A 57,671-nucleotide genomic window follows, 5' to 3' on the forward strand; every position below is an offset into this window, starting at 1 on the left:
CACTTGTCGCCTAGCTGCCACTCGAATTATTTAGAGTATATACTCGTGATGCTTCAAGTTGCAGCGTTGTTGACTGCGCTCAGCTCGCCGAATCACATACTCATGTATGCTCATCGGTCTCTCTTCACTTGTCGCCTAGCTGCCACTCGAATTATTTAGAGTATATACTCGTGATGCTTCAAGTTGCAGCGTTGTTGACTGCACTCAGCTCGCCGAATCACATACTTATGTATGCTCATCGGCCTCTCTTCACTTGTTGCCTAGCTGCCACTCGAATTATTTAGAGTACAAGCGGGGGGCGCTTTATTTTAATGCCACTTGAACGCTGCCATTTTCTAGCGCTTCCCCATTTACAACTTGCCCATTTAACAATCGTACGCGGGTATTTTGGCCGGCAGTAGCATTATTTATTGCTCTTCCTTCGTATTTCACTGAAAAATTATCACCACTGGCGAATACAAATACGGTTTGCCCTGCTTTTATTGCCCAAGGCTGCCTTATCATTGATTTTGTGAATGTTTGACCTGCTGGAATATTACGTAGAGCTATTGCTCCGCGAAGTGCAATTTTGTCTGTACTTGCGCCTGCGGGGAGTTTATGCAATAAGCCTTTTTTGGTTCCGATATCAACAAATTGTATGGGTTCCCCTCTATTTATATTGCGTGTTGCCACGTAATACTGGCCTGTCACATTCACTGTTAGCTGAATAAATTGCTTTTTTTTACCACATTGCACAGGAAGGGACACATTCCCCATATTACGCCCGCCAATAGGTGGGTTGATTTGTGGCTTCTCGCAAATAGGCCAACGTTCAATTGGGGTTTTGATTTCGATTGAAACGTGGGTTTTCTTGCCATGAATTTGGCGAAAATAATGGTTAATATCTTGGGGTAATGACGCTTGAGAAAGCGCTGGAGTAAGACCTAACAAACTGATTACCATATATAAAGGCAATTTTTTAGTGTAATACATCCCGTTTTATCCCCCCAGTAAGCAAACTTTTTCATAATTGCAGTTTACGCAGCTGCGTAATAATGAATGAGCCAAATAGGTCAATTATTTTGCCTTTATCCCGCCATTAGATTTTTTAGTAGGCCGCTAAGATATGCGGGTCGAATTTTAATTTTTACTCGCGAACGTTCAAATTCAGGGATCGCGTTATCTCCATTGAGGACCACTATGATTGATAAATTAAACGCCACGTTTGCTTTCCAGCAACAGGCTTTGTCAATACGCGAAGCAAGGCAGACTGTATTAGCTTCAAACATTGCTAATGCCGACACACCCGGCTACCAAGCACGTGATATTGACTTTAATCGTCAACTTCAACAAGCCATGGATAAAGGTGTGGTAGGGGGAAAAGGTGTGACTCTTGCTGTCACTTCGAAAGGGCATATTGAAGGCCGAGGGGGCAAAGCGCCAAATATTGACCTGAAATATCGTGTTCCTTACCAAACCTCAATGGATGGTAATACGGTAGATATGGACATTGAACGCAGCCAATTTGCAGATAACACCCTGAAATATCAGGCCGACCTTACATTTATCAATAGCCGCGTCAAAAGTATGTTGGCTGTCTTACAGCAAGGGTAATTGCCATGGCTTTACTAAGTATTTTTGATATCTCCGCATCGGCATTGACCGCGCAATCTCAACGTTTGAATGTCAGTGCGAGCAATATGGCCAACGCAGAAAGTATCGTGGGGCCAGATGGCCAACCATATCGCGCAAAACAAGTTGTTTTTCAAATGGCACCACAAGGGCGTCACGAAGTGGGAGGCGTGCGTGTGAGTGAGCTGATAGAAGACCCTACGCCACCCCGTATGGAATATAAGCCCGGTCACCCGTCAGCGAATGAAAAAGGCTATGTGCAAATGCCAAATGTCGACATGGTTGGTGAAATGATCAATACCATTTCAGCCTCTCGTAGCTATCAAGCTAACTTAGAAGTGATGAATACAGCAAAAACATTGCTGCAAAAGACACTGACTATAGGCCAGTAAGGGAGCATTTTCATGGGAGTTGCAGCCACAATGTACGACTCTTTGGATAATACGACAGCTGGCCCTCAGCCAGCTGCGAGTAATGTGCCAAAGAAAAGTCAAAGTGACGATATGCGTGACACTTTTTTAAAAATGATTGTCACACAAATGCAAAACCAAGACCCAACAAAACCAATGGAAAATACGGATTTAACCAGCCAATTGGCGCAAATAGCGACACTTGAAAGTATGAATAAACTCAGCGACAGCGTGAGTGGTATTTCCCAACAAATTGGTTCAGGTCAGTCATTGCAAGCCACTCAGTTGGTAGGTAAAGGTGTGCTTATTCCGCGCAATGAAATCATCTTAGCGCCGCTCAAAAAAGCGAGCTCAGGTGAAGACAGCAATGTGATTAAGCCATCAAACCCGCTTCCAGACGAAGGCATCAGCCCAAATAGCCCTTCAATGTTTGGATTAAGTAACAAAGATGCCATTGAAGGTGAAGAGGGCACTGAAGAGCCGCAATCTGAATATATTTCCTCGCCGTTTGGCTTCTTTTTGCCGAAATTGGCGGACAACGTTGAAATTACCATTCGCGATAAAAACCGAATGGTTGTGCGAACCATTACCTATGAAACGGAAGTTAAACCCGATATCTATGATATGGCATGGGATGGCCGTGATAACAACGGGAACTTAGTCACCGATACAACAGGAAAATATTACTTTGATGTGAAAGCTGTTAGTTCAGGAGCTGAAATCGAAGTGACCAAACTGGGGTATACCCGTGTTAACGGTGTGACTCCTGGAGCTGACGCACCATTACTTGATGTTGGCATTGGGCAAAGCGTCCCGCTGAGCAGCATTTTCAAAGTTTATCCATCTTCTTAATTTACCCCCAATACTCATGGAGAAAATATGTCTTTTTCACAAGCAGTCAGTGGCTTAAATGCAGCCTCAGCGGGGCTTGATTCAATTGGTAATAATATTGCCAACTCCGCAACAAATGGTTTTAAAGGGGCGACGACCTCATTTGCAGATATGTTTGCAGGTTCAGGTGTTGGCCTAGGCGTTAATGTGGCCGCAGTGACACAAAATTTTAAAGATGGTCCAATCACGCGTACGGATAGAGCGACAGACGTTGCCATCTCCGGAAATGGCTTTTTCCGTGTACAAGACCAAAACGGTGATACTTATTACAGCCGAGATGGTCAATTCTTACGCGATAAAAGCGGTAATTTAGTCAATAACCAAGGGATGGTAGTCACAGGTTACCCTGCGAGTGTTGATGAAAAAGGCAATGTTACCATCCAAAGTGGTGGTGTACCTGAAGGCTTGAATATCCCAACGGATATGATGGATGCAAAAGCGTCGGAATTAGCGAAATTAACTATTAATCTGAACTCAGAAGATAAAATCAAAGATAAACCATTCGATGTTAATAACCCCGATGATTCAGCAACCTACAATTTCAGTACGACCATGACGGCGTATGATAGCCAAGGTAACACGCATGAAATCTCCGTGTACTTTGTAAAAAGCGCGGATAATGAATGGAAAGTGTATGCCAAAGATGCGAACGACAAGGTTGCAACGCAATTAATCAATACTGAGGATGTAGACGATACCGTTGTTGTTCATAATAAATTAATTTTTGATGGTAATGGCCGTTTGTCAGCCCCTACAGATGCCACTTTTGATTTTAATTATAAAGGGTTAAATGGCGCAAATGATGGTGTTCTTAGAGTTGATCTAAACAAAACTCGTCAACAAAAAGTCAGCGAGTCTTCCGTTAGTGCGATTGATGTGAATGGCTATCCTGCCGGTGAATACACCACCTTTAAAATCGAAGATAACGGTTTAATTACTGCTAACTATTCCAACCAACAAAAACGTGTGGTTGGTCAAGTGGCATTATCTGCTTTCGCAAATCCAAATGGTCTGGTATCCCAAGGTGGCAACGTTTGGGCCTCTTCTAATGCGTCAGGTAACCCGATGGACGGCGTTCCGGGTGTCGGTCAGTTCGGTAAATTAACCAGCGGTGCGTTGGAGTCTTCTAACGTGGATATGAGCCAAGAGTTAATTAGCATGATTGTGATGCAGCGTAATTACCAATCAAACGCGCAAACCATCAAGACACAAGATCAGATGTTACAGACGCTGGTTAACTTACGATAAAACAAGAGGGTGGCCATGGATCACGTCATTTATACCGCGATGGGAGGAGCGCGTCATGCGCTGGAAAACCAAGCGATTGTTTCAAATAACATTGCCAATGTGTCAACCGCAGGCTTTAAAGCGCAATTGTCCGCAATGCGTGCCGTGCCGATAAATGGTGACAGCGAGCAAACCAGAACGCTGGTGGTGGCATCTACTCCCGGCGCTGATATGAGCCAAGGGCCACTCAATTATACGGGTAAGCAAACCGATGTTGCGTTAAATGATAAGCATTTTTTGGCTGTTGAATTAGCGGATGGCACAGAAGCTTATACCCGTAACGGTAACATTCAAGTGTCTAGTGAAGGTGAGCTTGTTATTGGTGAGCGCCGCTTACAAGGTGATGGCGGGCCGATTAACGTTCCGCCAAATGCGGAGTTAACTATTGGCGCTGACGGTACCGTTACTGCGCTTTTGGCGACTGACCCCCCGACTATGTTAGGGCAAATTGGGCGCTTGAAAGTGGTTGAAGCACAGCCGCAAGACTTGATCCGTGGCGAAGACGGTTTGTTTCATTTATCACCACAAGGACAAGCGACAAATGGCAATGTTTTGCCACAAAGTGAACGAGGCATTGTCACTGCGGGGGTGATTGAAGGTAGTAATGTCAATGCCGCCGAAGCCATGGTTTCGATGATTGCCAATGCAAGGCACTTTGAAATGCAAATGAAAGTTGTTCGCAGTGCTGATGAAAATGCACAACGCGCCAATCAACTGCTCGCGGTTAGCTAAATACAGTAAGGAATTATTATGATCCGCTCATTATGGATTGCTAAAACAGGGCTTGATGCTCAACAAACTAACCTTGATGTTATTTCTAATAACTTAGCCAACGTTAGTACCAATGGTTTCAAGCGCCAACGCGCTGTTTTTGAAGATTTAATGTACCAAAATATTCGCCAGCCGGGCGCAATGAGTTCAGAACAAACTTCATTACCATCCGGCTTACAAATGGGAACGGGTTCGCGCCCTGTTGCCACCATGCGTATTCATGCGCAAGGCGCATTAAATAAAACAGGAAATACCAACGATATCGCTATCCGAGGCCAAGGTTTTTTACATGTGCAAATGCCTGATGGTACGGATGCTTACACCCGTGATGGCGCATTGCAGCCAAACCAAGATGGCCAGTTAGTGACCTCAAGTGGTTACCAAATCGTTCCTGCGATTATGATCCCCGATAACGCGAATAGCTTGTCGATTGCGCGCGATGGCACCGTGACGATTACCGTCTATGGCGATAACCAACCACAGCAAATTGGCCAAATTACATTAACCACCTTCATTAATGATGCTGGTTTGGAAAGTATGGGTGAAAACCTGTATATGGAAACCGCAAGTTCCGGCGCACCAAATGAGAGCGCACCGGGGACCAATGGCGCCGGTTTACTTTATCAAAACATGTTAGAAACCTCTAACGTCAATGTGGCAGAGGAGTTGGTCAACATGATCCAAACTCAGCGTGCTTATGAAATCAACAGTAAGGCGGTATCCGCTTCTGACCAAATGTTACAGCGCTTAACGCAATTGTAATTGGTAAAAAATACGTAAAAATAACTCATTGCGATAGTGATGAGTTATCAATGAGAGGGACCTCTTCGTGATGATAAAACGTACACAGCAGCAAAAGAGTAACATGATGATTGAAAGCGGCACGATTTCTCAACAGCAAAAAGCAGCGTTACTAACGCGTTTCATAGCGCCTAAACAGGCAGGGTTACTTGCCATTTTGGTCTTAGTTACCAGCGGTTGTGCACAAATCAAATCGCGTCCATTAGTGGACACACAAACCACGGCAATCCCAACAGCGCCGACAGCACCAGCACCCAATGGCTCGATATTTCAAAGCGCTCAACCTGCTTATTATGGCTATCAGCCATTATTTGAAGACCGGCGCCCTCGTAATGTTGGTGATATTTTAACCATTAACTTGCAAGAAAACGTGAGTGCGAGCAAAAACTCCTCAGCGAATGCCAACCGTAGTGGGAAAACAGGTTTCTTAGCTGCGATATTACCGGGTTTCATGCAAGGGTGGATTGGCGGTAAAAACACAGAATTAGATATTAAAGGTAACAGTGACTTTAGCGGCAAAGGCGGTGCCAATGCCAACAACACCTTTAAAGGCACCATCACTGTCACAGTCGACCAATTATTGGCGAACGGTAATTTACATGTGGTTGGTGAGAAACGCATCGCGATAAACCAAGGTACTGAGTCGATTCGTTTCTCTGGGGTGGTTAACCCGCGCACTATCGGTTCAGACAATCATGTGAGTTCGACACAAGTCGCTGATGCACGCATTGAATATGTGGGTGACGGCTATATTAACGAATCGCAAAACATGGGATGGCTACAACGCTTTTTCTTAAATGTTTCGCCTTATTAATTAAACATTAGCGAGAAAACAGCCGAGATAATTCAATGAAAAACAAAGTATTAATTTTGCTATCACTATTTTTTTGCTTCACTTATTCAGCATACAGTGAGCGTATTAAAGATTTAACCACCGTTCAAGGTGTGCGAGATAACGCCTTGATTGGCTATGGTTTAGTTGTGGGCCTAGATGGGACAGGTGACCAAACCATGCAAACTCCATTTACCACTCAAAGTTTGAATAACATGCTGTCGCAAATGGGGATTACGGTGCCGCCGGGTACCAATATGCAATTAAAAAATGTGGCGGCGGTCATGGTCACCGCGAAATTGCCGCCTTTTGCGCGTACTGGGCAGTCCGTGGATATTGTGGTTTCCTCAATGGGTAACGCGAAAAGCTTACGTGGCGGTACGTTGTTGATGACTCCCTTAAAAGGGGTTGATGGACAAATCTATGCGATGGCTCAAGGTAACATCTTAGTGGGTGGTGCGGGAGCCAGTGGCGGCGGCAGTAGTATTAAGGTTAATCAACTCAATGGCGGCCGTATTACCGGTGGAGCAACTATTGAACGCGAATTACCGAGCAGTTTCGGGCAAAACGGGGCAATTAACCTGCAATTAAACGAAGATAGCTTCACATTGGCACAAGATATTGCGGATGCAATTAACCGTATGGGCGGTATGGGGACGGCGTCTGCGTTAGATTCTCGGACAGTGCAATTACTGGTTCCTGCCAATAATCGCGACCAAGTGCGCTTTTTAGCACGGGTACAGGAGCTTAATGTACGTGCGCCAGTGGCTGAAGCGAAAGTGATCCTCAATTCACGCACCGGTTCTGTGGTGATTAACCGCAGTGTAACACTAGACAGCTGTGCTGTTGCACATGGCAGTTTAGCGGTCACAGTCGAAAGACAAACTCAAGTGAGCCAACCGGACACCCCATTTGCAGGTGGGCAAACCGTAGTCACTCGTAATACGAATGTTGGGGTACGTGATCAGGGTGGGGCACTCCAAAAAGTCAACGCAAGTGTGCAATTAAACCAAGTTATTCAAGCCCTAAATACACTCGGTGCAACGCCAAACGACTTGATGTCGATACTGCAAGCGATGGAAAGTGCGGGTTGTTTACGTGCAAAACTGGAGATCATCTAATGAGTGACATGCAGCTATTGCAAGGTGCCGCATTTGATTTACAGTCACTGGGACAGTTAAAAGGTGAACTGAATAAGAATTCGGAGCAAGGGCTGCGCCATGTCACGCAGCAACTTGAGGCAACATTTGTTCAATTGATGTTAAAAAGTATGCGTGACGCACTCCCACAAGATGGCTTATTTTCCAGCGACCAAACACGCATGCTCACCAGTATGTATGACCAGCAAATCGCCCAGGACCTGTCGCAAAAAGGTTTAGGTTTCGGGGAAATGATGTACCAGCAGCTTACACGAGACCAACACACGTCAAGTGGGCCCACATCCAATAGCCTGTTGCCGTTAGATGAAAAAACAGTGCAATCATTACCGCCATTTAATATGGAACAAATGATGCGCCATTTTGCACCAATGGGCGATGCATTATCGGCACCATTCCAAAAAATCAAAGCGTTATCGCTTAATAGCAGTAATTTTATTAGCCGTTTAATTGAACCTGCAAAAGCGGCAAGCCAAAACAGTGGTATTTCTCATTTTCTGCTATTGGCACAAGCGGCATTAGAAAGTGGTTGGGGCCAGCGAGAAATTCTGAAATCAGATGGAAAAACCAGCCATAACCTGTTTGGTATAAAAGCGGGAAAAAACTGGCAAGGGCCCGTCACTAATATTATGACAACAGAAGTGATCAACGGAAAAACCATCAAAATGCGGGATGATTTTCGCGTTTATGGCTCTTATGAAGAGGCGATTGCCGATTATATCAATTTATTGACGGAAAACCCGCGTTACAAAGACGTCAAAAAAGCGCCGACACCAGAGATTGCTGCGCGCCGTTTACATCAAGCCGGGTATGCCACAGACCCAGGCTATTCGGACAAACTAATCACCTTGATTAACCAGATACGCGGTCATCAACCCGCGGCGAATACCTCTGCATCAAGGGCTGTTCAGGCATATACCATAGACTTAAACGATATTTTCTAAAAATCCGGAATTATTGCGCGTTTGGACTAAATAATTACGCTGAATTTCCGATAACCAAATATGCACTAAATAATTTGCGTTGCTATCGCTCTCATTGTGTCAGCCAATGATGGCGATAAGCATCCAGAACAGGAAAAGCTTATGCTGAACAATGTAATGAATAATGCGCTCAGTGGTGTGAACGCTGCACAAGGCGGGTTAAGTGTTATTTCTAACAACTTAGCTAACGCAGGTGTGGGTTACTATCATCGCCAAAGTGCTGTTTTCGGGGAGAATCCCGGTACGATGACACCTAATGGCTATTTTGGTAACGGCACTTATTTCAGCCATGTTCGCCGTGAGTTTGATGAATTTATCAATGCGCAGTACAGCCAATCCCGCGCACGTAGCGGTGACTATGAGGCATACGTTAAGAACTGCAATAAAGTTGATGATTTGCTTACTAATGATATTGAAGATATTTCAAGTAATATCGGTAGCTTCTTCACCGCGTTAGACGCTGCCTCCAGCGATGCAAGTGACAAAACCTTGATTGACGTTTTCTTAGGAAACTCAAATGCATTATTAGGCCAGTTTAAAGAAGCGGATCGTCGTTTGCAGGAAATGGAACGGGATATTAATCACCAGATAGAAAATAAAGTGAAAGATATCAATATTTACGCTGAAAAAATTGCGGGTTTAAACCAACAAATTTCTCGGATCCGTTCTGTGAGTGGTTCTGAGCCTAACGACTTATTAGATGTGCGTGACCGTCTAGTCAATGAAGTTAACTCATTAGTTGGTGTCAAAGTTATCGAACAGAACGGTAACTATAACGTGACGTTTGCCAATGGCTTACCGTTAGTCACGGGTGAAAAAGCGAATCGCTTAGAAGCCGTCCCTTCTTCTAAAGATGATAGCCGTTTTAGCATTGGCTTTGTGGGCGCGAATGGCCAAGCACGGGAAATTCCTGATGAGTCATTCCGTGGTGGGGAACTCAGCGGTATCTTGCGTTCTCGTCAAGAAGTTATGGACCCGGCTTATCAAAAACTCAATAAATTAGCATTGGTTTTTGCGACCAAATTCAATGAAGTGCACAGCAAGGGGTACGATGCCAACGGCAACACCGGTAAAGACTTCTTTGAAATTGGTAAAGGCTCTGTTGTTAGCAACACTCATAATAGTGGTAAAGCGGACTTTGATCTCAGTTATAGCGATGTGTCTAAAGTCACAGGTAATAACTACGAAATGCGCTTTGACGGCAATGAATGGAATGTCACACGTTTGCCAGAAGGTATTAATGTTCCTGTGGATTCAAATACGGCAGGTACACTGAAGTTTGATGGTTTAGAGATCAAAATCAGCAACAGTACTGGTATGTCAAAAGGTGACTCATTCTTGGTAAAACCAGTAAGTGGTGTAATCAACGGTATGCAGACCTTGGTCAGCAATGCATCCGATTTTGCGGCGGCTGGAAGTAAAGACAGTGGCCCAGGTGATAATGAAAACATTAAACAACTGGTTAAACTGCAAGACGAAAAACTGATTGATGGTAGTTCTACGTTCTCTGATTTCTATGCGACGTTAGTTAATGATGTGGGCAGTAAAACTAAACAAGCGCAAATTGATTCTGAAACACAGAACAAAATGACCGAGAGCTTCTATGAGCAAGAGCAAGCTATCTCGGGCGTGAATATGAATGAAGAAAGTATTCAGATGCAGAAAATCCAACAGTTTTTCAATGCCAATGCACAAGTATTAAAAACGGTGGACGATTTATTTAACGCATTAATGCGTGCATTCTAAATATTAGCGATAGGATAAGGATTTAGCGATGCGTTTAAGTACCAACATGATTTATCACCAACGTTTACAAGACATGAACAGTGCTCAAGCGCGTTGGATGGATGCAGGAAGTCAATTAGCTTCTGGTAAGCGTGTAAGCAAGCCTTCTGATGACCCGCAAGCGTCTTCGCAAGCGGTGCGGATTAACCAGTCAGAAAACCGTAACCAACAATATGTAGCAAGCCGTGGATTTGCGAAAACGGGAATGACATTGCAGATGAGTATTTTGACTCAGATGACAGATGTGACGACGCAAATTGATACCACCATTATTCAGGCATCAAACCAAGGTGCTTTAAGCGATAAAGACCGTAATACTTTGGCTGAGCAACTCACGGGTTTGAAAGAACAATTAGTAGCGTTAGGTAATTCGACTGATGGGAATGGTCGATATATTTTCGCAGGTTTTAAATCAGATAAACCGCCATTTGAAATTGATGCTAACGGTGATGTGTTGTATCACGGTGGCGATAAAGCGATTATGCAGAATGTGGCGAGTGACCGTGAGATGACGACTTATTTCACTGGCGCACAAGTGTTTGAAACCGATAGCAATAATGTGGTCAATATTTTTAAAGCGCTGAACACCGGTATCGAATCACTGAAAAAGCCATTGCAAGGCGCACCACAAGCAGATTTAGACCAAGCGCAAGCTGAGTTAGGTGAAGCGAACCGAGCCATCAAGTCCGCATTAGATCAAATTTCTAATATTGAAGCTAAGCAAGGTTTACAATTACAAGAAATTGATAAATTAGATTTTTTAGCTGATACGCGCTCGATTCAAAATGCGGCCCGCAAAAGTGAGTTGTTAGAAACTAACTGGACTGGCACCACCACAGATTATTATAAAGAAAAAGCGATGTTTGAAGCCTCACAAAGTATTTTTAAAGACTTAAACAGCATGTCACTTTTCGGCAGCCGTTAATTATTTAATACTCTTTTTACTCACCGCGCTTTGGAGCCATTCAAGCGCGGTTTTTTGTTTGGGGTTTTTAGTCACCACAAAAAGGGGATTTGAGTTTATTATTGTGTCTTTTTTATATTGCATAAATTTGCTTTTGTTTTACCCTTATTTGACCTTTTATTTTTGCTCTTTAAAAATCCGCTGATTTAACAATTAGTTATAGGATTCACTAAAAACAAAGGTATTTTTTGTATTTTAAAGCTAGTCAGTTGTTTTTATTTGTTTTAATCTATTTTTGTTATAGTTCACTGCCGTATAGGCAGCTTAGAAATGACGATGTCGTTATCATTATTATACTGTTGAGTTCACTGCCGTATAGGCAGCTTAGAAACATCAAACTTCGAACTTGACGCACCAATGACAGTTCACTGCCGTATAGGCAGCTTAGAAAATGTTCATCATGCAATCACGAATGTGCATTAAGTTCACTGCCGTATAGGCAGCTTAGAAAGTCACCAAGACCAATTAATGAACCATTGCCATGTTCACTGCCGTATAGGCAGCTTAGAAATTTACTATTGCCCTTTTTCTCTTTTCCAGTATGTTCACTGCCGTATAGGCAGCTTAGAAAAACGGATAGAATCGATGTTGATATTCATCCAAGTTCACTGCCGTATAGGCAGCTTAGAAACTTATCTTGACCCCATTGGAGTACTCACGGTGGTTCACTGCCGTATAGGCAGCTTAGAAACAGGCGCTAGATACAATGGTGGTCCAGTAAGTGTTCACTGCCGTATAGGCAGCTTAGAAATAGTTGATGCTGAGCGGGGGTATCGAAAAAAGGTTCACTGCCGTATAGGCAGCTTAGAAACAAAAATCCCTCAAACGCTGCCAGAAGCTTTACGTTCACTGCCGTATAGGCAGCTTAGAAAGCCATGCGGGATACAGGTCAGTGAGAACATGCGTTCACTGCCGTATAGGCAGCTTAGAAATGAACATTCTGCTGTGCTGTTAACTGCCCGATGTTCACTGCCGTATAGGCAGCTTAGAAATTGATGAAAATTTTCTACCGTCATTAGCGCGGGTTCACTGCCGTATAGGCAGCTTAGAAAATCACAAAGAATGTGTTTTTCTACCCTTATATGTTCACTGCCGTATAGGCAGCTTAGAAACGATGTTGCTGCAAGTACAGCCCAAGCTAAGGGTTCACTGCCGTATAGGCAGCTTAGAAATGTCGAAATTCAAAACTGTCAAAAGTCTTATAGTTCACTGCCGTATAGGCAGCTTAGAAAACCTGCTAGGCATTGATTGAGGCTGAATACCAGTTCACTGCCGTATAGGCAGCTTAGAAAAAAATAGGAATGAGTAAAAGGGCTAGCAAAATGTTCACTGCCGTATAGGCAGCTTAGAAAATCAGAAATGGAGTCTATCATCGTTGTTAGAAGTTCACTGCCGTATAGGCAGCTTAGAAAAGATTAAAAACTCAAAGAACGTCAATATTTCTGTTCACTGCCGTATAGGCAGCTTAGAAATAAACGAAGTACTGACCCAGAGTGGTCAAAAAGTTCACTGCCGTATAGGCAGCTTAGAAAACAATAAAAGCCGCATTAAAGCTTAATCGCTGGTTCACTGCCGTATAGGCAGCTTAGAAAAAGAAGCGGAGGGCGAGAAAGTGACAGACAACGTTCACTGCCGTATAGGCAGCTTAGAAATTATAACAGAACAGACGTATCAACAGGTTGGAGTTCACTGCCATATAGGCAGCTTAGAAAGCGCTATCGATTTTATGTATAAAGATAATCAGGTTTATGGTCACAAGGATGGTATAAAAAGAGCATCAGTGAGTATTTTTTTACTGGTCATTCTGTGAAACCCTTCGCAAATTTGGCTTTGGTTGAAAACAAGGACTTGTTTCGTGGGATAAAGCTTATTCTAATAGATTGATTCAAAAATCTTATTATTTAAGGACAGAATCCAACTATTATGGACGATTTTTCACCAAGTGAATTAAAAACTATTTTACATTCGAAACGCGCCAATATGTATTACTTGGAACATTGCCGAGTTATGCAAAAAGACGGCCGTGTTCTTTATTTCACTGAAGCTAAAAACGAAAACCTCTATTTTAATATTCCAATCGCAAATACCACGGTCTTACTTCTGGGCACTGGAACCTCTATTACTCAAGCAGCAATGAGAATGTTATCTCAAGCAGGGGTATTAGTTGGCTTTTGTGGCGGCGGCGGTACACCGCTGTATATGTCTACCGAAGTAGAATGGTTAACGCCACAAGGGGAGTATCGACCAACGGAATACCTGCAAGGGTGGTTATCCTTTTGGTTTGATGATGAAAAACGTTTAGCGGCTGCTAAAGAATTACAACAGTCACGCATCAAATACTTACAACAAGTATGGCAAAGTTCTCGTGAGTTACAAAATGAAGGGTTTATTTATAACGACAGTACTATTCAATCGGCGTTAAACACTTTTCACCAGCGCACAGATGCTGCCAAAAACACGCAAGAGCTACTGCTTACGGAAGCTCAACTGACTAAAACCTTATATAAGTATGCTGCGAATAATACAGGGCAAAAAAATTTTACTCGTCAGCACCAATCGGCTGACAAAGCGAATGACTTTTTAAATCATGGCAATTATTTGGCCTATGGATTAGCTGCAAGTTGCTTATGGGTATTAGGGATCCCCCATGGCTTTGCGGTAATGCACGGTAAAACACGGAGAGGCGCTTTAGTATTTGATATTGCTGACTTAATTAAAGATGCTATCGTTTTACCATGGGCATTTATTTGTGGTAAAGAAGGTGCCAGCGATCAAGAATTCCGCCAGCAAATATTACAGTCCTTTGTTGACCATCAGTCCCTTGATTTTATGTTCGATATCGTAAAATCATTGGCATTACCGCCAGTGGAAAACCCGCAACAGGTAACACCGCTATGATGGTTACTTTTGTTTCCCAATGTGAAAAGTACGCGTTAAAACGAACTCGACGAGTATTAGATGCTTTTGCTAACCGAATTGGTGATAACACATGGCAAACCTTGATCACTCACGAAGGTTTGCAAATGGTTCAGAAGTTGTTGCGTCGTAGTGCCAGCCGTAATACTGCGGTAAGTTGCCACTGGATACGCTCTCGTTCGCGCAGCCAATTACTTTGGGTTGTTGGGAACAGAAATAAATTTAATTCAGAAGGACACGTCCCGGTTAATCGCACAGAAAAATCGTTGTTGGGTAGTGAGCGTGAAAATAATTGGAAGTATCTGCCGTTAATCAATGCATTAACGCGTTTAGCTGCATTGCTCCATGACTGGGGAAAAGCCTCACAACTGTTTCAAGATAAATTAAACCCACATGTTAAAACCCCTTTTAAAGGGGATCCGCTGCGCCACGAATGGGTTTCATCATTATTATTTAGTGCGCTGGTAAAAAGCCAAGTAGAGCCGCAACGGGATGAAAGCTGGCTTGATGCGCTAGTCACACAGCAATGGGATGAAGTGCAGTTACAACAGTGGGCTAAACAAAATCAACAAGCGGCATTACCATTATCTGGGTTACCTGATGCGGCCTCGTTATTGGTTTGGTTGATTGTTTCTCATCATAGATTACCGTTTTTAGCGAATGATAAAGAACGTTTATTCTATGCAGATAAAGCCTGTGATTCGTTAGCAAAACTGTTAGAGACAGTGGATAAACAGTGGGGCTACCAAAATTACTATAATGAAGATGAATATTCACAACGCATTAATCAATGCTTTGAATTCCCATATGGCTTATTGAGTGAGTCAAAAGTATGGCGACAAACATTAAGTCAGGCGGCAGAGCACCTTAAACACCAGCTCCCTTTGTTAAATGAAGCGATAGAGAATGGCTGTTGGCGGTTAGTCGAGGAACAGGCACGCTTATGTTTGATGTTAGGGGATCACAATTATTCCTCAAAAGAAGCTGATTCAACATGGGAGTCAGGTATTCCATTATATGCCAATACGCAGCGTTTACATGGGCAAACCGAATACAAGCAACGGCTCGATGAACACTTGGTGAATGTGGCTAGTGTTGCGGCAAATGTCACAGAATATTTACCATTTTTCGCAACAGAACCGCCTGTGGCAAGTGATATTAACAAACTTAAGCACAATAAAAATGCTGCCGGTAAATTTAGCTGGCAGGAAGATACAGTTAGCACCATTTACCAATATCGAGAAGAACAGCAAGATAAAGTTCAAGGGTATTTTGTTGTTAATATGGCGAGTACTGGCTGTGGTAAAACAGTCGCCAATGCTAAAATTATGCAAGCGCTAGCGGAAGATAAACAAAGTTTGCGATTTATTCTAGCGTTAGGGCTTCGTACATTGACGTTACAAACAGGGGATGAATATCGTGACCGGTTAGGCGTCAAAGATGACAACCTTGCCGTATTGATTGGCTCCAAAGCGGTATTAGAGTTGCATCAAGAGCCTCTTGAAGAACAAAAATTAATCAAAGAAGAACATCAATTAGTGGGGTCAGGTTCTGAGTCCCAAGAGAGCCTTTTTGATGATGAAGGATTAGAATTACACTGGCAAGGCAGTTTACCGGAGGAAGAACTTTCAACGGTATTGACGAGGCCAAAAGATAGAGCTTTGCTCTATGCTCCGATCTTAGCTTGCACTATTGACCACATGATGGGAGCGACAGAAACCATCCGTGGTGGACGCTATATCCTTCCCTATTTACGGTTAATGTCATCTGACTTAATCATTGATGAGATTGATGACTTCACGGGGGATGATCCCAAAGCGATTGGGCGTTTAGTCTATTTAGCGGGGGCTTTGGGTCGAAAGGTCATGATCTCTTCTGCAACTATCCCGCCAACGTTGGCACTTTTCTATTTCAAAGCTTACCAATTAGGTTGGCGAATTTATGCACTGAGTCAGCAAAAGTCACTGAAAGTGGGCTGCATTTGGGTGGATGAGGGGCGATATGACGAGAAAAAAGATAAATGTGTTCATTCATGCCAAATTGCCACCATCACAGCGAGAGATGACGCTGCAACGCTTGAACATTACCGTCAATATCATCATGCATTTATTGAAAAACGTATTAAAGTTTTACAATCATTGGTCGCACGTCGAAAAGCATTTATTTTGCCGATGCAAAAAGGGCAGGGAGGTGACCGACAAACGCAATATTTTTCATCTATTCAGCAAGGAATTCTCGGGTTACACCAAGCCCATTTTTGCACTGAGATGCAAACTCAATTGCAAGTCTCTTTTGGGGTAGTACGTGTTGCCAATATTTCAGTTTGTGTTGCACTAACCCATTATTTATTAGCTAATGAATGGCCTGAAGAAATAGAAATTCGTGCTATGGCTTACCATAGTCAGCAAGTATTGTTGTTACGTCATGAGCAAGAAAAACACCTTGATGCGGTATTGAAACGTAAAGAAAAAGCAGGGGAACAACCTGAAGCTTTCCAAAACTCCATAATTCGAAAGCATATCGATCAGGTTCACCTGCAAGATAAAGCTAAACACCTTATTTTTATTTTAGTGGCAACGCCTGTGGAGGAAGTGGGGCGAGACCACGATTTTGATTGGGCGGTGATCGAACCGTCATCCTATCGCTCTATAATTCAAATGGCAGGGCGAGTACGTCGGCACCGAGAGGGCGAAATTATCCATCCCAATATTGCGTTATTGCAATATAACTGGAAGGGCTTTATCGAAGAAAAACCTCAGGATGTTTTTTGTAAGCCTGGTTATGAAAATGGCAATTTAAACTTACGCCTATCTACTCATAATTTATGTGACTTGGTGGATGAAGAACAACTGCTGAAATCCGTTGATGCGATCCCTAGAATTCAACCTATTCCTGACTGGAAAAAGCAGCAAACCACCAATTTAGTTTGTCTAGAACATGCATCAATCGAACGATTGATGGGCGATATTACCGATCTTAAACCAAAAACGGCCACTCGTTCACGTCTGTTCTCTCAAACAGTAGAGACTCCGTTAAATAGGCCAAACACGCTTTGGGGATATACCTGCGGTGCTTGGGGGTTAACTGCGCTTTCTCAGCAGTTTTTTTCATTTAGAAAAAGCGAGCCAACAATACGTTTGTCGCTGATCTTATCAGCAAAAAATGAACCTCATTTCTGTGAATATGATAATGACAATGGTTGGGTAAATAAAAATGATGAATATGGGATAGGTTTTCAGCCACTTGCAGAACAATTAAAAGAGAGGTTATGGCTAGTACGTGATTATCAGCAATCATTAGAAGGCCGTGAAAATGAATACCAGTCAGTTGAACAACTTTCTCTGCGTTATGGCGAAATTAGTTTTTCACCACATGAAAAAAGTGGGATTCGTTTTTATTATAACGACCAAATGGGACTCAGCACATTTAATGTTTCCGAGTAAAAATTTCAGTCACAAGGACCATTTACTATGTTAGATCCAGCAATAGAGGCCTTTTTTGCTGAGCGCAAAGAGGGATGGCTTAAAGATAAGCTGAAAGCAGGAATGAGAGAAGATGAAATTCAGAAAATACATCAAGAATGTGATGATAAATTTTCTCTTAAGAAATGGTTGCCTGAAGCAGCCGCTAAAGCTGTTAGTAGAGCTTTTACTACGCACCCGAGTAAATTTACTCATCCAGATACAGGTGTGGGAAAGACTAATTTAAAGAATGGAACTTATGTGACGCCGGTAGTGTTCAAGGGAAAGAAAAATAATGATGGCTTCTTTCGTTCGGGAAACATTGAAATTACCGAAATAGATTCAGTCGGCGATGCGAGTGGACTAAATGTTGATAAATTTTTACGAGTAAAACTATTGGATGGTCGCTCTGTGCTTGAGCATATTGAGAGTAAAACAGAACAGGTTGAATTATTATTTAACGGGCTTGATGATATTCAATTGAGAAAGCAATTTTTATCAATAAATCTAAAACTAGATGAATTCATTACAAACACAAAAATCAAACAAGTTTATTTTCCTGTTTGGTTAGAGGATTGCGAATATCACTTATTATCCCCATTAACCCCCTCTGGTTTGGTTTTTGAACTACGCGAACGCATTGATGCGATTCGATTTTCTGAACAGACTAAAGCACTGCGAGATTTAAAACGTAAAGGGGAATTTAGCGACATTGGCTATCAAGAAATTTATGGTCTTACTACCATTGGTTACGGGGGGACTAAGCCACAAAATATTTCCGTACTCAATAATCAAAATGCAGGTAAAGCCCATTTATTACCCTCACTTCCCCCCAAAATTACTCAACGAAAACTGCGTTTACCTACTCATGATTTCTTCTCAAATACGCTAAACCCTTGGCAGGTAAAAGATACGTTAGAGGCATTTCATAGCTTAATTTCATTACCGAAAGAACAGCGTGGTAGTCGTTTTATTGAATATCGTGACAGGCGCATTCAAGAGTATCTGGATTACATTATGTTAACCATGTGGGAGATCCGGCGTGAGTTTGAACGAAATGGCGCTCAATTACCGACCCAACTCGCCAAAGTGCAACAAGTTTGGTTATTTCCAGACCAACAGGGGCGTAATAACTCAGATGAATGGTTAGAGGGGGTGATCCTCCTTATTGCCCAGCAATTTATGCGGCATTATAAAAAAGTACTGGGGAAAAAAGCGATTAGTCTAGGTGATGATGAGTTGGCGGCTATTGCGGACGTTATTGCCATCAATAAGGAGCTATTACGATGAGTTCCACTTATATACTTAAATTGCCTCATTTAAACATTCATAATGCGAATGCACTCTCTAGTCCTTATACCATTGGTTTTCCAGCTATGACGGCCTGGTTAGGTTTTATGCATGCTCTAGAGCGGAAACTCCGAGTTGTGAGTGAACTAGATATTGTTCTCGACTCTATCGCAATGGTCAGTCATGACTGTGACTTACAAACCTATCGTGGAGCTAATGATTATGTTAGTTCCATTGTGGGAACAGGCAATCCATTAAATAGTGATGGCTCGCGCTCCGCATTTATCGAAGAGGCTCGTTGCCATTTAGACGTTTCTTTATTGATTAAATATGGCATTAAAAACAATGATGTGATTGAAGGGCTACCTGAACATTCCCCCTTACTAGATATTATCCATGATTTAGTAATGACAATGAAATTGGCTGGTGGCGATATTCTGTCATTAGGTAAACCCGCTGCATATATTCTGCCATCGGAAGATGTGGATGGGAAATATAGGCAAGGCTTATTGAATAGTGTGATGCCTGGTTACGTATTGATTGAACGTCGCGACCTGATGATTGAAGCCATGGAAGAAGGGCAAGATGCCATGGATGCCTTGCTGGGTTATCTGGTCGTAGAAAATAACTGCGTTGAAGTGGGAAAGGAAAATGGGAACAAGGCGTCATTTGAATGGCAAGCGCAACGTAAAACGGCAGGCTGGATTGTTCCAATAGCAACTGGATATCAAGGTATTTCCCCGTTAGGGCAAGCAAAAAACCAGCGAGACTCAGAAGTGCCACATCGGTTTGCCGAAAGCGTGGTCACGTTAGGGGAGTTTGTATTAGTAAATCGCGTGAATAACATTCATGAAATTTTATGGGAATTTAATTTTGTTGAGTCCCAAAACCTGTATTTATGCCAACAAGTGGCAGCTAACTTTATTTCGAGTGGAGAGTAACTAATGGCGAAGAATAATGATGTTGCATCGGTTTTAGCATTTGAAAAAAAACTGGTTCCATCGGACGGTTATTTCTATGGCACTTGCTGGGATAATAAATCGCAATTTGCGCCATTATCGTTACAAGAAAAATCGGTAAGAGGCACTATCTCAAATCGCTTAAAAGGCGCTGTAAAAAATGACCCGTTAAAATTAAACTCCGAGGTGGAAAAAGCGAATTTACAAACAGTAGATGCTTGTGCGTTAGGGACTGAACAAGACACCTTAGTGCATCAATTTACCTTGAAAATTCTTGGCGGTGTGGAAACGCCATCGGCTTGTAATAATGCATTATTCAAGCAAAGTTATACCCAAGCGGCAAAAGAATATATCGAACAACAAGGTTTTCAGGAGTTAGCTCGCCGTTACGCCCAAAATATCGCGAATGGGCGTTTTTTATGGCGCAACCGTGTGGGGGCTGAACAAATCGAGGTAGTTGTCAAAGTACTCAACAAAGGGCAGCCACTGGAATGGGTGTTTGATGCCACACAATATAGCATTCATCAATTTGATGCTAAAGATGAAAAAATCAACCAATTGGCTGAAAAAATTGCGGCGGCTTTAGCGCAGCCTCAAGGCGCATTATTACTGGAAATCACTACATATTCACAACTAGGTAAAGCTCAAGAAGTGTATCCAAGTGAAGAACTGGTGATGGATAAAGGCAAAGGAGATAAAAGCAAAATTTTGTACCATGTGAATGGGCACGCCGCGATGCATTCGCAAAAAATTGGTAATGCTTTGCGTTCTATTGATACATGGTACCCTGCGTATGGTACTGAAGGCGGTGCAGGCGCTATCGCGATTGAACCTTATGGTGCGGTCACTAACCTCGGAACAGCCTATCGTACACCAAAAGATAAACAAGATTTTTATACCCATTTTGATAAATGGGCGCGAGGTGAAAAGCTATCGCGTATTGAAGATGAACACTATGTGATGGCGGTTTTAGTTCGCGGCGGTGTATTTGGCGAAAGTGACAAATAAGGTGGGCTATGAATTATTATCAGGAGGTCACTTTATTGCCGGACTCAACCGTCCCATTGGATTTTCTCTGGCAAAAGGTTTACCAGCAAATTCATATAGCGCTGGCGGATAATAAAACGTCTCAGGGGCACAGTGCGATTGCGGTTGCCTTTCCTGAATACGGCAGCGTTGGCTTTCGCTTAGGTAGAAAAATTCGTTTGCATGCGACAACACAAAGTGAACTTGAGCAGTTAAATTTGCAAAAGTGGTTAGCACGGTTAATGGATTATGCTCATATTAAATCGATTCAGGCAATACCAGAGCAGCATGTTCAAGTCAGTTATATTCGAAAGCATGTAAAAGGGCTGAGCCGAATTGAAGCCGATATGCAGCAAAAAGCACGGTTATGGTCTGAAAAATCAGGGCAACCATTGGAACAGTGTTTGAAAACATTGTCTGAGAGTAAGCCAAAAGCGAACAATCGTTTGCCATTTATTTGGGTTGAAAGTTTACATGCCAGAGATAAGCAAGTCGAAAGCCGGCCTTTTCCTTTGTTTATAGAAAGGATAGAAGCTACACAAAAGCAAATTGGGGTGTTTAGTTGTTATGGTCTTAGTCAAGCAACTAGTGGCTCAGTTTGTTTAGCAACGGTTCCCCATTTTTGACCTTTGTTTTTTGCTCTTTTAAAATTAGTCAGTAAATCAGTAGGTTATAACTATCAGTAAATAAAAGGGTATTTTCCAACAAATACCCTTAACTGATTGTTATCACTTATTTTTTATTTTAAAGTGCATCGTTCACCGCCACACAGGCGGCTTAGAAACGTAAGCTCGCAATGATGAAAGAGTATTACGAGTTCACCGCCACACAGGCGGCTTAGAAATTATACAAGTTTTGCCGATGGAGGCAAAAAAAGTTCACCGCCACACAGGCGGCTTAGAAATCAAATGAAAAAGCCCCGATTATCGGGGCTATGTTCACCGCCACACAGGCGGCTTAGAAAAGCTCCATCACGGCCACTTTGCGATGATTCACGTTCACCGCCACACAGGCGGCTTAGAAAATCAATAAAGCGGAAACACTGACTCCTTTTAAGTTCACCGCCACACAGGCGGCTTAGAAACCATCCCCACTTTTAGCCATACCCTCTATTTTGTTCACCGCCACACAGGCGGCTTAGAAATCGCTATCTAAATCATTGTATACCTCAGCATAAGTTCACCGCCACACAGGCGGCTTAGAAATCCGCGACGTACCGGTTTCGAGCTCTGTTTAGGTTCACCTCCACACAGGCGGCTTAGAAAGTACGTAATTTCCGTTTCACCTCTGAGAACTGGTTCACCGCCACACAGGCGGCTTAGAAATAAGCGGTACTGATCACCTGTAATGCGAATACGTTCACCGCCACACAGGCGGCTTAGAAATGTGAACTCTTCCATCGTATATATTTGACCGAGTTCACCGCCACACAGGCGGCTTAGAAATTAGTACCCATCCCTCCCTGCCCATAACCGATGTTCACCGCCACACAGGCGGCTTAGAAACAATAATACCACCATCGGATTTTTCGTGGCGAGTTCACCGCCACACAGGCGGCTTAGAAACCATCCCCACTTTTAGCCATACCCTCTATTTTGTTCACCGCCACACAGGCGGCTTAGAAAGTCAGAATCAAGCAAAAATAATCGTTTTGACCGTTCACCGCCACATAGGCGGCTTAGAAATGTTAAACTGTTAGCCCCTAGCGCATCTGTTGGTTCACTGCCGTACAGGCAGTACAGAGAAACTGATCTATTTACTGCAGTCGGTATGTAGTACAGACGATACAATGGAATGTGATTTGCACTAAAAAGCAATTTGCATTACAGTGCAAATTATGATGAGGGTATATGTATACTGTAAAATATCATTCTGAGGCTGAAAAAGAAGCAAATGCACTGCCTTTAAAAATCAAGGTGAAATATGACCGCCTCATTAAAAAATTAGAGTTATCAGCTAATTATTTAAGAGAACCAGATACTAAATCATTGGGCGATGGATTGTTTGAGATAAGAACTATGGGAAGTGAAATAGCTAGGGGGTTATGGGTTTACCACAAAGATAAAACAATTTTTATGCTCAGGATCTTTATCAAAAAGTCACAAAGAACCCCAAAGTCTGAGTTTTATTTAGCGAGAAAACGTTTATTGGAGCTATTAAACGATGAAAACACATAAAGAGCTACATGATGAATGGATGAAAGATCCAGAATACCAAGCTGCTTATGAAGAAGAAATAAGAACTGAAAAATTGCAGGCTATGCTTAAGGAGTGGAGAGAGTCTGCTGGGTTAACGAAAGTTCAAATAGCTGAAATTATAGGAGTTAATCCATCAACTATCACAAGGTTGGAGAGTAATGTGAATAATGCGAGCATTAAAAGCATTGTAAAGTATGCTGCTGCATGTGGAATTAAAAACCCAATAATTGCCCTTTAAGATTATTTATTTTTGTCGTAATTACTGCACTGCCAGCTTAGAAATTTGGTTAAATAACATAAATAGCAGTGAAGGGGCTCTACTACACGGGGCGTTTTTACATGATTAAATTGAAAAAATATGACCTCAAGGTCGTTTTTACGTGATTTTACCATCTTTTACCTAAGTTAAATTTAGTGTTAGATGTATTCGTAACTATCACTTGTTTTGATAGCTTAGAAATGAAATAAATAATGGGTATCGTTACCGCCATATAGGCGGCTCTCTTTCTTTAATTTATCGCCTGAAAAAAATAATGGGTTTTAATACTTAAAATTAGGAGTAAACAATGAATTTTGAATTAGAAATAAGCTTTTATAGATTTACCTTAATAATTAGAGTTACCAAATGGTTTTACTAACTAACTAATTAATTGATTAAGTATCGATACTCAAACAAACAAATTAAACATCAACGATAGCTGCTCAAATGCTTGGTGGATAAGCCGTTCCGTGTAGCGGGGAAGGATAGAAATAATCAGCCCTAACATACTAATTCCAATGGTAAGCGTTAAAGGAAAACCGACCACAAACACCGATAGCTGCGGGGTCATGCGGTTTAGAATACCCAAAGCAAGGTTTAGAATTAAAAATAAGGTGATAAACGGTAAAGCCAACATTAACCCATTAATAAATATGGTGTTAGCAAATTGGACAAATACCCAAAAACCATCGCGATTTAATGGTGCGGTTTGAATTGGGAGCAGTTCAAATGAATTGACTACAATATAAATAAGCCACAAGTGCCCATCGAAAGCGAGAAACAATAAAATCGTAATCACGTTAAATATGCGACCTAAAATTGGCATATTGGGCCCGCCAGTTGGGTCAAAAAAGGTGGCGAAAGATAACCCCATTTGCAAACCAATCACTTCCCCCGCATGACGCACGGCAGCAAATGACATTTGCATTGTTAGCCCCATCGCAATACCAATCACCATTTGCTGCACGATAACCCATAATCCCATAGCAGAGAATAGAGGAATATTCACGACAGGAAGTTGTGGGGAAACAATCAACACAACAAAAAAAGCCAATGCAACGCGAACTTTGGTAATCGCCTGTTTTTCATTAAAAAAGGGCGCTGTACCAAGCAGCGCCAAAAGGCGTATGAAAGGGTAAAAACCTTGGCTTAGCCACAGCGTGAGTGTTTCACTGGTAATGGTTAGCATTGTTAGCCAATAATAAACGGTAAGTTGCTAAGCAATGACCGCATATAGTCGGTAAGCAGATTCAGCATCCAGGGCCCTGCAATAATAATCACAGAAATAACCGACAAAATTTTAGGGATAAAAGATAGCGTCATTTCATTCACTTGCGTGGCGGCTTGCAGTAAGCTGATAATTAAACCCGCCGCCAAAGCGGCTAATAACAAAGGGGCAGCTAGCATCAGCGCAATTTTCATCGCTTCAGTTCCCATCGCCATTACTGATTCAGGTGTCATAACTACTCCGAGTAAAATAATCCTAATTAAAAAAGCTTTGCGATAATGAGCCAAGCAATAGTTGCCAACCATCAACTAATACAAACAACATTAATTTAAATGGCAAGGAAACTGTTGCAGGTGGAACCATCATCATCCCTAATGCCATTAAGACACTGGCAACCACTAAGTCAATGATTAAAAATGGAATAAAAATAGTAAAGCCAATTTGAAATGCGGTTTTTAGTTCACTGGTAATAAAGGCTGGGACTAAAATACGTAACGGAACATCTTTCGCTTCTTGAATTTCACCCACTTTGGCTATTCTTGCGAATAGGGCTAAGTCGGATTCGCGTGTTTGCCCTAACATAAAGGTTCTTAACGGTGCTGTTCCTTTCTCTAAAGCCGTTTCGAGGCTAATCTTGTCTTCGCTAAAAGGCTGGTAGGCTTCGCGGTAAACTTGGTCTGCAACGGGTGACATCACAAAAAAGGTTAAAAACAGTGCTAAACCCAATAAGACTTGGTTCGGTGGAGCGGAGGGCGTTCCGAGCGCGTTACGCAATAAACCTAAAACAATAATGATGCGAGTAAAACTGGTCATCATTAATAATAAGGCGGGAATAAAGCCCAATAAGGTCAAAAATAAAAGCGTTTGAACAGGTAAAGACCAAGTTTGTCCGCCATCAGCCATTGAATGGCTAATAACAGCTGGTAGTGCCGCAGAAGCGGAGTTTGGCAATAAAAACAAGAGGGTAGTAATCGTGAGTAAAGATTTTAGAGGTAACATGAGCCCTTCCGATTACTTATGCATAAGTGTAACTGAAGCCGCACATTTTGCAGCCTCTTGTTTTTTCTTTAATAAAGACTGAAAGGTGAGCGGTTCAGTTGGCAATGTCTCAGTGACTTCAGGTGCAGCCGGGTATTGGTGTAAGAGGCTGATATTTTGTGTGGTAACACCTAATACCAAACACTCATTATTCACCTCAACAACCACAACGCGTTCTTTATTACCTAATGAGCAACGGCTTTTGACTTTTACGATTTGCTCCTTGCCCATTTTTTGGGGAGCAAATCCTAATTTTTTCACCAACCAAGCACCTGCTAGTATCAATAAAATGATCCCCCCTAAAGCCCCTGATATCTGCGTTAAGCTATCATTGTGGTCAATAACAGGAGTATTAGGTTCACCGGAGGAAACGGTTGTTGATAAAAAAGGCACAGATATCGGTGCCTGCTCAGTTTGATTGGGTATTGCCATTATCAGCGACTCACGTGGTTAATTAACGACTTAAACGGCGCATACGTTCGGAAGGCGTAATGATGTCAGTAATACGAATACCGTAATTATCTGAAACCACGACCACTTCTCCCTGCGCAATTAAATAGCCATTGATTAAAATATCCAGTGGCTCACCCGCTAAGCCATCCAGTGAAACCACAGAGCCTTGGGATAAGCTCAGTAGTTTTTTAATGGTCATTTTAGTGCGCCCCAATTCAACTGAAAGACGGACAGGAATGTCCATGATCATATCGATATCAGACAGTTGATTTAGCGGGTTTTGTCCATCAAAGTTGTCGAAAGCCTGTGCACCAGCTGAGGCGGATTCCGCTTTTTTTTGCTGTTCCAGCGCTTCAGCCCACAGGTCTTCACTGTCGTTATTGGTTGATGCATCAGGAGAGTTCTTCGCCTCACTCATTGGTACTTTCCTCATCTAGAGTGTTTAATACAGGGTTAATCAAATGTTCTACACGCAATGCATACTGGCCATTTTGAGTACCGTATTGACTGGTTAATACGGGAACGCCATCAACATTAACGATGAGGCGGTCAGGTTTCTCAATTGGGATCACATCCCCTTTTTGCAGTTGCAGTAAGCGAGAAATTCGCATTGGAATGTCAACAAAGTTGGCAACCAATTCAAGTTCAGAACGTTTCACTTGGGTGACAAGGTTGGTGACCCAAGTTTCATTTTCTTGGTGGCCTTGTTCCATTGGTGGGTTTATTAAACGTTCACGTAATGGCTCAATCATGGCGATCGGAATACAAATACTGAATTCACCAACGGTATTGCCTATCTCCACTAAAAACGGTGTGGTGACGACAATGTCATTAGGGGAGGTGGTGATATTAGTGAATTTGACTTGGATTTCAGAACGTACATATTCCACTTCAATATCAGCGATTGGCTTCCAAGCATCGCGATAAGCTCCTAAAGCTAACTTGAGCATGCGATTGATAATGCGTTGTTCAGTATTGGTAAACTCTTTACCTTCTTGCCGTACGGGAAAGCGGCCGTCTCCACCAAATAGATTGTCGACAGCGATGTAAACTAATGCGGGCTCAAAGGTAAACAGTGCCGTGCCTCGTAAAGGCGGCATATGGATTAAGTTTAAGTTAGTCGGTACGGGTAAATTACGCGCAAACTCATGGTAAGGTTCAATTTTAATACCGCCCACCGTAATATCTGGGCTGCGACGTAACATATTGAACAAACCCATACGGAACTGGCGAGCAAAACGTTCATTAATGATTTCGAGAGACTGCATTCGCTCCCTAATAACTCGACGTTGAGTATTCGGGTCGTAAGGGCGAACATTATCTTTCCCTTGAGTCTCTGGCACAGGCGTATTGCTTGATGGTGCATCATCATTAAGCAGCGCATCAATTTCGGCCTGAGATAAAATATTATCGCTCATGAATATTACCGCAGAATAAAAGTAGTAAATAACACATCAGAAATATCCTGATCGGTATCACCTGGGATCAGGGTAGGGGTGAGCGTTTGCTTGATATCTTTCATTAACTGCAACTTACCTTCATGCGTCTCAATATTTTTTGCTTTTTGCTCTGAAAGTAGCAGTAACAAACGGCTACGCACTTCAGGGAGGTATTCATGAAGTTGTTTGCGCGATTTTTCGTTCGCAAGTCGCAAAGTCACATGGATATAAAGCACACGATCAGGTGCATCGGCTGCACCTGCCAAATTGACGGTAAATGGCTCTAACTCCATAAAAATGGGTTGTGGCATGTTCGGGCGCTTTTCTTCCTCACTCGCCGTTTGCGTGCCTTGTTGTGTCGTCCACCAGGTATAACCCCCAAACCCTGCGCCAGCAAGGGCAAGAAGGGCAAATAGAATAAGCAACCCTTTGTTGGAACTTTTTGATTTTTTGCTCGACGACATTTAGCTGAATTCCTGTTTCTTGGATGCTAAACCCAAATGGGTTTTTACGTTATGATCTCTAGCATTATGGCTTGGTTGCCAAGAGTTAAAGGAGTGAAAAACGAAACAAAAAGGCGGTAACTCGGCGCTTTAGCTAGGAAATTACCGCGATTCGTTTGTTTTTTATGCAAAAGTGTTAATGCCACCTTGTCTTGATGCTACATTTTTAGGTGAAACAGTGGCATTTGCTTCGCTGATACCAACAGCACCAACGGATGGATGTGTCGCTTGAATTTGGCCATCGTTTTGGTGCGCATTTTGCTGAGAGCTATCGGATTGCTGGTTCAAGTTATCTTGGCCAACAGAGCCTTGAGCAAGATGAATACCACTTTCTTGTAGCGCACTGCGTAGCACTGGCATCATGGATTCCATGGCTGCACGTACATGACTATGTGGAGAGACAAAATGCATTACTGCTTGGTTATCTTCGATGCGTAAATGCACATTTAGTGATCCTAACTCTTCAGGGTGCAAGCGAATTTGTGCCTGAGATATTCCTTGGCGAGAGAAAAATAACATATGTTGGCTTAATTGCTGCTGCCACGCTTCGCTACCTAATTGGCTGGCTAAATGCATGGTTGGAGCAGCCGTTGGCGCATTTATGGTTGCCGCTTGGGCTGTTGATGTCGTTGGCATCATGCTAACTGGCGCGGTCGTTGTATGCTGTGAGGATGTGGTGGTAAAAGCACCAGTCTCAGTTTGTAGTGTAAATGCGCCTTTCGCGGTTTGGTTCAGGGCTTCACTTGAAACATTTTGTAGGTTTAATACTGGGTCTTTATCACTCACTTTTTTATTCAATGGCATGAAATCAGCAGTTAAATTTTTACTGCGCATATCTCGTGGGTTATCAAAGGGAAAAAGAGGCTGGTCACGACGTTCTTCTTTTTCATTCTTAATAAATACCCCAAGTTCTGGGCCATCTTCTTCGCCTGCGATTTGTTGCTGTGAACCTTCCAGATGTTTGCCATCATCTTCATTAATGATGCCATCTGCATTATCCGTTAGGTGCTGCATTTTTTGGGTAAATGCGCCTAAAACCGAGTGTGCTTCTGTTTTAATAGTTGTATTTGCCGTTGCTTGTACTTGGCCAGTTAATGACTGTTTTAAGCTCTCTAGCCACGCTTGCTCGTTAGCATCTTTGCCTGTTAATAACTCAGTGTTAAGTGCAGTTTGCACGCTATCAGCACGCAAGTTACGGCTAAAGTTCAGTTGCTCAATGGCATTTTCAGCCGTTTTTTGCCCAACCTTGGTTTGTTCAATCGTTTCTTTACTCGCTATTGCCAGTTTGTTATCAACAATGCCTTTGTTAAGTGCTTCTTCATTGATCGGTTGATTAGTGACATTTTGTTTTTCAATCGGTTGCTGGTTATCAAGCATGGCTTGAAAGGGGAGTGCAGGGGCTTGATTTTCATCAGCGCGCGATTCATTTTGTTGTATATTGCCATTTTTAGTCGATGATGCGGTTGGCACATTCAGGGCGTTGATGTCCATTTATTGAGGTCTCCGTAAAGTCGCTCGTTGAGCAAATTCATCCATTTGCTTTTGTTCTAAGCGGTTTTGACGTTGGTATTCAGTATGTTCAGCACGTTGAATTAACGTATCGAACGCGTTGACACGCTGTTGTTTTTCTTGCCAATGGCGGTTAGCTTCGTTAACGCGTTGCTCCCATAAATTCAGTTGTTGCTGCTGTTGTTCAATGGTCAGTTCCAATGTGACCAAAAATTGCTGATAATTCTGCCACTTATCCGATTCCATACCCGTATGCAAGGTTTGGTTGAGTTTTTGACGATATTCGGATTGGTAGTTTTCCAACATATTTAGTTGCTGCGCCATTTGGGTGTGGGTTTGGCGCACTTGAGCTAACACTTTTGCTGCTTCTTCCGAGGCTTCAACAGCTAAGGTGAGTAATGTTGTTAAGGCATTATTTTTGGCCATTTATCCCCTCGTTATTCGTTGGGAACCACTTGTGTCAACTGTTCGCATGCGGTTTGATAATCACATCGCTCATCAATATCTTGTTGCAAAAACTTCGACATACGTGGGTAATATTGAATTGCCGTATCCAACATGGGGTCACTGCCCATGGCGTACGCACCGACGTTAATTAAATCTCGGTTGCGTTGGTAACTAGACGTTAACTGCTTGAAACGTTGAATTTTTCGGTAATGCTCTTTAGGAATGAGCTCGGTCATGGCACGGCTGATAGATGCCTCGATATCTATTGCAGGGTAGTGCCCTGACTCTGCCAGTGAACGTGAAAGTACAATATGGCCATCCAAAATGGCGCGAGCCGAGTCAGCAATTGGGTCTTGTTGGTCATCCCCTTCCGTTAAAACGGTATAAAAAGCGGTAATTGACCCACCATTTTTCCCATTCCCTGCACGCTCAACTAATGCTGGTAATTTGGCAAATACAGAAGGTGGATAGCCTTTCGTTGCTGGTGGTTCCAATTTCCCGTTGTGCCATGCTGTAGCGAGTGAGTGAATCCATAATCAACAGCACACTTAAACCTTTATCGCGAAAATACTCAGCGATACGAGTGGCATAAGAGGCGCCTTGCATGCGCAATAGAGGAGACACATCGGCTGGCGCTGCAACGACAACGGCACGTTTTAAGCCATCAGCCCCTAAGATATTTTCAATGAAATCTTTGACTTCACGACCACGTTCACCAATCAACCCGACTACGATAATATCGGCTTGTGTAAAGCGTGCCATCATGCCAAGTAATACGCTTTTACCCACACCAGAGCCAGCAAATAGCCCCATACGTTGGCCGCGACCGACGGTTAATAATGCATTGATTGCACGAACACCGACATCCAATACATTACTAATAGGCGTTCGTTCTAATGGGTTAATTGGTGGGGTAATTAATGGCGCGCGTGTTTTTACCTCTAAGGGGCCTTTTCCATCTAATGGATTACCTTGGGCATCAAGTACTCTGCCTAATAATTCATTACCAATAGGGAGTAAGCGGCTAGTTTGCCCGTCATCACCGGTTGATTGTGCATAAACACGGGCACCCGGGGCGATCCCCTCGAGGTCGGCTAATGGCATCAATAACATTCTTGGGCCGTTAAAGCCGACGACTTCACACACCACTTCATCTGAGCCACCATTAATTGAGCGTTCAATAAAGCAGGTTGCCCCCAAAGGCATTTTAATGCCTTCGGCTTCCATCACTAAGCCAGTGATTTTTGTGAGGCGGCCATAACGACGCACCATCGGGATCCCTTTCATCCGCGATTCTAAATCGTCCAACGAAGCAATCCAGCGTCCCAATCGTGCCGTCATGAAAAGCTCTCCGGTGCATATAAACGACACAATTCTTGCCAACGTGTCGCCACAGTCATATCAATTTCACCGTCTTCAGCGACGACTCGGCAGCCACCGATATGCAGTTTAGGATCAGCGACTAAGCGCCAGCCGTTCAAGTTGAGTAGGGAACCGAGGTGCTGTTCAATCAATTCAAAATGATTTGGGTTGATGTGTAGTTCAGGCTGCCCAGTAAAAATCGGTTTTTGTTGGAGTAACTGGCTGATTTCCTCCAACAATGCGGTGCCATCACAAACGGTGGATTGACCTAAAACTTGCTTAGCCGCAGTCAACGCTATCTGCAACAGTTTAGTGGTCACCACCGTATCAAAGGTATCGAGCGAATAATTGAATTCAGACAGCAGTTTTTGCCATGTTTCAATCACAGGTTGTTGCAAAGCAAGTGCCTGCTCACGCCCTTGTTCTTCTCCAGCTCGTAAGCCTTGCTCAAAACCAGCTTGGTAACCTTCTTGCTGGCCTTTTTCATGCCCTTGTTGGTAACCCGTCCGCTGTGCATCTTCCTTGATGTTATCGAGCAAATTAATTTGCTCTAACACTTCTTTTGGTTCAAGGCACGGGACTTTTGGCGCTTCAGGCTCAGGAACATCACTTAATGCAGGAATGCCTGAGTTGAGATCCCATTGATTAAGCTCACGAAGCTGCCAAGGCTGCCATTGGTCATTTGGAATTGTTGACTTAGACATAGACGTCGTCTCCACCACCTATCGCGATTTCGCCTTTTTCGACTAAACGACGAACGATAAGCAAAATGGCTTTTTGTTCGTTTTCCACTTGAGACATACGCACAGGAGAACGTGATTCCAAATCGTCGCGCACGATTTCTGCAGCGCGAGCGGCCATATTGTTGAGGAAGTGGTCGCGTAGTGCTTGGTTGCTGCCTTTGAGGGCAATAACCAGCGAGTCTGTCGAAACATCCTGCAAAATACGTTGAATGCTGCGGTTGTCCACCTCGATAAGGTTTTCGAATAGGAACATTTCGTCAATAATACGTTGAGCAAGCTCACCATCGTAATCACGCATTGCATCGATAACGCTTTCTTCTTGCTGGCTTTTCATCAAGTTGATGATTTCTGCCGCAGTTCTCACGCCACCCATTTTGCTGCGTTTGAGGTTTTGTCCATCCAGTAAGTTGTTCAACACTTCGGTCAACTCCGCCAATGCAGCAGGTTGGACACCACCAAAGGTGGCGATACGTAGCATAATATCGTTGCGTTGGCGCTCTTCGAATAATTCGAGGACATCCGCTGCAAGATTGCGTTTTAAGTGAACCAAAATAGTGGCGATAATTTGCGGATGTTCATCACGGATAATATCGGCAACGGTTTGGGGTTCCATATAGTTGAGGCTTTCGATCCCTGACGTGGTTTCTTGTTTTTCAAAGATGTCCTCAAGTAAGCTTGCGGCGCGTTCTTCGCCAAGTGCTTTCACCAATACAGAACGCAGATAGTCATTCGTGTTGATATTGAGTGCCGCGAATTGAATCGCTGACTCTTCAAATTCAGTTAATACTTCTGCCAATTCATTATTTGAGATTTGGCGCATGTTTGACACTGCCATACTCAATTGCTGAACTTCTTTAGGATTCAGGTGCTTAAATACTTCCGCAGCCTGGTCTTCACCGAGCGTCATTAACATCACGGCACTTTTTTCTGTTCCACTTAAACTCATTGGGATTTTCCTAACCACTGACGGATAACCATTGCCACGATTTGTGGGTCTTTTTCTGCCATTTCACGGATACGTTGGCTTTGGATCTCAGCACTAACACGTTGACGAGTCAGGCGACGGCGTGTTTGCTCATCCATTTCTTCATCAATCGCTTCATCAACCACGAGCGGTGTTTTCAGTTGTGTGGCAACAAAAACCTCGGCTTCAGCTTGGGCTTGTTGTGCTTTTCGGTATTTAACCCATTGAGGTTTGATACCGAAACGCCACATAAACCAAGCAATAATGGCAATAAGCAGTATTTTTCCGTAATCCAGTAACTGAGCAATAAATTGTGGGCTTTCAAGTAACGAAGGTGCTTCTTCAACCGGAGCCTCATTGGTAAACAATGAATTAGTAATGTTGAGAGAATCCCCACGTGCAGTGGAAAAGCCCATTGCTTCGCGTGTCAATGCTTCAATTTGTTGCAGCATCTCTGGTGGCAATGGCTTCATTTCTGGACCATTTTCACCATCTTGTGAATGGTAATTGACAATAACTGCGACCGAGAGCCTATCGACGACACCAATTTGCCGTTGAGTGTGACTAATTTTGCGATCTACTTCGTAATTTGTGGTTTCATCGCTTTGCGAGTTCGAGACGCTATTACGGTTATTCGCCGTTTGAGCGCCATCTTTATTGTCTTTATTGGTTTCAATAGGTGCACTTGGTGCACTAACGGGTTGATTTGAAAGCGCACCTGGCACTCCACCGGTTCCGCCATTGTTATTTTGCATACTTTGGCTGTTTTGGCGGGAACGAATAGCCGCACTATCTGGCGTTTGGTTGGGCTTATATTCCTCTGAAGTTTGTTCGACTTTCGAGAAATCCATTTGCGCGGTGACTTGGGCATGAATATTGGCACGACCGACTAACGGCGACAGAATATCTTCTATGCGCTGTTTGAGATGAGACTCCATCTCTTTAGTCATTTTGATTTGTGCGCTGTTTGCCGATTGCTGGCTATTATCGTTATTGGTGAGTAAGCGACCCGCTTGGTCAACAATAATGACATTACTAGCGGTTAGGCCTGTTACGCTACTTGATACCATATGGACAATGGCGCTGATTTGCCCTTCATCAAGCATTCTTCCCGGTAGTAAACCGACCGTCACAGAAGCCGTTGGTAGCTTTTGCTCACGCACAAATAAGGTGGGTTTAGGAATTGCTAAATGCACCCGAGCACTTTGTACTGGGCTTAGGGACTCAATAGTACGAGAGAGTTCACCCTCTAATGCACGTTGGTAATTGATTTGCTCACTAAATTGGCTGATACCGAATTGTTCTTTATCTAATAATTCAAAACCAGTATTGCCACCTTTAGGTAAACCTGATTGAGCGAGCTTTAAACGTAATTCATGCACTTTATCTGCAGGAACTAAAATAGCGCTACCATTATCAGCAATTTGATATGGCACATTCATCTGAGTTAGCTGGCCAACAATATCGCCACCATCTTTAGCACTTAAATTGCTAAGAAGTACACGGTAGTCAGGGCTGCGTAGCCAGAGGAGAAGGGCGACAATAATTGAAACAGCCGCAGCCGCCGCAATCATTAACGGTATTTTAGGATCAGCTTTAATCCTTTCAACTATAGAGGCAAAACCCTTTTTGGCCTCCCCCGTGTCTTTAGATGCGGCACTCATAAATATTCCCTGCTTGGCAGACTACTAGACGGATGAAAATACTTTTGGTGAAACAATGTTATTTCCCTCTTCGTAACGTCACTTTTTCACTTTGCTATTATTTCTTGTTTTAAGGGGTTCTAATGACGGAATCAGCCTATAAAATTGGTGTTATTTATCGGCTTCAAGTTAAAAAGGGTGTGATAGGGTAAGCTAGCCAATATAGGTTAGTGAAAAATTCACATTAATTTAATAAGAAGAGAATCGAATGACAGTTCAAGCGATTGAAGGGGTTATTTCACAATTAAATGTCGTGGCAACCCAAGCCACTAACCCAATTAAACCCGTAATAGAGCCAGTTGGATTTGCTGATCACCTAGTTGCTTCCGTAAATCAAATTAATAAAACACGTAATGATTCAGCTAAGCAAGTTGAAAACTTCACGTTAGGAAAGCAAGATATTTCCTTAAATGACGTGATGGTTGATATGCAAAAAGCAAGTTTAAGTTTACAAATGGGAATTCAAGTACGTAATAAGCTAGTGGCGGCGTATCAAGAAATTATGTCTATGCCAGTATGATTTTACTATCTATTTGAATGTAATAAATTAATTGATTTTTTAGTACTCTGTTGGGAAAGTAATGGGGTAATTTTTTATTGCCAATAATAATCGGTTCGCATATTTTAATTCGATGATTGAGCATAGGAATAACAGTATGAAACGATTTATTGATAAGTATTTTGTTATGGTTTCGTTCGTTATTGTTGGATTATCATTTGTATTTGCTGGTGGGCTTCCGTTTGACCCAACTGAAAAAAGTAGTCAATCATAACTGTAATGGATTACAAGATTTAAAAGCTGCGTGATGCGGCTTTTTTGTTATCTTAAATCCTACTTTATATATTGTTATTGTGAATTATCAATGGTCATTTTACCAAAGTAGTATCCAAATAATGATTTAGATAAATGATAAATATCGGTATCATGATTAAGTGTTTTTACTTAATTACTGTATTGGAAAAATAAAAGCCATTATGAAAGTAATCTCTTCGCTATTTTGTCTATTTTTAATTACGGGTTGTACATTTACGCCTTCTTTCGAGCCTGATAAACCAACATGGCCAAAGCCGCATAAAGACGCCCGTTCATCCGAACAAAAAAGAGCCGATAGAGAAGCGGTACATGAGCAACAGCGAGCGGTGATGAGGGGTGAAAGGCCTGATTATGGTGTTTTTGATAGGTACTAAACCTGAAGATGTGCTTTCTTTTAGGTTCGGATAAATAGCAAACTATTTGTTTCTTGAATTGATGTGAAAATAAAATTTGCCATTTGGTTATAAGTGTGGCTTAATATGCTACTGGTTTGGAAGTACAGGCCTATTTATGTTAGTCAGTTTTAAGATGTTCACCATTAAGCGTTATCTCAGATACCACTTCATTGCGAATTCCTTCTAATTAATTCCCATAAGTACCACAAGAACAAACCGCAACATGCCTTATGGCAATTTTAAAAAATTAAAGGAAATTCTATGTCTAATACAATGACTGGTACAGTAAAATGGTTTAACGATGATAAAGGTTTTGGTTTTATCACTCCTGCAGACGGCAGCAAAGATGTATTTGTTCACTTTTCTGCAATCCAAAGTGATAACTTCAAATCATTAGCAGAAGGCCAACAAGTTTCATTCACCATTGAAAATGGTGCTAAAGGCCCTGCAGCAGCTAACGTTATCGCTAAATAACGATAAACGAATCGCTAAGCATTCAAAAACCTCGCTAAATGCGAGGTTTTTTCGTTTTATCGTCTGTTATCTTCAATAAATATAGAGTTAATATTATAAAAGTTGTTTGATAAAATAATTCGCACCATCACGAATTGCTTCATCTGATATTTGCATCATGCGAGAGTAATGTAAGAAAGCATGCAAAGTTCCTGGGTACATTTTATATTCACAAGATATATTGTTAGCGTCGAGTGTTCGGAACAAAGCCAAGCTATCATCTAATAGAGGGTCAAATTCTGCACTAGCAATAAAGCAAGGTGGAATATCATTGGTTAAGTCATTATTGAATAAGCAGTAATAAGGGGCTTCTCTATCACCATTTTCCCCGAGATAGGCATTATCATAATTTTCTAAGTCTTCTTTTTGTAACCCATCCCATTCCCCACCATATAGCCGCCGACTGATTGAATCCTGTAAGCCATAAAGCCCATACCACAATAAAACGGATTTAATATTGGCACTTTCTATAGTGTTATCACGCAACCAAAGTATAGAAGCAAGAGATAACATTGCGCCAGCTGAGTCACCTGCAAAGCCAGTTTGTTGCATATTGATATTATGCTCTGCGGCATTTTGTTGATAATACTGGTAAACGGTGGATATTTCTTCAATGGCTTGGGGGTAACGAGCTTCAGGGGATAACGAATAATCTATTCCAATAACGGTACAGCCTGAATAACAGGCTAGTAACCGCATTATGCGGTCATGAGTTTGTAAATTACCTAAAATAAACCCGCCTCCGTGAATATAAAATAAAGTTGCTGGTGGTGACTTCAGGGGTTGAAATAGACGAGTCAAAATATTGCCATATTGAGTTGGTACTTGAATATCGTAAATATTGTGCATCATTGGCGCTTCTGCATTCCAATATTTTCTATCTTCAATATACGCTTGTCGCATTCCGTAATAGCTGGTGTCAATAGGGGAAGGGGATGGGTTTTCTGCATAAAATTGCATTACAGATTGCATTTCAGGTGAAATGTGGTCTAACACATTAATTTTATTTTTCGGGTTCATTATGCTCTCCTAGCTGGATGGCTCCCATTGTAAAAGAGAGGCATAATTAAATTGTGATCCTGTTAGCCAATATTAAAATGTTCTGTATTTCAAATAGAGTAAGGTTTAGGAATTTATAGGCTCTTTAATTTATATACCAAACGGCGAAACTGTCACCGTTTGGTATATATGTCAGTTCTAGTCGAGGTAGCTAATATTTAAGGATGATGGTTGTTAGCCATCATTTAGCTGCTCTTTGTATGGCTTCGCCACCTGCTTCTATATCTTCACCAACACCTTTGGTGGTGTTGCATGCGCTTAAAGAGAATACGACAGCTAATGAACAGGCTAAAAAGCAAATTTTTTTAATCATATCTTCTTCCTTTCATTACATTCAGTTATAGGTCTTAAGATATTCTTATTCAAGTATAGCAGAGGAATGAAAGTGTGTTTTTCAAACGATTCTGATTTTACGTTCTAGCCATGTAAATTTAATTGGTTTATTACGCTTTTATTTCACTTTTGATTAGTTTAATAGTCTAATTTATCAATTAACAAAAGAAAAACATATTGGTACTTAGAAATGGTTTTACTTTTTTATTGATAATATAAGGATGCAGAAAAATCTGAATTTCACTATATGACTATATTAAAAAGAATTAATTCGACTGATGTTTGACCAGTTGTATAAGCTTTATTAATCTAAATTGGAATTTCAAGTCCGAATTTTATCATTTTATTAACAAACTTATCATTATTATATTTGTGGGTATAAGTAAGGGTACTTAGTTTGATATTCGATTAATTACTAGTTAAATCAAAATGTTATATATTGCTGTTAGACAATTTTAATGTAATATCGAATCTGTTTGAAATTCCCTTGGTTTCATTGATTTATTTAAACCGCCATATTGGCGGTTTTTTTTAGTTTTTATCCGATAAGTACTTTTCAAATAACCAAAGTCCACTTTTTTTCATTGCAAAACCAAATAGCACACCGATGAGTAGTGATTGCATCGTTACCAACCAAGCACCTTCAGTCGCAAAAATAGTACAGGTGCCGACAAAAGTGCCCGGTATATAAGAAAGCCACTGCTTTTTGGCTTGCATACACATCAAAAAGGCAACAATACCCGTCAGGAAGTACCCAACAAAATGAGGTAAGTGTTGCAGGTAGTCACCGCTATGCAGGATCACCAACCCCCAAACCACGCCGCTACTGACGGTTAGTGCAGTAATACCTAGTCCTTTAAGCCCATCTTTGGGGTAAGCAAAATATGCGGTACAGCCTAAAAATCCGGCCCAACCGATTAACCCTAAGCTATCTGCAACCCAAGCCCATATACCAGAGAGAATGGCGGTTGTTAAAGAAAGAGAGAATAATAATTTCACAATTTGTACTTTACGTTATGGTTATTTGTTAACAATGAGATTGGTGAATGCCTGTTAGTCCACCAGTTAGTTACAAAATCCACTCGTTACAAAAGCAATTAATTATAAAGCTAAGTTGTAACGATTCAGCTATCTTGTTATTCAAGAACCATCTAGAGAGTTTCAAGTATTGCTAGAGGGGTAACTGACTAATAATATGATAGTTATCTGTATTGCAGTGGTACTGGGACCGTGTAAAGCAGAGCATTGTATAGACCCAAAGTAAATCTGGCAATCTGTATACGATGATTTATCTGTATTAACTTTATCTTTTTGATAATAATTAATTGTATGTAAATTTAGTGTTAAATAAATAACTTAAAATATAAATATTAATGTTGATTGAGTTAATAGCTGATGACTTTTTTACTTCAATTTAGCCTCCTCACCCTGTAGCATGAGATAAATTGATTAGTGAGGTGAGAGTATGAAATGGATGATAGCTGGGGTTGCTGCGTTGCTATTAGTAGGGTGTGATACCACATCGACCGCACCATTTGGCTTAAACTGGGGGCAAAGTATGGATAGCATCAGTTTTATTAAGGCGGGGAAATGCCAAGCAAATGGCAGTAAAACAGTTTGTACTTTTGGGCAGCAAAAACCTTTTAATGATTGGAGCTATGAAAACCAACTAACTTTTGATGATGGTGCACTCATTCAAGTTGCCACTACACTTGTTGGGGTTGAAGATTATACCTCGCCAAAACCAGATTTTACGGACTTCCAACAAAAGTTAGAAAATGAAATGGGTTATTTGATAAAGCAAGGGCTTAGCCCGCAAGTTGCCAGTGGATTTCTCTCGAAATGCCAATCTGAAACCAGTTGTAATAAAGTAAGTGAGTCATCGCTAACTCATGTCGGTATGTCTAATCTTTGGGTTACCATTAACCCAACACCAATTGCGATTGTGACTTATCACCAAGATTAATTACAACGCAGAGCTAGTTAATTTAGATATTGGCCGATTAGGGCGATTAAAAATAGTACCAATGTATCATTGGTACTATTGGTTAATGCTTATAAATTATTTATAAAGGTTATATGAAAAATAGGGGCTAGATAGTTACCAACCGAAGGCGACGCCCGCTCCGATAACGGCAGAATCAGAGTTATTCCAAGAAACAGAACTGCGTAAGTTGATATTTTCTTTTAGTTGATATTGAGCCCCAGCAGCGATCGCAGAGCCATTTTTGTAATTACCTACGCCAACACCGGCACTAAAACGGGTATTTGTTGCATAAGGGATATTGCTCATTGCAGCAACGGATGCGATACCAGAATTGGCTTCTTGGGCTCGTTTATCTATTTTGCTATCAAGCTGGTTGACCCCATGGTCAAATTTATTTTCTAACTTTGTGAATTTAACTTCGTTCGCTTTTTGTGTTTTGGCCGCGTCACTTTTTAGGGTTTTTATTGACGAGGTGTTTCCAATAACTTTTTTATCAAGATTCTGAATATTGGTATTTAATTGTTCGGTGACTTGGTCCGCCGCATTTACACCAATTAATGCACCTTGTACATATAATTCAACTTCTTTTAATTTTGAGTCAAACGCATGGTGCTCTATTTCTTTATCTTTTTGTATTGATGTGATTTGGTCATTAATTAAATCAGTGTTACTTTGTATTTTTTCGGCATTTTTATCTTCAAAATACAATACTTCATCTTGCAATTTGTTTAAATCATCTCGTATATCTTTCGTTTCTAATTTAATATTAAGATGCCTTATATTTAATTTTTCAATGTCACTACCGAAATTTGAGTTCATCTGGTTAATTTCGCTATCAATCTCACCGATTTTTTTATTGATAGAAATGATTCTTCTAGTATTATTATTAACACCTAGAGTATTATTACTAATCCCTTGTGCATTGATATCGCTTAATGTTTGTGCGGTCTTTGGATATGTAGTGTTGGCTACTGCAGTGTAAGACAATCCGCTGAGTAATATGGCCGCTAAATAACGAGCTAATGCTTTCTTTTCCATGTGTTAATTTCCGTATTATATTAAAAATATTATCTAAAGAAGAATGAAGAGGGGTTTTTTTTCTCAACTTATTTATAATAGGGTCATTTTTCTGGCAGGTAAAATCGATTTTTTAAATTATATTTATTCGGGATATTCGTGTTTGATTGGAATAAAGACAGTGATATTTATATTGTAAATATATATGGTTTTTTTAAATTGATTAAATTATAAGATAAGCCACTTATTATTTATTTTATATTAATTTGAAAATAATTTGAATGTGGCCCAACTGTATTTTTATGATGAAAAAACATAAAATTAAATATCCATAGGCAAATAACTGCGACTAGCCGATAAAAATAAAAACAGTTGGAAACCTACAAAGGAGCACCATTTTTCTATTTTAGATGTTTTTTTCCAAATAACGTGTTATTTTTCTGTGAAATTTTATGTACCTTGTGTGGCATAAGGGTTTAAGCTAAACAGCTTAGTGATAATTTATTGATGTTTAAAGTGAAATTTTCTTTCGGATTAACAATGCCATTTTTTGCATGTTGTTGATGAAATAGAAAGACGATAATATTTTATCTGTTCGTCATACTTCACTGGCAGAGTTGTGATGGCAGTTAGCGGCTATCGAATATCGCTACTGCCGCTTAAAATATTTTGAATTATTGATATTTGAATAAAAGTAATCGAATTTATAGGGTTTAAATTATGGCAGTAAGAGAAATTATTGAAATTCCAGATGAACGACTGCGTATTAAATGCAGCCCAGTGACGGATTTCGCTGCGGTACAAACCTTAATCGACGATTTGTTAGATACCATGTACAGCACGGATAACGGCATTGGCCTTGCTGCCACGCAAATTGCTGAAACTAAATCCATTATGGTGATTGATATTTCAGAAAACCGTGATGAGCCCATGGTATTTGTTAACCCTGAAATCGTCGAAAGTGAAGGGGAAACCAGTTATCAAGAAGGGTGCTTGTCTGTGCCGGAAATCTATGCGGATGTAGACCGTTTCCTGCGCGTTAAAGTGAAAGCGTACGATAGGCACGGTAAAGCGTTTGAAGTGGATAGTGACGAGTTTTTAGCAATTGTCATGCAACATGAAATTGACCACTTACACGGTAAAGTGTTTCTTGACCACTTGTCGCCGTTAAAACGCAATATGCTGTTGAAAAAACTGAAAAAGCAGCAACGTCTAAAGCAGCAACAATAGGCTGTAATCCCGAAGGGAAGAGGGTGTCAGGCTTGTTGGCCTGACACTTAAATTCATTCCATGGGGCGAACGACTAACGGGGTGTCTGGCTCATCAAATTGGCCATAGCTATTATTGAGTACCCGTTTTTGGTCTAATTGCTTAATTTCTTTGCTTAAAAAGTTTAAATGCTGTTGTAAATATTCTTTAGTAACGCGTTCATTTTCAATAATTTTATGCAATAACTGAATAAACTCTTCAGTTATTGGCTGCTGTTTTTCGAACGCTTGCGTTAACTTGGTGAGGTTTTCCACCGCAAGGACATATTCTGTCTCTCGGGAGACCAACGTCTCCCATTCCCCGGATTGCGCTAAGGCAACTAAATTTTCACTTAATACTAAGACATTACGGTATATTTCATGTAAATCGATAGGATTTTTATTGTCCACCTGATTATCTTTCATCCACATTTGCACCGATTTGTTGCCACGCAGAGGCGATATCGGAGAGTAATTGGTAAACTTCTTGGACATAAGCCACGTTGTTTTCGAGGTTGGCACGGAGTAGCTGCATAGTCATATACTCATACAAACTTGCTAAATTTTCTGCAAGTTCGCCGCCAGCTTCATAATTTAACGACTGCTTTAACCCAGTGTCAATGATGTCGATAGCTTTTGAGATTTCTTTACCTTTTTCCGCCACCTTACCTTGCAGCATAAAAATCTCCCCGCGTTTTAGGGCACTAAGGGCCCCTTTAAACAGGATTTGGATCAGTTGGTATGGGGTCGCATTGGTGATTTCACTCTCTAAATCGACCTGTTGATAAGCTTGCTGTGCGTGTCGTTGATACATGTTTTTAACCTAAAAGTATTTATTAGCCTAATAACCGGCCTAAAGAATTCGTTGTACTATTGAGCGAACTCATCATTTTATCGAGGTTTTGGAACTGACGGCGATGCATATCCATGGTGTTTTCGATTTGTTTATTGGTCTGCTCAATACGTTTGTCTAAGCTTTTCTTTTTCTTCTGAATACCATCAGTGGCATTGTGTAATGAGCCATCTTTTGTATCTAAAGTCCCTTTTAAAAAGTTAAAATTTTCAGTGCCAAAACCCGTTTTTTCACCATCACCGGCAAAAAAAACTTTGACACTCGATGGGTTCTCTTTGAGGGCTTTATCCAGCAACTTGTTATCAATTTCTAAGGTGCCATCTGTTTTCTGTTTGATCCCCATTTTATTAAGCGTATCGATTTCACCACTATTTTGTGGTGAACGAACTTGTGTACGTAGGGTGCTTTGAATAACGCGCAGAGTAGAATCACCGATTAATGGCCCATTGGTTTTATCTGGGGTTGTGCCGCGTTCATTTGGTGTATATTTGGTGAGTTCTTTGGCTAAAGTTTGGAATTCATTATAGGCATCTACCCATGCTTTAATTTTACCTTTAGCGGGCTCGATATCCTCTGAAACCATTAAATGGTCAGCTTTATTGTCTTCGCTTTCTTTTTTCAGTGTCAGCGTTAAGCCAGGGAACAAATCTTTGGCTTCATTGGTTTGAGACTCAAGTTCGAATCCATCAATAGTTAAATGTGCATTCTGGGGGGCGACTTTCTGCTCCATGCCAATGCTGGTAGGGTTTTTCAGCACGACATTTTTACTGGCATCTAACTCTGATTCAACGTTTAAGATTGCAGCCAGTTCATCATCACCTTCAACATTAATGCTAATACGGTTATCTGTGCCTTCTTTTTTAGATGTTACAACAAGGTGATATTGTTCATTTTTATCTTTAATGACGGAGGCTGTCACGCCTTTATCGGTTTTATTAATGGCCTCTGCCAGCTCAATTAAAGAAGTACTCTGGTTATCCAATTTGATAACGATTTTATCTTTTTCTTCTTTCTGTGAGGGTTGGGTAATAGTGATAGTCCGTTCTTTGGCACTACTACCGAGCAATTCTTTATTATCAGCGTGGCCTTTAGTAGCGATAGTTTGTGCTTTAGCAAGTTGCGTCACTAACACATCGTGAACACCAGCTACGGCTTTACCGTCAGTTTTCACATCAAAGGCTTTATATTCACCAGTGACTTTGGTGGTGCTGATATCGCCGTATTTTTTTAAGTCCTCGGCAGCTTTTTTCAGTTTCTCTAATGATGACTGCATTTTGCCATAGGCGCTAATTTGCGCGTCATAGCTGGCTTTTTGTGTAGTTAATGGATCAAGGCGACGACGCTCCATTGCCTCAATTTGGTCCATTTGCACATTTAAATCTAAGTTTGCCCCGATACCGAGAGTGGATATTCCTGCCATGTTTTCTCCTATTCTATGTCTGTGACATAAACTCTGAAATAAAATTTATTTAGAGTCTTATCGGCAAAACGGAGCAAAATTTTAGACTATTCTGAAAAAGAGTAATGGCGAGAGCTGATGAGGTAAAAGCCGTTAATTATCACTATTGAAATTAAATAATAAGAAAATTAATAAAAACCAATAAGTTTGTTAAAAAAAACGGTATTAAAAGCGGGTTGTAAAGCCATTTTCCCCCTTGCAGATAAAAATTTTCATCAAAAAGCCTAAAGGGGACTTTTTTGTAGCCGATAACCTAGTTGCTGACGAAATTCATCAAGTTAAGCATTTTGGCTTAACGCATTAATTTGAATAATAAGGATCACATTATGGCACAAGTTATCAATACTAACATTCTGTCTCTGACTACTCAGAACAACTTAAACCGTTCACAAGGCGTATTAGGTTCTGCAATTGAGCGTTTATCTTCTGGCTCACGTATCAACAGTGCAAAAGACGATGCTGCAGGCCAAGCGATTGCTAACCGTTTCACTTCGAACGTGAAAGGTTTAACTCAAGCTTCTCGTAATGCTAACGATGGTATCTCTATTGCACAAACCACTGAAGGTGCATTGAACGAAATCAATGATAACTTACAGCGTATTCGTGAACTGACTGTTCAAGCTAAAAACGGGACTAACTCTAACTCTGACTTAACTTCAATTCAAAATGAAGTGACAGAGCGTTTAGCTGAAATCGATCGTATCTCTAAAGAAACCCAGTTTAACGGCGTTAAAGTGCTTAGCGGCGAAAAAACAGATATGAGTATCCAAGTAGGTACGAATGATAACGAAGTTATCAAATTTAAATTAGATAAAGTTGATACAACTGAATTAGAAGTTACAAGTGATAAACTGTTTACTGAAACCACAACTAAGAAAGGAGTAACCGCGGCAGGCTCAGCAAATATCGATGCAAAAGATGTTGGTGTTGCTGGTGGTACTACTTATAAAACTGGTTTGACAGTGAAAGAATACACTGAAGATGGTAAAGCAGTACCTGGTAAATATGTTGCAACAGAGGGTGGCAAAAGCTATTTAGTAACTGATGCAGATTTTGAGGCTGATGGTACAACTGCAACTCAAGTAAACCTAAAAACTGGTGTAGCAGTTACTGCTCGTGAATTTACAGCAAGTGCTGGTAAAGATGTAAAATCTTTAGATGTTAAAGATGATGCTTTAGCAACGTTAGACAACGCAATCAATAAAGTTGATGAAAGCCGTTCTAGATTAGGTGCGATTCAAAACCGTTTCCAATCTACTATCAACAACCTGAACAACTCTGTTAACAACCTGAGCGCAGCACGTAGCCGTATTCAAGATGCTGACTTCGCAACAGAAGTTTCTAACATGAGCCGTGGTCAAATTCTGCAACAAGCAGGTACTGCTGTGTTAGCACAAGCTAACCAAGTTCCACAAGGTGTTCTGAGCCTGTTACGTTAATTCGTAATTGGTGAGTTATAAAGGCCAGCAATGCTGGCCTTTTCTTTATCGAACGGTCGTCATATTTCAAGTTGTAGATGTGTTGGCTTCACAAGGTCACCCGAATCACGTACCTATGTACGCTCATCGGGATAATCGCCTTCGTCGCCTACCTGTGTACAAACTATTTAGGGCTCGCTTTAGCGTTTTTTAGGTAAATTCTGTATGGTTTTAGTGCTGGCTTTTGCACAGCTGTAAATTAATATATTTGATAGCAGAATAAAAATAATAATCACCAGAGGGTAGTTAACCAGAAAACCAGACTCATAAACATAGGGTAGGGCAATTCCGCCAAAGATATCCCCTGTCAAAAATGCGGTTTGTATTAAAGCAAAAATATGTTCGGCATTCCCCTTGCGGGCAATCTCCATCTCAACCAAATTAATTAATAGTGAGTAAACGGTTCTAAACATATACATGGTAATAACCGAGATGGCGAAAATAATCGGGGAACTAAATTTTATTGACCAAAACATACCATAGAGCATCAGCATGCATAAACCAGAAAAAACGAGTAATGAGATAGGTTTATCTTTGTCAGAAAAAATAAACATAAAAAGGTTCTTGAGTACTAGCCCGGTGATCACACCTAATGATAGCACTAGGCCAACATTTGTATCTGAAAAGTGCATGTTTTTTAAATACACCGGAATAATGGGTAAGATCAGTGCCCAACTGGCGCCACTGATAATAAATGCAATGAATAAAATTAAATCTGCTTTACTGAGAAAAGGGAAAAATGAAGTGGTTTTTTGGGGGGGATTCTTAGCTAATGGTGTTTTATTCAGTGGTATTTTTAATGACGGGATGGCAATTATGGCGATTAGTACCATACCTCCACTAATTAACAAAGCCGAACGATAGGGGGGGTGATCAATAATCGATAAAATTGTGACTAGCCCCCCAGCAATAAAAGCCCCAAGGCTTTGTGCTACTGTGCTTAAATTATCAGTGTGCAACAGGACTTTATTTTGTTCCTGTTTATCAATATTAAAAATCAGTGATTTTAGCGCAATAGCGATAATACTTGCACCCATCCCTGCCATCAAACCTGAAGTCACGGCGATAGCCATCCCTGTGGGATAGGCTCTAAGAACAAGGCCACACCCATACAGTAAAAAGCCCACAATTAAACCAGTCTTAGTACCAAATCGGAATAGCCCTTTGGCATAAAGTAGTGAGCACGCCCCCGCAACCGCCATCATTATGTATGAAATTGAAAATAACTTCAATTGCGCTTGCTGTTCCCAATAGATGGGTTGTAATGTTTTGGATATCCACATCGGGAAAAGAAAAAAAATAAAAGAAATATATTTTGTATATCATTTTTCTTCTTAATTATTTAAGTTTAAATTAAAAGATAATAACTTCAAAATATCTATATGTTATTTTACTTTTTAATTAAACTAATATGCTATTACATTAGTGAATGTAAAAATACATTATATAAGTTAAATCTGTCAAATAATAGGTTGTTTACCTTGTTAGTCCGAATTAACTTAATGTTTAATTAATATTAATTGTATTTAATAATGATATTATTTATATATAATCCATTAATCTGATTATTTTCTTTGTCATTATTTCCCATATCTAGTGCTATGTTTACTTTGGTTCTCATGCTTATTGTTAAGCTAGCTTGCTGCTTACCGATAACTTTACTTGCTTTAAGAAGGCTAATTTAGTCAATAACAAAGTCTAAAGCCCAAATCTGCAATTTAATGACAAAATCACATCTCAATAAAACAACCACTCCCTCTTGTATTACCAGTAAAATTCCCTAAAAATTTTGTTAAAACAATCGTTAACATTGCAATCATTCAAATTTTACCTATTTAGGATAAGGCAAATAAAGCCACATTTAGTGCCTTACTCTACGGATTGAATTCAAAACCAACACAGATAATGAATAACTTTTATAGAGCTTGAAGGGTGATTCAGGTTGTGAGTGATTTGTATACTGCCGAAGGTGTGATTAATAAAAATAGCCTATGGGAGCGTTATTACCCTCTAATACGCCATGAAGCCCTAAAACTGCAAGTCAGACTACCCGCCAGTGTTGATATCGACGACTTAATTCAAGCGGGGGGCATTGGTTTATTGCATGCATTGGAACGTTTCGATGTGACTCAAGGGGCATCGTTCGCTACCTATGCGGTGCAGCGTATTCGTGGCTCAATGCTAGATGAATTGCGTAGTCGTGACTGGGTGCCGCGTAGTGTGCGCCGCCAAGCACGAGAAATGACCAAAGCCATTGGTGCGCTGGAACAATCTTTAGGGCGAAGTGCGACTGAGCCGGAAATCGCCAAAGCGCTGGATATTGACCTTGCTGAGTATCGCCAAGCGCTACTAGACACCAATAATAGCCAACTGTTTTCCTATGATGAGTGGCATGAAATTCACGGGGAAAGCTGTGAGCCACAAATGGATGAAGATGACGGCGGTAACCCGTTGAGCTTGTTGCTGGACTCCAGCTTGCGTGACCAAATTGCGGCGGCGATTGAGCAGCTGCCTGAGCGCGAGAAAATGGTGCTGACGCTGTATTACCAAGAAGAGCTGAATTTGAAGGAGATTGGCGCGGTGCTGGAGGTGGGGGAGTCAAGGGTGAGTCAGCTGCATAGTCAGGCTATTAAGCGCCTCCGCGGCCGCCTCAGATAGATGCTCGTCATACTTCGCACCACAGCGTTGTTGGCTTCACTAGTTCACCCTAGTCACATATTTGTGTATGCTCCTAGGGCTAAACTAGCTTGCCGCCTAGCTGTAGCACGAATTATTTAGAGCATACGCATAGGGGTATTTTAAAGCTCATTCAAATTTGTTTTTTCTACTATATTTCTACGCTTTTAACGATGTTACTTTCTATTATTCATCCAGCTCTGCCGATCTAACCAAAAAATTCTCTGCCGTGGTGTGCCATGCTCTTGGGGATTGGGTGAACCCCAGTTTTAAATATTCGGTGAGGTTGCTGTCGGTGGAGAAAAATAAAATCTGGCAGTCGGCGGGGAGTTCTTCAGCGACGAGGCGCATTAATTGGCGGTCGATACCGTGTTTTTGATAATGCATATCAACGGCCAGTTCGCAGATATAACAGCAAGAACTAAAATCCGTCACCGTGCGGACAAAACCGACCACCTGTTCCTCATCCCATGCACTAACCAATAAATCCGCGTTATTCAGCATTGCATCTAATTGAGTGAGATTATCGGTTGGCACCATTTCTTTAAATGGTGATTGGCGAATTAATCGAATAAAATCCTCAATAGATATGGCAAAATTGACTTTATAGTTCAGGCGATTGGCAAGAGCATCCATAGAGTTCCCCTATTAATCAAACGGCACTCTTATAGGTTTAGCCTGAAATAGCGTAAATTTCCTGTTTTTTGTGGAATTTTATCATGGCCTAGCTATTCCAATTACTGCGTAAATGTCCTAAGTTAAATTCAAGGTCGTTGTGATGTTTAACCCAATTGGGTAAATACCATAAGAATTCTATTCAACAGATAAGTGAACGAGATATGACTATAGAACTAAAGGATTATTACAGCATCATGGGTGTTAAGCGCACCGATGATTTAAAAACCATTAAGACCGCGTATCGCCGTTTAGCGCGAAAATATCACCCCGATGTCAGTAAAGAGCCAAATGCAGAAGCGCGATTTAAAGAAATTGCAGAGGCGTGGGCGGTACTCAGCGACAAAGAAAAACGCGCGGAATACGATGAAATGTGGGAGCACAGAAATGATCCCTATTTTAACCAAGCCAACCAAGGTCAACAAAGCCACACATATTCTCAGCAAGGGTTTGATGCGGGTGGTTTTGATGACATTTTTTCATCGATGTTTTCCCAACGTACACGTGGTGGCACAAGGCAAGCACGCAGTCACCGCGGGCAGGACTTAGAAGTTGAACTGGCTGTTTTCCTTGAAGAAACCCAAGAACCACATAAACGTACCATTAGCTATAACTTACCCGTCTATAACGCTTTTGGTTTTATCGAAAATGAAGTTCCCAAAACACTTAATGTGACTATCCCGGCAGGGGTGATTGATGGGCAACGTATTCGCTTAAAAGGGCAAGGCACAGCGGGGGAAAATGGCGGTGAAAATGGCGATCTATGGATAACCATCCGCATTGCACCACATCCATTATTTGATATCAAAGGCCATGATTTAGAAGTGGTCGTGCCGCTTGCGCCATGGGAGGCAGCCCTCGGAACTAAAGTCACCATTCCAACATTAAAAGACCCGATTGTGATCACCGTTCCTGCTAATAGCCAAGCTGGCCAAAAATTACGCCTTAAAGGCAAAGGGCTGAAACATAAAGGCACAGCTGGGGATCTGTATGCGATTATAAAAATCGTGATGCCGAATAGCAGTAATGCAGAGTCGGATGCACTATGGCAGAAGTTGGCTGAGAGCCATACGCACTTTGACCCGCGTAAAAATTGGGGAGGAAAATAATGGAACAGTTAACCACATTAACCGTTATTGATTTTTGCGTTCATACCGGTATTGCTGAAGATGAATTACAGGAAATTGTCGGCCTTGGGATAATTCAACCTATTGAAACTACTAATGAATGGTTGTTTGACGACCAAGCGGTAGTCATTGTGAGAAGAGCCGTGCGTCTTTATCATGAATTAGAAATTGACTGGCCGGGCATCGCAATGGCGATGAGCCTAATGGATCAAAATGAAATACTCCGACGCGAAAATGAGATGTTGCGTTTACAGTTAAAACGTTTTATTGGTTAGTTAGCCAATAATTTAATTATTCACCACCACAAGCCTTAATAAGTAAATTAGGTTTGTGGTGGTTATAGTTGCTATTTGTTTTTTAAACTAATCATGTTTTTAATTTTTATAAGACATATAATAAATTTGATGCTTGTTGGATATATATGTCACTGTTATTTTTTTTCATGTTGGAACACATAGGGATATATACATGAAAAATACTATTATCATTTTCATGAAAATAATTGGCTTGGTATTCACATTTTAATAAATGTGCTTATTCTTTTTTGACATCACTATCAATTTTCAGGGATATCCATGCTCAAGAGAAAAATCAAAGATTGATATCAGAATTAAATCAAAGAAAAGAATTATAAAACCTGCCGTTAAAAAATAAGGAAGAAATGAAAATAGTATTAGAAAAATGGAATCAAACTCATCATATGTTTTAGTTAATGAAGTTAGAACACAAGGAATTCTAGCACTCCTTTGTATTACCCATCGAAATTAAAGGTAAATAATTGGTCATTACATTGGAATATTCAAGCTAACCCATAATCTGTGTAGGAGAAGTTTATGGTTGAACATAAAATACCACGTTTGAAGCGTTTTATTATCTACTATCTGATGTGTTTATTTATATTATTTCCGATTAATCCATCTTGGGGTAGTAATGTTTTAATTTTAGGGAGTGACTCTTCAGTTTATCAAAAAAACAGCACCACTATTGTTAATATAGCTACTCCAAATGAAAATGGTATTTCGCATAATAAATACCAACAATTTAATATCCTTGAAAAAGGTATTATATTAAATAATTCAAAGAATACAGTAAAAACTCAACTCGCAGGGGACATAAATGGAAACAATAAGTTAAGAGGAATTAATGCAGAACTGATTATTAATGAAGTTGTAGGTGATAGTCAGTCCCAGTTACTTGGAAAATTGGAAGTGGCGGGAAAATCTGCGAATGTGATTATAGCAAACCCAAATGGAATAACGTGCAATGGATGTAGCTTTATCAATGTTCCCGCGCTCACCCTAACAACAGGAAAACCATTTCTTGGTAGCGACGGTCAATTATCTGCTATTGAAGTAAAAAAAGGGACGATCACCATTGGCAATAAAGGAATGAATGCCGAAACCCCAAATTATACGGATATTATTAGCCAAGCAATGGTTCTTAATGGACAAATTAAAGGGAAAAATGTCTCATTGATGCATGGGAATAATCGTATTGATTTCCAAAAAGGAACTGTAACATCAATTAATGGCGAAATACAAAGCCCTATTATTGCTATTGATACAAAAGCACTTGGAGGCATGTATGCTGGCCAAATAAAATTAACGAGTACAGCATCAGGTATAGGAGTCAATTTAAATAACATTTACACCACTCAAGGGAGCTTAATACTAACTGCTGATGGGAAAATTACAACAAATGGTAATATTCAATCAAAAAATGAAATTAATGTTAGTGGTAAAGAACTCTATATTAAGAAAAATGCAAAATTAAATGCGGAAAATGATATTACCCTTGCGACAAATTCTTTAATCAATGAAGGCGAGATTATAGCAGGTAAGGACATGCGTATTTTTTCTAATACAATTAAAAATACGGGTGAAAAAGCACTTGTTCAAGCGAAAGAAAATTTGTGGATACAGAAAAATGCAATTGGAGATTTAAGTCAATCTATCGTAAACAAGTCCGCAACGATTAAAACAGAAAAGGGAGACTTGGTTGTTAGAGCGAAAGAGGTTGCAAATAACCGAAGCTTAGAGGGACTATATTTTACCGCTCAAGGTAGTGATGATAAAAAATCTGTTTTTTCCAATGATGCAATGGGTAAGGAATTTAAAAATCCCATTATTTTAAACCCGATAAAAGAAGGAATAACAGATGATGGAGTTCTTTATTTTCTGACACATAATTATGATGTGCCCGCCTATGATTTTAGAGACTGGCAAAATAGTTATTTTGTCAATTCTGGGATTAGTGACCCAAAAAGAAACTTGGAGTTTTTAAATAGATTGCTTGGTGGTACAGTTCCCATTTCTTCCCTACCTGTTATTAATCTAGGAAATTATAAATATGCCTATAAAACCATTGGTAAAACAGGTGATATCTTGGCTGGTAAGAACTTATATATATCCGCTAATGAATTATTAAACTATGGTAGTAATATAAAATCAAAAGAAAATATGATATTGACAGGGAGGAGCTTCATAAATAGTAGTTTATTAGTTCAAAACGAACATGAGCGTTATTATAGGTTTACACCAAATGCCATGCGGAATGAATTAACATTCACAGATAGCCCTGCCATTAGCAATCAATTTATAGATTATAGTATTACTGGGTATAGACTACCTGATGAGACTTTTGCATTACGCCAAATAGACTACCCTATTTATGCTCCTGCCAGTATTTTCGCAGGTAATAATTTTATGAGTGATTTCTTAGAGGATGTGGATTTTAGATATACATCCAATGATAGAATATCACTAGGTAATGGCTTTGTTAAAGGCATTATTAATAAACCTGATTATGGCAACTCAAAAGCAAGTAAGCTATATCCATCTAATCGCTATTCTCACCTTGATTATTATGATGATAAACCTTTCATCGTTCTACCAAAAGATAAAGAAATCATTCAGGATGTACCTAATATTGTTACTGCTAAAAATGTTTTTATCAAGGGGGGAAATGTTAAAATTAATCATGGGTTAAAATCCGAACAGGATGTATACATATTTTCTAATACAAATATTGATTTAGAAAATGCAGAAATAGATACAAAGCATGATTTTATTCTTTCAGCTGATAAAAATATAGAAGTAAGGAAAAATAGTCAAGTAAATGCAAATAATGCGTTTATAAAATCTTTACAAGGCAGTGTGTTGATTTCAAATGACACGCCTGAAAGATATTACAATAAAAATGGGAAAGCATATGAAGGAAATATTTCAGTTAAAAATGATATCTTAGTGCAAGCAAAAGGAAATGTAATTTTCCTCGATTCAGTGATAAAACCTCTAAATAATTTCTCTGTAAATGCAGGTGAAAATATATTGTTTTTGGAAAACGATATAAATACCCCTAAGATACGAGTTAAAGAGTTATGGGATAGTGAAAAATATAAAACTAATTTTAATAACTTTCTTAACAATAGAGGGAAAATACAAACAAATAAAGACTTATTGCTTCAAGCGGGTGGTAATTTATTTTCATCAGGTTATGGTTTTTATTCTAATAATAACATTAATTTTATAAATGGCTCTGAGCTTTCAATTAGACCTCGATTCTCGTCTGGTGAATATGATGCTGTTCTTACGGACACACTAGATGCATATTTTTTACCAGAAAAAGCGAATGAATTAACGCGAGTATTATCTCATTCACAAATACAGAAACTAATTGCTCCCATTTCCGCTAAAAAAGATCTCACTATGATGAGTGGTGAAGATATGGGGATTATTTCAGCTAACCTTTCGAGTGGGGGAAACATCACACTATCAGCGGGCAAACAACTTACTCTTGATTCTACATCATATTCCTTGACTGACTTTCCAACTAGGAATTTTTATGAAAGGAAAAATTTAGTCACTTCAATAGAGAGTGGTAAAGATATTGTTTTAAGTTCTGCTGGAGATTTTGTTAGTCGAGGCGCTAAGTTAGAAGCAGGTAAAAATATCACAATTACAAGTGATAACAATATCAAGTTTGAAGCATTAACAGAGGAAAGTCGAAAAAATAATACAGATAAAAGGGAACAACGTAGATCAGAAATTCATAGCGGGAAAAATATCACTTTATTGTCAAATGGTAGTACATTATTTCAAGCAACAAAACTTGCAGCGAAAGGCTTTATTGATATTGCAGCTAAGGGGGGGATCCTTTACGCACAATCTATGATTGAAACGACTAAGTGGGAGGAAGAGCGCAAATATTGCAATCGTTTTTTAGGTATAAAATCATGCTTCTGGGGTTCGACCCATGAAATAAAAAACTTTCAATCTGCTACGAATAAAGTCTCTGAATTTGTCGCAAATAAAGATATCAACTTATTTGCCAAAGACGATATCACATTAGAAGCTACAAAACTCAACACCAGACAAAATGCAAAGATAACTAGCCAGACTGGTAAGGTGAATTTTAAAGCAGTTAAAAATAGTAAGTTTGAGCAAGTCATTTCTAATTCAACTGGCTTTTATATTACTCACTGGGATAAGGGATATAAAGAGGACTCATGGGTATTACCCTCATTACATATTGGTGGTGCATTGACTGTTGGTGCCGCGAATGGTGTGAGTGCAGATGTTAAAGCTAAAAATGCTCAAAATTTAGAAAGTGTCCTTAATGAATTAGGGAAAAGGGATGAAACTAAATGGCTAGCCAGTTTAAAAGATCGTAAAGATATCCAATGGGATATTGTTAAAGATGCTTATGAGCAATGGGATTATGAAAGTCAGCATTTAAACCCTGTAGTGTCAGCATTGATTATGATTTCAGTTGCAGCAATGACTCACGGAACGGCAACCGAGTTTGCAGCTTGGGCATCATCCGGATCTAGTGGTGTGACAGGAGGTGCAATATCCGGAGCGGCTTATAGTGGCGTGATGGCTTTATCAGCTCAAACAGCTAATGCATTGGTTGAAAATAAAGGAGATTTAACAAAAACATTTAATGCATTAGGCCGGAGCGAAACGGTTAAATCGATTATTACCCAGATGGCTGTTTCCGGCGCACTCAGTGGTTTAGATGTTCATATGGAGTGGGGAGCAGGAACTGGGGCTGAAGCGAAGCTACCTTTATTGAGTGATGGTGATTGGAGTAATGTGGCACAACGTGTTGCGGCACAATCTGTTGTTAGTTCAAGCATTAATACATCAATTCAAGGTGGCAGTTTTACTCAAAATTTAAAAAATGCATTTTTAGGTAATGTCGCTAATCAACTGAATGCAGAGGGTGCTAGGCTAATTGGCGATAATGGGCAAATTTTAGGTCAATCAGGGAAAATACTCAGTCACGCTGCTGTGAGCGGGCTTGCTGCTGAGCTTTCAGGTAACAATACAAAAGGTGCTGTTGTTGGTGCTCTCGCTGCGGAATTTGCAGCGATTGCTCTAGATGATAATTTAATTCAGGCGCATGAATGGAAAAAGAAAGCAGAACAAAAAGCTCAAATGGCGAAAGCTTTTGGCGGATTTGCAGGTGCGATATTTACTGGCGAACCCGGAGGGGTTTATAGCGCAGCAAATAGTGCTGAGAATACTTTTCGTTATAACTATTTATCTCACAAGCAACGTGAGTTAATGGAAAAAGAGCTAGCTGCTGAGCCTAATCTTTTTAAGCGTGCTGGGATCCATATCAAATGGGGATTAGCCAGTAGTCATCAGGATGGTATTTTTGCTGCCGGTTTCGTTGCGGGAGTTCCTGCAGAGTTATGGGATACATTAAAAGATGTTGTAAATGGAACAATAAATTATGAAGAAACATGGGATGGGATACGTGCTTTATTAACAAGTGAAACAATGTTCAGTGATATAGCTGAGGGTGAAAAACAAGATATTCTAAATCGAATTAATAAAATTGAAATCGAATATCAGAAAGCTGGAGCTGATGGTGCGTTTAATGCGGGTTTAGAAACTGGTCAACTATTTACTAAGGTAGCAGGATATATTGTTACTGTTAAAAGTGCTGCTAGCATATCAGCGAATTCAGGCCGATATGTTGATGCGCTATTGAATGGTAAAAAATCTTGGCCTATTATAGATATCAAAGAAATATATAGAATTGAGCCGGACGGTAGAAAAACCTATATGGCTTTTGGAGAAGGCGTTTACAAGCAAGGCTATCCATTTGAAGATTATATTGGTAAATCTAGAAAACTAGCGGATAGTGAAAGGTTACCTGCGGGGACGGAAACATTTGACTATTTTACAAAAAATAAAGAAGCGATAAGTGTAAAAACATTAGATACGGGAGCTAAAACATATCAAAACCCAGTTAAGATCAGTTCAAAAATAAACGGATATATAAATGATGTGGTTAATTTCAAAGGAATAAACAGCATTAAATTTAAGCTTGAAAAGTCAAGTGTAAAAAATAAAACGATAGAGTTAGCTATACCGTGTAAAACTACTCCAGCACAATGGATTGAAATTAATAAATCAATAATTTACGCTAATGATAAAAACATAAAACTTAATATAACGGTTGTTAAGTAAGGAACAATATATGCTTGATTATGATTCTGGGGATAATGTATCAATCCGAGTTAACGAACGATTTTATTTTATATTTGTTCTTTCGGGATATCATTTTTTTGTTAGAGATAATGAGACGCCCGTTTATTGTTTGGAAAAAGATACTGCTGAAGAAAAGTTAGGTGAAATGTTAAAGTTAGCATTAAGTCAGTGTCGAATTATAGATCCGTATGAAAATTCTGATTTTTTTGATAGGAAGAGGATTGATGAAGACTATAAAGAGTGGGTTGGTGATGTGTTAATTAAATGTAAGTTTAAAAGTATAAAATCACTTTTTTTAAATATGATGTCATGCAGTATTAAACGAATTAATGGTAACATTATATTGCAACCTAGTTTGCATAAAAAACTAAAAGATTGGACGAGAGATGGATATAGTGATGATGATGATATTATTTTACCGGATACAGTAACAAACGCAGAATTAGGTAAAGCCATAAAGGAAGTACTTTCTCGTTGCCGAAGTGTGGTCAAGTAAAATGTCTAGGCTGTAGTGAAGGCGTTTACAAGCAAGGCTATCCATT

General features: G+C 40.5%; 54 protein-coding genes, 1 pseudogene and 2 CRISPR repeat arrays (1 of these 57 cut by a window edge). Of the genes and pseudogenes, 31 read left to right on the forward strand and 24 right to left on the reverse strand.

The features are described 5' to 3' along the window. Positions 1–303: 303 nt before the first annotated feature. A complete protein-coding gene (gene flgA / locus SJ312_RS01920; protein WP_136135233.1) occupies positions 304–942 on the reverse strand; it encodes a flagellar basal body P-ring formation chaperone FlgA in 639 nt (212 codons plus the stop codon). A gap of 237 nt (positions 943–1,179) precedes the next feature. Here flgA and flgB point away from each other — a divergent pair, with 237 nt between their 5' ends. The 19 genes from flgB to SJ312_RS02015 all read left to right on the forward strand — a co-directional run bounded on the left by flgB (position 1,180) and on the right by SJ312_RS02015 (position 23,580). Beyond that, positions 1,180–1,593, forward strand: a complete 414-nt coding sequence (gene flgB / locus SJ312_RS01925) for a flagellar basal body rod protein FlgB (protein ID WP_004255669.1) — start codon at positions 1,180–1,182, stop codon at positions 1,591–1,593. Positions 1,594–1,598: 5 nt separating this feature from the next. Next, on the forward strand, positions 1,599–2,003 hold the full coding sequence (gene flgC / locus SJ312_RS01930; protein ID WP_096864712.1) for a flagellar basal body rod protein FlgC: 405 nt from the start codon (positions 1,599–1,601) through the stop codon (positions 2,001–2,003). Positions 2,004–2,015: 12 nt separating this feature from the next. Beyond that, complete coding sequence (locus SJ312_RS01935; RefSeq protein WP_110591518.1) at positions 2,016–2,873, forward strand: flagellar hook assembly protein FlgD; 858 nt, start codon at positions 2,016–2,018, stop codon at positions 2,871–2,873. 27 nt (positions 2,874–2,900) lie between these two features. Next, entirely contained in the window at positions 2,901–4,160 is a 1,260-nt protein-coding gene (gene flgE, locus SJ312_RS01940) for a flagellar hook protein FlgE (RefSeq protein WP_195698502.1), read from the forward strand. Positions 4,161–4,175: 15 nt separating this feature from the next. Further along, a complete protein-coding gene (locus tag SJ312_RS01945) occupies positions 4,176–4,931 on the forward strand; it encodes a flagellar basal body rod protein FlgF (RefSeq protein ID WP_319866818.1) in 756 nt (251 codons plus the stop codon). A gap of 18 nt (positions 4,932–4,949) precedes the next feature. Next, positions 4,950–5,732 carry a flagellar basal-body rod protein FlgG gene (gene flgG, locus SJ312_RS01950; RefSeq protein ID WP_004255657.1) on the forward strand — a complete coding sequence of 261 codons (783 nt, stop codon included), beginning with the start codon at positions 4,950–4,952 and terminating at the stop codon, positions 5,730–5,732. Positions 5,733–5,802: 70 nt separating this feature from the next. Next, on the forward strand, positions 5,803–6,585 hold the full coding sequence (locus tag SJ312_RS01955) for a flagellar basal body L-ring protein FlgH (protein ID WP_004255652.1): 783 nt from the start codon (positions 5,803–5,805) through the stop codon (positions 6,583–6,585). 35 nt (positions 6,586–6,620) lie between these two features. Beyond that, the gene (locus tag SJ312_RS01960) at positions 6,621–7,724 is read left to right on the forward strand and encodes a flagellar basal body P-ring protein FlgI (protein ID WP_004255651.1); all 1,104 of its coding nucleotides are present in this window, start codon (positions 6,621–6,623) and stop codon (positions 7,722–7,724) included. Further along, positions 7,724–8,704: a flagellar assembly peptidoglycan hydrolase FlgJ gene (flgJ, locus tag SJ312_RS01965; protein ID WP_110591521.1), complete on the forward strand. Its 981-nt coding sequence runs from the start codon at positions 7,724–7,726 to the stop codon at positions 8,702–8,704. Before SJ312_RS01960 ends, flgJ begins: the two co-directional genes overlap by 1 nt. 141 nt (positions 8,705–8,845) lie before the next feature. After that, positions 8,846–10,489, forward strand: coding sequence for a flagellar hook-associated protein FlgK (gene flgK, locus SJ312_RS01970; RefSeq protein ID WP_094961176.1), 1,644 nt, complete (start codon positions 8,846–8,848; stop codon positions 10,487–10,489). Between the two features lie 28 nt (positions 10,490–10,517). After that, positions 10,518–11,453, forward strand: coding sequence for a flagellar hook-associated protein FlgL (flgL, locus tag SJ312_RS01975; RefSeq protein WP_036957851.1), 936 nt, complete (start codon positions 10,518–10,520; stop codon positions 11,451–11,453). A gap of 282 nt (positions 11,454–11,735) precedes the next feature. Beyond that, positions 11,736–13,204: a CRISPR direct-repeat array (repeat unit 28 nt; unit sequence GTTCACTGCCGTATAGGCAGCTTAGAAA). A 211-nt stretch (positions 13,205–13,415) separates the two neighbouring features. Beyond that, entirely contained in the window at positions 13,416–14,390 is a 975-nt protein-coding gene (gene cas1f / locus SJ312_RS01980) for a type I-F CRISPR-associated endonuclease Cas1f (RefSeq protein WP_153673538.1), read from the forward strand. Continuing rightward, on the forward strand, positions 14,387–17,851 hold the full coding sequence (gene cas3f / locus SJ312_RS01985) for a type I-F CRISPR-associated helicase Cas3f (RefSeq protein WP_319866821.1): 3,465 nt from the start codon (positions 14,387–14,389) through the stop codon (positions 17,849–17,851). Before cas1f ends, cas3f begins: the two co-directional genes overlap by 4 nt. A gap of 27 nt (positions 17,852–17,878) precedes the next feature. Beyond that, entirely contained in the window at positions 17,879–19,159 is a 1,281-nt protein-coding gene (locus SJ312_RS01990; protein WP_166184912.1) for a type I-F CRISPR-associated protein Csy1, read from the forward strand. Beyond that, positions 19,156–20,100 (forward strand): type I-F CRISPR-associated protein Csy2, encoded by a 945-nt coding sequence (csy2, locus tag SJ312_RS01995; RefSeq protein WP_166184915.1) that lies wholly within the window; start codon positions 19,156–19,158, stop codon positions 20,098–20,100. Before SJ312_RS01990 ends, csy2 begins: the two co-directional genes overlap by 4 nt. A gap of 3 nt (positions 20,101–20,103) precedes the next feature. Further along, positions 20,104–21,126 carry a type I-F CRISPR-associated protein Csy3 gene (gene csy3 / locus SJ312_RS02000; protein WP_319866824.1) on the forward strand — a complete coding sequence of 341 codons (1,023 nt, stop codon included), beginning with the start codon at positions 20,104–20,106 and terminating at the stop codon, positions 21,124–21,126. An 8-nt stretch (positions 21,127–21,134) separates the two neighbouring features. Beyond that, complete coding sequence (gene cas6f / locus SJ312_RS02005) at positions 21,135–21,770, forward strand: type I-F CRISPR-associated endoribonuclease Cas6/Csy4 (protein ID WP_140170711.1); 636 nt, start codon at positions 21,135–21,137, stop codon at positions 21,768–21,770. A 130-nt stretch (positions 21,771–21,900) separates the two neighbouring features. Next, a CRISPR array of direct repeats spans positions 21,901–22,829; the repeat unit is 28 nt; unit sequence GTTCACCGCCACACAGGCGGCTTAGAAA. Between the two features lie 165 nt (positions 22,830–22,994). Continuing rightward, positions 22,995–23,321, forward strand: a complete 327-nt coding sequence (locus tag SJ312_RS02010) for a type II toxin-antitoxin system RelE/ParE family toxin (RefSeq protein WP_096864722.1) — start codon at positions 22,995–22,997, stop codon at positions 23,319–23,321. Then, positions 23,308–23,580, forward strand: a complete 273-nt coding sequence (locus tag SJ312_RS02015; RefSeq protein WP_096864723.1) for a helix-turn-helix domain-containing protein — start codon at positions 23,308–23,310, stop codon at positions 23,578–23,580. Before SJ312_RS02010 ends, SJ312_RS02015 begins: the two co-directional genes overlap by 14 nt. Positions 23,581–24,010: 430 nt before the next feature. Here SJ312_RS02015 and fliR read toward each other — a convergent pair whose 3' ends face one another. From fliR to fliF, 14 genes and pseudogenes are all read right to left on the reverse strand, one after another. After that, on the reverse strand, positions 24,011–24,790 hold the full coding sequence (gene fliR / locus SJ312_RS02020; protein WP_166184918.1) for a flagellar biosynthetic protein FliR: 780 nt from the start codon (positions 24,788–24,790) through the stop codon (positions 24,011–24,013). A 2-nt stretch (positions 24,791–24,792) separates the two neighbouring features. Beyond that, a complete protein-coding gene (gene fliQ / locus SJ312_RS02025) occupies positions 24,793–25,062 on the reverse strand; it encodes a flagellar biosynthesis protein FliQ (protein WP_004255630.1) in 270 nt (89 codons plus the stop codon). A 22-nt stretch (positions 25,063–25,084) separates the two neighbouring features. Then, positions 25,085–25,828: a flagellar type III secretion system pore protein FliP gene (gene fliP, locus SJ312_RS02030; protein ID WP_036957850.1), complete on the reverse strand. Its 744-nt coding sequence runs from the start codon at positions 25,826–25,828 to the stop codon at positions 25,085–25,087. Between the two features lie 12 nt (positions 25,829–25,840). Further along, complete coding sequence (gene fliO / locus SJ312_RS02035) at positions 25,841–26,299, reverse strand: flagellar biosynthetic protein FliO (RefSeq protein ID WP_153673532.1); 459 nt, start codon at positions 26,297–26,299, stop codon at positions 25,841–25,843. A gap of 22 nt (positions 26,300–26,321) precedes the next feature. Continuing rightward, positions 26,322–26,738, reverse strand: coding sequence for a flagellar motor switch protein FliN (fliN, locus tag SJ312_RS02040; RefSeq protein WP_319866828.1), 417 nt, complete (start codon positions 26,736–26,738; stop codon positions 26,322–26,324). Then, positions 26,731–27,738, reverse strand: coding sequence for a flagellar motor switch protein FliM (fliM, locus tag SJ312_RS02045; RefSeq protein WP_004255619.1), 1,008 nt, complete (start codon positions 27,736–27,738; stop codon positions 26,731–26,733). The genes fliN and fliM overlap by 8 nt, the downstream gene beginning before the upstream one ends. 5 nt (positions 27,739–27,743) lie before the next feature. Next, positions 27,744–28,223, reverse strand: a complete 480-nt coding sequence (fliL, locus tag SJ312_RS02050; protein ID WP_094961180.1) for a flagellar basal body-associated protein FliL — start codon at positions 28,221–28,223, stop codon at positions 27,744–27,746. 162 nt (positions 28,224–28,385) lie between these two features. Beyond that, a complete protein-coding gene (locus tag SJ312_RS02055; RefSeq protein WP_319866830.1) occupies positions 28,386–29,753 on the reverse strand; it encodes a flagellar hook-length control protein FliK in 1,368 nt (455 codons plus the stop codon). Further along, the gene (gene fliJ / locus SJ312_RS02060; RefSeq protein ID WP_094961182.1) at positions 29,754–30,197 is read right to left on the reverse strand and encodes a flagellar export protein FliJ; all 444 of its coding nucleotides are present in this window, start codon (positions 30,195–30,197) and stop codon (positions 29,754–29,756) included. Positions 30,198–30,208: 11 nt separating this feature from the next. Next, positions 30,209–30,454 carry a hypothetical protein gene (locus SJ312_RS23490; RefSeq protein WP_413776469.1) on the reverse strand — a complete coding sequence of 82 codons (246 nt, stop codon included), beginning with the start codon at positions 30,452–30,454 and terminating at the stop codon, positions 30,209–30,211. 66 nt (positions 30,455–30,520) lie between these two features. Beyond that, a pseudogene (locus tag SJ312_RS02065) lies at positions 30,521–31,559 on the reverse strand (FliI/YscN family ATPase); the annotation flags it as partial. Then, positions 31,556–32,284 (reverse strand): flagellar assembly protein FliH, encoded by a 729-nt coding sequence (gene fliH / locus SJ312_RS02070; RefSeq protein ID WP_110591526.1) that lies wholly within the window; start codon positions 32,282–32,284, stop codon positions 31,556–31,558. The pseudogene SJ312_RS02065 and the gene fliH, both read right to left, overlap by 4 nt. After that, positions 32,277–33,269: a flagellar motor switch protein FliG gene (fliG, locus tag SJ312_RS02075; RefSeq protein WP_004255600.1), complete on the reverse strand. Its 993-nt coding sequence runs from the start codon at positions 33,267–33,269 to the stop codon at positions 32,277–32,279. Before fliG ends, fliH begins: the two co-directional genes overlap by 8 nt. Continuing rightward, positions 33,266–34,951, reverse strand: coding sequence for a flagellar basal-body MS-ring/collar protein FliF (fliF, locus tag SJ312_RS02080; protein WP_004255597.1), 1,686 nt, complete (start codon positions 34,949–34,951; stop codon positions 33,266–33,268). The genes fliG and fliF overlap by 4 nt, the downstream gene beginning before the upstream one ends. A 247-nt stretch (positions 34,952–35,198) precedes the next feature. Between fliF and fliE the strand changes: the two genes are divergently transcribed. The 3 genes from fliE to cspA all read left to right on the forward strand — a co-directional run bounded on the left by fliE (position 35,199) and on the right by cspA (position 36,673). Further along, on the forward strand, positions 35,199–35,510 hold the full coding sequence (gene fliE, locus SJ312_RS02085; protein ID WP_004255594.1) for a flagellar hook-basal body complex protein FliE: 312 nt from the start codon (positions 35,199–35,201) through the stop codon (positions 35,508–35,510). Between the two features lie 455 nt (positions 35,511–35,965). Then, the gene (locus tag SJ312_RS02090; RefSeq protein WP_071585855.1) at positions 35,966–36,178 is read left to right on the forward strand and encodes an AAA family ATPase; all 213 of its coding nucleotides are present in this window, start codon (positions 35,966–35,968) and stop codon (positions 36,176–36,178) included. 282 nt (positions 36,179–36,460) lie between these two features. Further along, complete coding sequence (cspA, locus tag SJ312_RS02095) at positions 36,461–36,673, forward strand: RNA chaperone/antiterminator CspA (protein ID WP_036957846.1); 213 nt, start codon at positions 36,461–36,463, stop codon at positions 36,671–36,673. A 93-nt stretch (positions 36,674–36,766) separates the two neighbouring features. Here cspA and aes read toward each other — a convergent pair whose 3' ends face one another. From aes to SJ312_RS02110, 3 genes are all read right to left on the reverse strand, one after another. Further along, complete coding sequence (gene aes / locus SJ312_RS02100; RefSeq protein ID WP_164565358.1) at positions 36,767–37,732, reverse strand: acetyl esterase; 966 nt, start codon at positions 37,730–37,732, stop codon at positions 36,767–36,769. Between the two features lie 220 nt (positions 37,733–37,952). Further along, a complete protein-coding gene (locus SJ312_RS02105) occupies positions 37,953–38,084 on the reverse strand; it encodes an entericidin A/B family lipoprotein (protein ID WP_004255580.1) in 132 nt (43 codons plus the stop codon). Positions 38,085–38,635: 551 nt separating this feature from the next. Continuing rightward, a complete protein-coding gene (locus tag SJ312_RS02110; RefSeq protein ID WP_140170700.1) occupies positions 38,636–39,103 on the reverse strand; it encodes a DUF1097 domain-containing protein in 468 nt (155 codons plus the stop codon). Between the two features lie 466 nt (positions 39,104–39,569). Here SJ312_RS02110 and SJ312_RS02115 point away from each other — a divergent pair, with 466 nt between their 5' ends. Further along, on the forward strand, positions 39,570–40,070 hold the full coding sequence (locus SJ312_RS02115; protein WP_319866834.1) for a hypothetical protein: 501 nt from the start codon (positions 39,570–39,572) through the stop codon (positions 40,068–40,070). A 135-nt stretch (positions 40,071–40,205) separates the two neighbouring features. Here SJ312_RS02115 and SJ312_RS02120 read toward each other — a convergent pair whose 3' ends face one another. Then, positions 40,206–41,129 carry a YadA C-terminal domain-containing protein gene (locus SJ312_RS02120; RefSeq protein WP_243750203.1) on the reverse strand — a complete coding sequence of 308 codons (924 nt, stop codon included), beginning with the start codon at positions 41,127–41,129 and terminating at the stop codon, positions 40,206–40,208. Between the two features lie 699 nt (positions 41,130–41,828). Here SJ312_RS02120 and def point away from each other — a divergent pair. Further along, the gene (def, locus tag SJ312_RS02125; protein WP_004255567.1) at positions 41,829–42,338 is read left to right on the forward strand and encodes a peptide deformylase; all 510 of its coding nucleotides are present in this window, start codon (positions 41,829–41,831) and stop codon (positions 42,336–42,338) included. Positions 42,339–42,391: 53 nt separating this feature from the next. Here the strand turns inward: def and fliT are convergent, their stop codons facing one another. The 3 genes from fliT to fliD are packed head-to-tail and all read right to left on the reverse strand — an operon-like array spanning position 42,392 to position 44,628. Beyond that, complete coding sequence (fliT, locus tag SJ312_RS02130) at positions 42,392–42,781, reverse strand: flagellar protein FliT (protein WP_004255564.1); 390 nt, start codon at positions 42,779–42,781, stop codon at positions 42,392–42,394. Further along, entirely contained in the window at positions 42,771–43,169 is a 399-nt protein-coding gene (fliS, locus tag SJ312_RS02135; protein WP_004255561.1) for a flagellar export chaperone FliS, read from the reverse strand. Before fliS ends, fliT begins: the two co-directional genes overlap by 11 nt. A gap of 22 nt (positions 43,170–43,191) precedes the next feature. Continuing rightward, a complete protein-coding gene (gene fliD, locus SJ312_RS02140; protein ID WP_319866836.1) occupies positions 43,192–44,628 on the reverse strand; it encodes a flagellar filament capping protein FliD in 1,437 nt (478 codons plus the stop codon). A 365-nt stretch (positions 44,629–44,993) separates the two neighbouring features. Here fliD and SJ312_RS02145 point away from each other — a divergent pair, with 365 nt between their 5' ends. After that, entirely contained in the window at positions 44,994–46,106 is a 1,113-nt protein-coding gene (locus SJ312_RS02145; protein WP_004255557.1) for a FliC/FljB family flagellin, read from the forward strand. Positions 46,107–46,285: 179 nt separating this feature from the next. Here the strand turns inward: SJ312_RS02145 and SJ312_RS02150 are convergent, their stop codons facing one another. Then, complete coding sequence (locus SJ312_RS02150) at positions 46,286–47,428, reverse strand: MFS transporter (RefSeq protein ID WP_319866837.1); 1,143 nt, start codon at positions 47,426–47,428, stop codon at positions 46,286–46,288. A gap of 661 nt (positions 47,429–48,089) precedes the next feature. On the opposite strand from SJ312_RS02150, the gene SJ312_RS02155 reads away from it, so the two are divergent. Further along, on the forward strand, positions 48,090–48,803 hold the full coding sequence (locus SJ312_RS02155; RefSeq protein ID WP_080544464.1) for an RNA polymerase sigma factor FliA: 714 nt from the start codon (positions 48,090–48,092) through the stop codon (positions 48,801–48,803). Positions 48,804–49,007: 204 nt separating this feature from the next. Here SJ312_RS02155 and SJ312_RS02160 read toward each other — a convergent pair whose 3' ends face one another. After that, positions 49,008–49,457: a GNAT family N-acetyltransferase gene (locus tag SJ312_RS02160; protein WP_004255552.1), complete on the reverse strand. Its 450-nt coding sequence runs from the start codon at positions 49,455–49,457 to the stop codon at positions 49,008–49,010. Positions 49,458–49,666: 209 nt separating this feature from the next. Here SJ312_RS02160 and cbpA point away from each other — a divergent pair, with 209 nt between their 5' ends. The 5 genes from cbpA to SJ312_RS02185 all read left to right on the forward strand — a co-directional run. After that, the gene (gene cbpA, locus SJ312_RS02165; RefSeq protein ID WP_110591563.1) at positions 49,667–50,605 is read left to right on the forward strand and encodes a curved DNA-binding protein; all 939 of its coding nucleotides are present in this window, start codon (positions 49,667–49,669) and stop codon (positions 50,603–50,605) included. Then, positions 50,605–50,898: a chaperone modulator CbpM gene (locus tag SJ312_RS02170; protein ID WP_004255543.1), complete on the forward strand. Its 294-nt coding sequence runs from the start codon at positions 50,605–50,607 to the stop codon at positions 50,896–50,898. The genes cbpA and SJ312_RS02170 overlap by 1 nt, the downstream gene beginning before the upstream one ends. A 558-nt stretch (positions 50,899–51,456) precedes the next feature. Further along, on the forward strand, positions 51,457–57,108 hold the full coding sequence (locus SJ312_RS02175; protein ID WP_319866841.1) for a DUF637 domain-containing protein: 5,652 nt from the start codon (positions 51,457–51,459) through the stop codon (positions 57,106–57,108). Between the two features lie 10 nt (positions 57,109–57,118). Beyond that, entirely contained in the window at positions 57,119–57,625 is a 507-nt protein-coding gene (locus SJ312_RS02180; RefSeq protein WP_096865237.1) for a contact-dependent growth inhibition system immunity protein, read from the forward strand. Beyond that, positions 57,604–57,671, forward strand: the start of a protein-coding gene (locus SJ312_RS02185) for a hypothetical protein (RefSeq protein WP_272661475.1). It continues 373 nt past the right edge of the window; 68 of the gene's 441 nt are visible here — the first part of the coding sequence; its start codon is at positions 57,604–57,606; its stop codon lies beyond the right edge, outside the window. The genes SJ312_RS02180 and SJ312_RS02185 overlap by 22 nt, the downstream gene beginning before the upstream one ends.

Origin of the sequence: Providencia sp. CIM-Carb-044 (assembly GCF_033901115.1) — a bacterium.
Classification (GTDB): Bacteria; Pseudomonadota; Gammaproteobacteria; order Enterobacterales; family Enterobacteriaceae; genus Providencia; species Providencia hangzhouensis.

Excerpts from the sequence above, each read along its gene's own strand:
- flgA (WP_136135233.1), bottom strand. The coding sequence starts at position 942 with ATGGTAATCAGTTTGTTAGGTCTTACTCCAGCGCTTTCTCAAGCGTCA.
- flgB (WP_004255669.1), top strand. The coding sequence starts at position 1,180 with ATGATTGATAAATTAAACGCCACGTTTGCTTTCCAGCAACAGGCTTTG.
- flgC (WP_096864712.1), top strand. The coding sequence starts at position 1,599 with ATGGCTTTACTAAGTATTTTTGATATCTCCGCATCGGCATTGACCGCG.
- SJ312_RS01935 (WP_110591518.1), top strand. The coding sequence starts at position 2,016 with ATGGGAGTTGCAGCCACAATGTACGACTCTTTGGATAATACGACAGCT.
- flgE (WP_195698502.1), top strand. The coding sequence starts at position 2,901 with ATGTCTTTTTCACAAGCAGTCAGTGGCTTAAATGCAGCCTCAGCGGGG.
- SJ312_RS01945 (WP_319866818.1), top strand. The coding sequence starts at position 4,176 with ATGGATCACGTCATTTATACCGCGATGGGAGGAGCGCGTCATGCGCTG.
- flgG (WP_004255657.1), top strand. The coding sequence starts at position 4,950 with ATGATCCGCTCATTATGGATTGCTAAAACAGGGCTTGATGCTCAACAA.
- SJ312_RS01955 (WP_004255652.1), top strand. The coding sequence starts at position 5,803 with ATGATAAAACGTACACAGCAGCAAAAGAGTAACATGATGATTGAAAGC.
- SJ312_RS01960 (WP_004255651.1), top strand. The coding sequence starts at position 6,621 with ATGAAAAACAAAGTATTAATTTTGCTATCACTATTTTTTTGCTTCACT.
- flgJ (WP_110591521.1), top strand. The coding sequence starts at position 7,724 with ATGAGTGACATGCAGCTATTGCAAGGTGCCGCATTTGATTTACAGTCA.
- flgK (WP_094961176.1), top strand. The coding sequence starts at position 8,846 with ATGCTGAACAATGTAATGAATAATGCGCTCAGTGGTGTGAACGCTGCA.
- flgL (WP_036957851.1), top strand. The coding sequence starts at position 10,518 with ATGCGTTTAAGTACCAACATGATTTATCACCAACGTTTACAAGACATG.
- cas1f (WP_153673538.1), top strand. The coding sequence starts at position 13,416 with ATGGACGATTTTTCACCAAGTGAATTAAAAACTATTTTACATTCGAAA.
- cas3f (WP_319866821.1), top strand. The coding sequence starts at position 14,387 with ATGATGGTTACTTTTGTTTCCCAATGTGAAAAGTACGCGTTAAAACGA.
- SJ312_RS01990 (WP_166184912.1), top strand. The coding sequence starts at position 17,879 with ATGTTAGATCCAGCAATAGAGGCCTTTTTTGCTGAGCGCAAAGAGGGA.
- csy2 (WP_166184915.1), top strand. The coding sequence starts at position 19,156 with ATGAGTTCCACTTATATACTTAAATTGCCTCATTTAAACATTCATAAT.
- csy3 (WP_319866824.1), top strand. The coding sequence starts at position 20,104 with ATGGCGAAGAATAATGATGTTGCATCGGTTTTAGCATTTGAAAAAAAA.
- cas6f (WP_140170711.1), top strand. The coding sequence starts at position 21,135 with ATGAATTATTATCAGGAGGTCACTTTATTGCCGGACTCAACCGTCCCA.
- SJ312_RS02010 (WP_096864722.1), top strand. The coding sequence starts at position 22,995 with ATGTATACTGTAAAATATCATTCTGAGGCTGAAAAAGAAGCAAATGCA.
- SJ312_RS02015 (WP_096864723.1), top strand. The coding sequence starts at position 23,308 with ATGAAAACACATAAAGAGCTACATGATGAATGGATGAAAGATCCAGAA.
- fliR (WP_166184918.1), bottom strand. The coding sequence starts at position 24,790 with ATGCTAACCATTACCAGTGAAACACTCACGCTGTGGCTAAGCCAAGGT.
- fliQ (WP_004255630.1), bottom strand. The coding sequence starts at position 25,062 with ATGACACCTGAATCAGTAATGGCGATGGGAACTGAAGCGATGAAAATT.
- fliP (WP_036957850.1), bottom strand. The coding sequence starts at position 25,828 with ATGTTACCTCTAAAATCTTTACTCACGATTACTACCCTCTTGTTTTTA.
- fliO (WP_153673532.1), bottom strand. The coding sequence starts at position 26,299 with ATGGCAATACCCAATCAAACTGAGCAGGCACCGATATCTGTGCCTTTT.
- fliN (WP_319866828.1), bottom strand. The coding sequence starts at position 26,738 with ATGAGTGAGGCGAAGAACTCTCCTGATGCATCAACCAATAACGACAGT.
- fliM (WP_004255619.1), bottom strand. The coding sequence starts at position 27,738 with ATGAGCGATAATATTTTATCTCAGGCCGAAATTGATGCGCTGCTTAAT.
- fliL (WP_094961180.1), bottom strand. The coding sequence starts at position 28,223 with ATGTCGTCGAGCAAAAAATCAAAAAGTTCCAACAAAGGGTTGCTTATT.
- SJ312_RS02055 (WP_319866830.1), bottom strand. The coding sequence starts at position 29,753 with ATGGACATCAACGCCCTGAATGTGCCAACCGCATCATCGACTAAAAAT.
- fliJ (WP_094961182.1), bottom strand. The coding sequence starts at position 30,197 with ATGGCCAAAAATAATGCCTTAACAACATTACTCACCTTAGCTGTTGAA.
- SJ312_RS23490 (WP_413776469.1), bottom strand. The coding sequence starts at position 30,454 with ATGACCGAGCTCATTCCTAAAGAGCATTACCGAAAAATTCAACGTTTC.
- fliH (WP_110591526.1), bottom strand. The coding sequence starts at position 32,284 with ATGTCTAAGTCAACAATTCCAAATGACCAATGGCAGCCTTGGCAGCTT.
- fliG (WP_004255600.1), bottom strand. The coding sequence starts at position 33,269 with ATGAGTTTAAGTGGAACAGAAAAAAGTGCCGTGATGTTAATGACGCTC.
- fliF (WP_004255597.1), bottom strand. The coding sequence starts at position 34,951 with ATGAGTGCCGCATCTAAAGACACGGGGGAGGCCAAAAAGGGTTTTGCC.
- fliE (WP_004255594.1), top strand. The coding sequence starts at position 35,199 with ATGACAGTTCAAGCGATTGAAGGGGTTATTTCACAATTAAATGTCGTG.
- SJ312_RS02090 (WP_071585855.1), top strand. The coding sequence starts at position 35,966 with ATGAAAGTAATCTCTTCGCTATTTTGTCTATTTTTAATTACGGGTTGT.
- cspA (WP_036957846.1), top strand. The coding sequence starts at position 36,461 with ATGTCTAATACAATGACTGGTACAGTAAAATGGTTTAACGATGATAAA.
- aes (WP_164565358.1), bottom strand. The coding sequence starts at position 37,732 with ATGAACCCGAAAAATAAAATTAATGTGTTAGACCACATTTCACCTGAA.
- SJ312_RS02105 (WP_004255580.1), bottom strand. The coding sequence starts at position 38,084 with ATGATTAAAAAAATTTGCTTTTTAGCCTGTTCATTAGCTGTCGTATTC.
- SJ312_RS02115 (WP_319866834.1), top strand. The coding sequence starts at position 39,570 with ATGAAATGGATGATAGCTGGGGTTGCTGCGTTGCTATTAGTAGGGTGT.
- SJ312_RS02120 (WP_243750203.1), bottom strand. The coding sequence starts at position 41,129 with ATGGAAAAGAAAGCATTAGCTCGTTATTTAGCGGCCATATTACTCAGC.
- def (WP_004255567.1), top strand. The coding sequence starts at position 41,829 with ATGGCAGTAAGAGAAATTATTGAAATTCCAGATGAACGACTGCGTATT.
- fliT (WP_004255564.1), bottom strand. The coding sequence starts at position 42,781 with ATGAAAGATAATCAGGTGGACAATAAAAATCCTATCGATTTACATGAA.
- fliS (WP_004255561.1), bottom strand. The coding sequence starts at position 43,169 with ATGTATCAACGACACGCACAGCAAGCTTATCAACAGGTCGATTTAGAG.
- fliD (WP_319866836.1), bottom strand. The coding sequence starts at position 44,628 with ATGGCAGGAATATCCACTCTCGGTATCGGGGCAAACTTAGATTTAAAT.
- SJ312_RS02145 (WP_004255557.1), top strand. The coding sequence starts at position 44,994 with ATGGCACAAGTTATCAATACTAACATTCTGTCTCTGACTACTCAGAAC.
- SJ312_RS02150 (WP_319866837.1), bottom strand. The coding sequence starts at position 47,428 with ATGTGGATATCCAAAACATTACAACCCATCTATTGGGAACAGCAAGCG.
- SJ312_RS02160 (WP_004255552.1), bottom strand. The coding sequence starts at position 49,457 with ATGGATGCTCTTGCCAATCGCCTGAACTATAAAGTCAATTTTGCCATA.
- SJ312_RS02170 (WP_004255543.1), top strand. The coding sequence starts at position 50,605 with ATGGAACAGTTAACCACATTAACCGTTATTGATTTTTGCGTTCATACC.
- SJ312_RS02175 (WP_319866841.1), top strand. The coding sequence starts at position 51,457 with ATGGTTGAACATAAAATACCACGTTTGAAGCGTTTTATTATCTACTAT.
- SJ312_RS02180 (WP_096865237.1), top strand. The coding sequence starts at position 57,119 with ATGCTTGATTATGATTCTGGGGATAATGTATCAATCCGAGTTAACGAA.